We start from the raw sequence: 57,671 nt of genomic DNA on the forward strand, positions 1-57,671 counted from the left end.
ATAGCTTGTTTCATCCATTTCTGGTTCGTAATGATCAATCATTACCAAAACCAACGACGCCAATGCCTTCGCTTGATCTGTTAGCCAGCCCGCTGGCAGAAGAGGAACCAGTTGATATGTTTGCCCTTGAGCAAACTTCCCGTTTGATTGAAGCACGTCTGAGTGATTATCGGGTTAAAGCTGATGTGGTTGGTTCCTCGCCAGGTCCGGTGATTACCCGGTTTGAACTGGATTTGGCTCCCGGTGTTAAAGCATCACGTATTTCCAACTTATCAAGAGACTTAGCGCGTTCTTTGTCTGCGGTAGCGGTACGTATTGTTGAAGTTATTCCCGGTAAACCCTATGTTGGTTTGGAGTTGCCGAATAGAAAACGTCAGACGGTCTATTTGCGTGAAGTATTGGATTGCGAAAAATTCCGCGATAATCCATCGCCACTGACAATTGTGCTGGGTAAAGATATTGGTGGTCAGCCGGTTGTCGCTGATTTGGGCAAAATGCCTCACTTGCTGGTGGCGGGTACAACCGGTTCGGGTAAATCTGTTGGGGTCAACGCCATGATCCTCAGCATTCTCTATAAAGCAAAACCGGAGGATGTCCGCTTTATCATGATTGACCCGAAAATGCTGGAATTGTCGGTTTATGAAGGCATTCCGCATCTGTTGACTGAAGTTGTTACTGATATGAAAGACGCAGCGAATGCACTGCGCTGGTGTGTTAATGAAATGGAACGTCGCTATAAACTGATGTCCGCGTTGGGTGTACGTAATCTGGCTGGTTATAACGAAAAGGTTAAACAGGCGGAAGAGATGGGCCGCCCCATTCCTCATCCATTCTGGAAACCTGGCGACAGCATGGATATCACTCATCCTGTGCTGAAAAAAGAGCCTTATGTCGTTGTCATGGTAGATGAATTTGCTGATCTGATAATGACCGTTGGCAAAAAAGTAGAAGAATTGATTGCTCGCTTGGCGCAGAAAGCCCGGGCTGCCGGTATTCATCTGGTTTTGGCGACTCAACGTCCATCTGTCGATATTATTACCGGCCTGATTAAAGCTAACATTCCAACCCGTATTGCCTTTACGGTTTCCAGTAAGATTGATTCCCGCACGATCCTTGATCAAGGTGGTGCTGAATCTCTTTTAGGAATGGGGGACATGCTTTACTTAGCACCAAACTCCTCTATTCCGGTGCGTGTTCACGGCGCATTTGTCCGGGATCAGGAAGTTCATGAAGTCGTTAATGACTGGAAAGCCCGTGGTCGTCCTGAGTATGTTGACAGTATCCTCAGTGGTGGTGATGATGCTGAAGGTGGCTTAGGTCTTGACAGTGATGAAGAACTGGATGCCTTGTTCGATCAGGCTGTTGAATTCGTTACTGAAAAACAGCGGGTATCGATTTCTGGTGTACAACGTCAGTTCCGTATTGGTTATAACCGTGCTGCGCGGATTGTAGAGCAGATGGAAGCACAGCAGATTGTCAGTGCTCCAGGCCATAATGGCAATCGTGGAGTATTGGCACCACCGCCACATGAGCGCGGATAATTAATTTTAAACTCGGACAATTCCGATAACAAATACACCGGGTAATAACGCTGAGTAAAGGTATCTCTTACATGAAGAAGCTAATATTGATGGGTTGTTTGATGGCTGGCATGGGTATCAGTTCCGCATGGGCAAATGCCAGCCAGGATTTGCAGGAACGTTTAGACAAAGTAAATAGTTTTCATGCCAGCTTTACTCAGACAGTAACCAGTGATGATGGTGCAACAATTCAGCAAGGTGAAGGTCAATTGTGGGTTAAACGCCCAAACCTGTTTAACTGGCATATGACATCACCTGATGAAAGTGTTTTGGTCTCGGATGGTAAAACGTTGTGGTTCTATAATCCGTTTGTTGAGCAGGTAACGGCCAACTGGCTGAAAGATGCCACGGGTAACACGCCGTTTATGCTAATTACCCGTAACGATGCTAAAGACTGGTCTCAATATAAAATCAGCCAGAAAGGGAATGATTTTGAACTGACGCCGAATAATATCAATGGCAATTTGAAGCGCTTTTTTATTACTGTAACGGCTGATGGCACTATCCAGAAATTCTCGGCTGTTGAGCAGGATGGACAAAAAAGTATCTATCAATTAAAAGGGCAGCAAAATACCCATGTGGATGCGGCAAAGTTCAGTTTTACATTACCGAAAGGCATTACGCTGGATGATCAGCGCCAGTGAGGTTTTAAGTGAGCAACCTGTCACTCGATTTTTCACAAAATGAATTCCAGCCACTGGCCGCGCGTATGCGGCCGGTGACATTAGAGCAATATATCGGCCAGCAGCATTTATTGGCTGAAGGAAAACCATTGCCAAGAGCTATTCGGGCGGGGCAACTGCACTCCATGATTTTATGGGGGCCGCCTGGAACGGGGAAAACAACATTAGCTGAAATTATTGGATATTACGCGAAGGCGAATATTGAACGCATATCTGCGGTCACTTCCGGTATTAAAGAAATACGTGAATCTATTGAAAAAGCGCGTCAAAACCGGAATGCAGGGCGCAGAACTATTTTATTTGTTGATGAAGTACATCGTTTTAATAAAAGCCAACAGGATGCTTTTCTGCCACATATTGAAGATGGCACGATTACCTTTATTGGTGCTACGACAGAAAACCCCTCTTTTGAGCTGAATTCGGCATTACTCTCACGGGCGCGTGTTTATCTGCTTAAATCATTGACGATAGAAGAGATTGAACAAGTGCTTGATCAAGCCATGAAGGATAAAGAGCGTGGTTATCATGGTCAGGATATTGTTTTGCCGGAAAACACTCGTCACATGGTTGCAGAGCTGGTTTCTGGTGATGCCCGTCGTTCACTGAATTTGCTGGAAATGATGGCGGATATGGCAGAAACCAATGCTCGGGGACAACGGGTTTTGACACCGGAGCTATTGAATGAAGTTAGCGGAGAGCGCAGTGCCCGTTTTGATAATAAAGGCGATCGTTATTACGATTTAATTTCAGCATTACATAAATCTGTGCGCGGTTCTGCGCCTGACGCTGCGCTTTACTGGTATGCCCGAATTATTACCGCGGGTGGCGATCCGCTATATGTTGCCCGTCGTTTACTGGCTATTGCTTCGGAAGATGTTGGCAATGCGGATCCCAGGGGAATGCAGGTCGCCATTGCTGCATGGGATTGTTTTACCCGAGTTGGGCCAGCGGAAGGTGAAAGGGCGATTGCTCAGGCGATTGTTTATCTTGCCTGTGCGCCGAAAAGCAATGCTGTTTATACCGCGTTTAAAGCAGCGCTGGCTGATGCAAGGGAAAAGCCTGACTATGATGTCCCTGCACATTTGCGTAATGCGCCGACAAAATTGATGAAAGAGATGGGGCTTGGTGAAGAATATCGCTATGCTCATGACGAACCTAACGCCTACGCTGCCGGTGAAGTTTATTTTCCGTCTGAAATGCGGGAAACCCGCTATTATCAGCCGGCTAATAGAGGTTTGGAAGGAAAAATAGGCGATAAACTCGCCTGGCTTGCTGAACAGGATCAAAATAGCCCGATAAAACGCTATCGCTGATGTTGCTGTTGCGGTAAGGTTGACGGGTAAAAATATCTTATGGCCCATAAACTTGTGGGTCTATTCACATCATCTAACTTAATAACGACAAGCATAGGACAAGCATGCTCGATCCAAACATACTGCGTAATGAGCTAGACGCAGTCGCCGAAAAACTGGCTCGCAGGGGCTACACCCTTGACGTGGATACGCTGCGCAAACAAGAAGAGCGCCGCAAAGTTTTACAAGTTGAAACTGAAACCCTGCAAGCAGAACGTAATTCCCGATCGAAAACTATTGGTGCGGCAAAAGCCCGTGGTGAAGATATTGATCCATTACGTCAGGAAGTGAACCAGTTAGGTGAGAAGTTGGATACAGCGAAATCCGAACTGGAAAAACTTCAGGCTGAGATCCGCGATTTGGTGTTAAGTATTCCTAATACGCCAGACGACTCTGCACCAATAGGTAAAGATGAGAATGATAATCTGGAAGTGAGCCGCTGGGGTGAACCACATAAATATGATTTTGAAATCAAAGATCATGTTTCATTAGGTGAACTGGCGAATGGCTTGGATTTTGCCGCTGCTGTTAAACTGACCGGTTCGCGCTTTGTGGTGATGAAGGGGCAAATTGCCCGTTTGCATCGTGCCTTGGCGCAATTTATGCTGAACCTTCACACTGAGCAGCATGGTTATCTGGAAACTTATGTTCCTTATCTGGTTAACCATGACACCTTATATGGTACGGGGCAGTTGCCGAAATTTGGTGAAGATCTTTTCCATACTAAGCCTTTGGAAGAGGAAGCAGCGAGCCATTACGCGCTGATCCCGACGGCTGAAGTACCGGTAACGAACTTGGTTCGTGGTGAGATTCTGGATGAAAGTGAATTGCCACTGAAAATGACGGCTCATACACCGTGCTTCCGTTCAGAAGCGGGTTCTTATGGCCGTGATACCCGTGGCCTGATCCGGATGCACCAGTTTGATAAGGTTGAATTGGTCCAGATTGTTCATCCTGACGAATCAATGAATGCGCTTGAAGAGCTGACCGGTCATGCAGAGAAGGTGTTGCAATTACTGAACCTCCCTTATCGTAAGGTCTTACTGTGTACGGGTGATATGGGCTTTAGTGCATGTAAAACTTACGATCTGGAAGTGTGGTTACCAGCTCAGAATACTTACCGTGAAATCTCTTCCTGTTCTAACATGTGGGATTTCCAGACTCGCCGTATGCAGGCGCGTTTCCGTGGCAAAGACGATAAGAAGACTCAACTGCTTCATACCCTGAATGGTTCTGGTTTGGCTGTTGGCCGTACTTTGGTTGCTGTCATGGAAAACTATCAGCAAGCCGATGGCCGCATTGAAATTCCAGCAGTATTACGTCCATATATGGGCGGTTTAGAATATATAGGTTGATTATTATTGTGTTAATGAAAAGCGCCAATTTGGCGCTTTTTTATTTTCAACCTTAAGCCACCTCCTAAAGAGGAATTATCCCAGAGTGAATAAAATTACATTATAGTATTGTGATCCGTAGCATTCTTTAAGTTAAATCAACTAATTACTTAGTGGTAACAAAAAAACGAAAATTTAATTTTATTGACATAAAGGATACAACTCTAATAAATTATCAATTTGATATATAATTTTTTTAATGACCAAATCAAATTTATTGTGCCAGAATCGAATTTAGCTCTCACATCAAAATTGTTAAATTCCAAACTTTCAGGATATGGTGGTGCCAACTTTGATCATAACACCTTTATTTGAAAGCAAAATTCGTTTTGATTTACAATAAATTATAAGGCAACAACCCAGTGAAAATATGGTTAAAACAACACCTTCGTATTCTAATAGGATTAGCAGTAATACTGATCATAACCCAATTGCTTGATACTTTAACCGGTGGCGCACTAAGTAATTTCGGTATTATTCCCCGATATGCTCAAGGATTAATTGGCATTCCACTGTCTCCATTCCTACATAGTAACTGGGAGCACTTGTTTAGCAATCTCCCCGCATTATTAGTACTGAGTGCGTTACTTATGACACACTCCATTCGTTATTATGTACTAGCCAGCCTGTTTATTATCTTTGTGGAAGGAACATTAGTCTGGTTATTTGGACGCACTGCTATTCATATTGGTGCCAGTGGATGGATTTTTGGCCTATGGGGATTACTGCTGGCTAACGCCTTTTTCCTGAGAAGAACAAAAGATTTCTTCTTTGCGATTCTGGTATTTGTGTACTACGGTGGGATCGTATTTGGCCTGTTACCGTGGCAAGAGGATATTTCAACGGAAGGACATATTTTTGGCGCGATATCTGGGCTGATTTTTTCTTGGTTGTCAAAGAAATGGATAATAACAGGCCATTAGTTTTATGATACTGGGGATAGTAGATTATCCCCATTTCAGATATTCATTAATATAAACAGTAAGAAAATAGACTTAGTTACCTTTACTCCAAGAATAAATTACCATTCAAAGTAGAATGACAACTTGGGATATTTAGGAATATAATATTGCGACTTTTAATCATGATCTCATTTCTGAATTAAGAGTCGTATTCCATATCATTCAACAGAATTCAATTTAACTCTGTTTCAAACAGAGCAATGAACTTTATTTTTATGAAACAAGATCTTATAATTTATGCTTTGAAAAAAGCAAATAATATAACGTCAATAAGAATATAAACAGGATATATTCAATGCGTAATAGACTCTTCCTTTGGTTACTTGTTCTGCCATTAGTATTAAGCTGTTATGGTGGTTGGCAATATTACCGAACCAGTGAACTGACTGAAGCCCTCAACGGTATCAAATTTTTACATGCCGAAGCGACACAGTTGTTGAAAACCGATCCCAACGTTACAATGGAAATCAACGGCACTTCTTTTACCGCCAATCAAATCCTTAATAAAACAAATGAGATACTTAGCAGCGAAGAAGTCACATTCAATGAGTTTCAATCAATTCTGGATCTAGGAACGATTGGCGGTGGTGTATTATCACTGTTGTTAGGCGGATCCGCGATCTTATTGTGTATGCGCAGTGGTATTGTGGCCCGCAAATCCCGTGATGAATTATTGAAGGTATTTGATCGCTGTCGTCGGTTACTACCCTTTATTCTTGTTGGGCAGATGACATTGATTGGCCTCAGTATTTTTTCCCTGATCAGCTATGAAATACTTTGGTTTATTAATAATTTTGAAATGAGGGGTGGCGGGGTAAAAATTGTTGCTATTGCAGGTATGGCAGCATTGGCAATCCTGTGGTGCATTATTAAGGGTATTGCGAAACTCAAACACTGTTTTGCTATGTTTTCCCCTTCAGCTTCCCATTTGATGGGAAAACCCGTGACTCTAGAGGAAGCACCCGGCCTATGGCAATGGATCAATGAATTAGCTGAACAAGTCGGTACAGCGCCACCAGACAATATTGTTGTCGGTTTGACGGAATGTTTCTTTGTAACTTCCTACCCTGTCTGCATCAACAATGAACAGGTGCTTGAAGGTCGTACCTTATACTTCCCGCTAATCTACGGAGCATTGTTGAGCCGTGAAGAATCCGCTGCGGTGATCGGCCATGAATTAGGGCATTTTACTGGTGAAGATACCACCTACAGTCTCCATTTTTCACCGATCTATGCGGGCATGAGCCGCAGCATTGATGTGATGATCAGTAACGTCAAGGATGGAGAAGATTACTATAGCCGTTTGGTTATGAGTCCTTCTATTTATTTGGGTATCTTCTTCATCCAACAGTTTGATTTTGCGGTTAATCATTGGAGCCGTATCCGTGAATATGCCGCCGATGCTGTGGGTGCCAGATTGAGTAGTACTCAAGCTATTTCTAGCTCTCTGCTACGTATTTCTGCGGTGAGCGAGGCAGTTAACAAGCAATTGTCAGCGTTGTTTGAAGGTACATTGAAAGCCGATGATTTGTTGCCTGTCATTATTGATAACCTGCGCGAAAACGGCATTCCTGATGCAGGTCAGTTCTTGGAAAATGAGTTTACTCACCCAACGGATACCCATCCAACAACCAAATCACGTATTGAAGCACTAGAGCAACCAATAGATCAGGAATTGCTGGATTATGCTTCGCGTCCGGTTGAAGCAGGATATTACGATAATATTGATGATCTGTTTGCCGATGCTAAAGCGCTTTCGATGGAACTGACGCAAAACCTGTCAGGTGAAATTGGCGAGTATTATCAAGAGCAGAAACAAATTTGGGAGGAGCAGGTGGCGGTGTCATCTGAAGCCACCACATTGACCGTATCCAGTAAACGTAATCTTATGTTTATTCTGACTCTTACCTTCATGGTTATTGTGGGCAGTGGATTCCTTTTGTCTTTCATTATAGAAGGAACTCATTCAGAGAATATATTGGGAATACTTTCAATCTCCTCTGTAATTATCTTAGTGAACTTACTTTGTTTGTTATTTGCAATTATCATCTATAAACGCTGTAAAAACAGCATGATAATTTTGGAGCCAACAAAAATCAGTGGCCCTGATTTTCAGACACCTTATCCTCTGCATAATATTATTGATTTCAATTACATGACGTTTGATTCTTTTTTCTTTAAAGTCAGTACATTAACACTGGAGCTGGCAGACAATGCCACTCTGCCAGATATGACGCCTAAAAAGCGATTAGGCGGAGGTAAATTGAAGAAGAAAAAACGCCGTATCTTTTATAGCTTTGGGGGAACATTGAAAGCCAATGGCAAAAAAATATCTGATGAAAAAGTCATTGAAATGATCCACAACTATCTTCAAGCGGCTCATGCACAACATGCTTTGAATCAGCATCAATTTGATTAATGACAACTAACAGCCCGTTTATGATAACGGGCTGGTAATAATGGATATAATCACTGATTTTTGAATTTCGTATGGTTATTTCCATTTCAACAAAGGATCAATTTTGTACCGGAAAAAGGAGAGCCCAGTACCTCAATGACCAGTTCAATATCCTGCTGGAGCATAAAATAATCCAGAGAAGAGGGGATTCTCTGAATTATTTCAAAGATGCGGAGCTGTTCAAGGTATCTTAACCGAACCGCATTACCTTCTAAGGAGGTGTTCTTTTACATTTCTATTATTTACTCATTTACTGAAAATCAAATTACTGGATTTGGTAAAAAATAGATGTATCTTTTAGCTAACTAAAATGGATAATTTCTCCTTACCGATAAAAATGCTGCGGTAAGATGAATAATAACTAGCCAAAATTAACGGCATAGAGATTAAAAGACCTAAGCCGAAAGGAATTATAGAGATTATGAATATGATTGTCATCATGGTAAAGAATAATAAACCAGACAGTAAATTCTTTTTCACTGCTTCTAAACTCATTGATATGGCGGCACCCAATTTCAAATTATGGAGAACGATTAAGGCAGGTGCAAACCAGGTTAAAGCAGCAGCAATGATGCAGAAGATTATCAGAACAACGGCTCCAAGAAATAACGAGGACACACCATTTTGGAATATATCAACTGAAGGCTCACTATATTGGCTGGCTAATAGAATGTTCATCATTCCACTACCGCCGATTATAAGCATTGCGATAATACCAAGGAGCATAATACCAAATGACAAAGCACCAACGCCAAGCAGCGCGGCAAAATTTTTCTGGAATCCATTGAACAACAGCCCTAGCTCAAATTTTCCGGTAGTTCTTTGCTTCTCACACAGGGCAATAATACCACCAAGAAATACTGGGTTCAGAATCCCGGCAAATATCCCAAGGAGAGGAATAAACTGGAGAACAGACACAATAGTTAAATAGACAATGTTAAGCAGTATCCACATACCCAATTTACTTTTGACGAGATTCCATGCCTGACCAATCCATTTTATCCCATTTTCCCCATCGAGTGACTGACCACCAGGAATAAACACCTCCTGATTGCCAGATGTTGCTTGGGGATTAAAACTTAAGTTTTTATTATCCATGTATTTTTCCAATTTAATTGTTGATTTATATTAAATAGCTTTTTCTGTCTGTACTTCAGGAGTTCCAGTAGCTGGAGAAAGCCGGCAGGTATATTATATTAATTTTATTAATCAACAAGTACTAAATAGGAGTAATAAGCCAAAAATATTGGTGTATTTCTATGTAATACATAGCTGAATATTTTTAATTGTATAAAAATATTCCAAATATAACTTAAATAGCTAAGTCGTTCATGTAATATATTACTGTCTTTTATATAGTCTAATTAATGCTTATATCTCAGATAATTTGAGATGGTCGAAATATTATTTGGCTGATTTTATTCAATCATATGAATTGTGTCGAAATGTTCAAAATGGACGTAGAATAAATTAGTTACTTAGTTAATCTCTTAATCAAATTTTCTCTTCACGCTCAAGTTAGAGTTATGCAACCTGCGTATACGATATAACTTGTCCGTCATTGGAAATGTTTGGAATGTGGGACAGAGCATAACCGGGATATTAATACCCAATGAATATACGGCATAGAGGGATAATGGATTTCAAGGCGGCAAGACTTGTTGTTTCTGCTCACTGAGGTTGGTTTCAGATTCTGCGCGCAGAACAACAGCCTATGAAATGGAAAATTCCGCCCGATCAGGATGGGATGTGTCATATGAGCAAAGTAGATGATTTTTCCTTACCGATAAAAATGCTGCGATAAGATGAGTAATAGCTAACCAAAAATATTGGTATAACGACGAAAAGACCTAAACCCAAGGTAATGATGGAAATTGTGATAATTATCCCGATGATATAGAAGAACAAGAATCCAGGTAATAAATTCTTTTTCACCGCTCCCAAGCTCATTGATACAGCAGCCCCGAATTTTAAATTATGGATAATGATTAATGCTGGTGCAAACCAGGTTAAAGCGAGAGCAACGATGTAGAAGATAAATATAACAAAGGTACTGAGAAATAGCGTAGATAGGCTATGTTGGAGCATTTCGGCTGAGATGTTCCCTTGTTGGCTGGATAATAAGGTATGAATCATTGTACTACCGCCGACAATGAGTGTTGCGATTATGCCAAGGATTATAATGCCAAATGATAAAGCACCAACGCAAAGCAGTGATGTAAAATTTTTCTGAAATCCACTGAATAACAGCCCTAGCTCAAATTGCCCGGTAGTACTCTGTTTTTCACACACTGCAATAATACCGCCAATAAATATTGGGCCTAAAACTCCAGCGAACAACCCAAGAAGAGGGATCATCTGGAGACCCATAATAATAGCCAGATAGATAATATTGAGCAGTACCCACATGCCTAATTTGTTTTTGACGAGATTCCATGCCTGACCAATCCATTTTATTCCATTTTCCCCATCAAGGGACTGACCACCAGGAATAAACACTTCTTTATTGTCAGGTATATTGGGATTAGAACTTAGATCTTGATTATTCATGAATTTTTCCAGTTTATCTGTTAGTTAATATTAGGTTAAATAGCTTTTCTTGTCTTCATTTGAAAAGATATCACTATTTGAGGAATCTGAATATATATTATATTAATTTCGTTAATCGACAAGTGCTAATTATAATAAATAAGCCAAGAATGTTGGTCAATTCAAATTCAATATGTTGCTAAGTGTTTCTAATTGTATCAAATTGAAAATAATTGTAACAAAGTGTTTCGGTGTTATTTAAGGGGTGAGTTTAATTGAAATATATCCCTGAAATCAGAAATTTTAATCTCTTAGGGTCTAATTCCCCGCCCCTTGGGGCGAACTACTCTGTAGTTGGCCATTGGTTTGATACCCCGCTGCTTGCGGCGGGGTTGTTCATTTCTGTTTTGGATTTTTTTATGTAGAATGAAATCTCGTATTAATAGTAAGTCGTCGGTATTTTAACACTAAGAAGGAGTGTATATGTCAGACTTAATTTATTTAACGTTGAGAGGCCGTAAGCAGGGGTTGATATCGGCAGGTTGTTCATCTATAGACTCAATAGGGAATAAAGGTCATCTAGATCATATAGATAAGATATTTGTATATAATCTCACTCATTCTCTAACCCGAGATCAAAATGTTAATCACCATCCTATAACATTTAAAAAACCTGTTGATAAGTCGTCACCGCTTTTGGGGGTAGCGATTTCAGATAATGAAATATTAGATGCTTTCTTTGATATTTGTAGAACGAATCAATCCGGCATTCAGGAGTTGTATTACACCATAAAAGTGATTGATGCGACGATAACTGATTTAGCTGTTTATCATCCTCATTCGATAACACATGCAGGCTCACAGTCGCAAGAAACAATCTCTTTGCGATATAAGAGTATCACATGGACTCATCATATAGCAGGGACTAGTGCTTATAGTATTTGGGATGATCGCATTTATTAATTTATTTTCAGGTAAAATAGTTTTATTTTACCTGAAAAAATCAGCTGTTTTTCCTATAAAATCTCTTATGTGAAATCCAATATGGAATACAGCAAAGTAGGACAAGAATTAAGGATGTTGTATTTATTATGTGAATCTACCTTTTAATAATTATAAACCTTTTCTACTTCTATCGTGTGCAATCATATATGTAATACTACATAATATAGCCAGTACAATAGAACTGTAAAACACAAAATCATCGTCTGAAGTAGACACGCCGAAAAACGGAATATAGTCAAAGTTAAAGATGTATAAATGAAAAGCGATAAATGCTATCAAAAGCAAGATTGCTGAAAAGTTAACGTAAACACTATAAGACATTAAGAGCTTTTTAAAAGTAAAATATAGAGGATAAAGTATGAATAAAGAAAATATAATGTATACATAGCCCATTTTTTACCTCCTAATATGACTTGTATTGTCCATATACAGTATTTACATCTCCTATAATTTCAAAAGCGATCTCTTTGTAATTCATTGTTTCTATACCTTGTCTTTTTAAACCATCAAGCAAATCAGCATTTATATACCGATATAATCTTTGACTATCTGGCTCAAGTTTATAGCCAAGTAATCCATTCAGGGACATACCAACATCAACCGATGTATATATCACATCAGCATTGCGCTTATCCATTCCAAAAGCTTTTTCTCCAACCCCTTCATAGACAAATTTGACTGGTCCCGTATAGCTCTCACGATAAAGGATATAATGCTCACTTTCAATAATGTTATTAAAGCCATGAGCCATCAATAGTGCTCCAGGTGCTGCTCCAACAAGGGAATCAATAGCAATAAACCCACCAAGGAGTTGTATACTTCCAGATACAAATCCAATCCATGCAATAATCAAATTGACTACTTCATCTCTCTTGTTCTTAGTATTCTCATCTGGCGTTTTTTTCTTTACAACGATCGCTTGCCTTACGCTCTTTTGAGAAAGCATTACATCCTGTTTTTCTAACGATCGCATTTCTTCATCTAATGACGCTATTGCCTCAGAGATCGAAAGTTCCCCCGTATTTATCTTTGCGGTGATATCTTCAGAGTAAGCAATAACTTCATGGATAAAATGGTCCTTAGCCAGGCTCCATTTCATATATTTATTGGCAACTCTATCCATGAGTACCATCAACTCATTTTGTTTATCCATCTGAATTTTTAGAAGTTTCCTTTCTGCATTAGTACTATTATCAAAGTACCCTCTGGCCCAAGGGTTTCTTTCGTAGAATTCATCTAAAGTGTCCATAACAAACAACCTGTTTCTTTGAAATTTAACTTGATCTTAATTAATGCAGTGTACTAAAAGTATACCATGCAAATCATAAGTCAATATTTATTTTTGCCTACTAAGGATATTTTCTTAAACGTGTTTTAGACGCAGGAGCGTTAGCCTGGGAATATAAGTAGCAGTTCTTCGGTTATTTCCTGAATGTATTCTTGTCTTACGGAGAAATTAGGATGTAAGTATTGCCTATAAAATTACTTCTTTAATTTGTTTAGATGTTTAGTGAATTGATTGCTATTAATGGATATATAAACAATTCATGTTGTAATAAGGTAATTATTTGTAAATAGAATCTTACAGATGAAATTTCTGGTTTTAGGATGTTTCTTAATAATCCATAGCCAGATAGAGCTATATCAACGCCACCATAAACGAGATTACCTGTTTTTTTGTCAAATCCTAATGATTCAAATCCTTTTTCGTATCCTTGGCGTAAATGTCCCTTATATAAATATCCCGCAACAACCTGAGCGACACCGGCAACTATACCTACACCTTTTAAAACATATGTTAATATGGCATTCTCCTTAATTGCTTAAATATACCCGTTATCTTTCAAGTTGCCTCTTTGTTGGCTGCACTTGCTCACCTTGGTCACATAGTTAGCTATGCTCTCGGGGATTCGCTCTCTTGCCGTCGCGATGCATCTTGAAATCCATAGGGTATATAATTTCCTGAGGTAATAATTATTTCAGAGATAGAAGTTAAGTATTTAATTAATACACAACCTTATGCCCATAGCTTTCCAAAATACCTTTCACTCTGTCCATTGTCTTTTTTGCCGGCGGTTTAACACCTTCCAGCTTATATTCCTCACCTAGGGTAATCCATTTATGCTTACCCAGTTCGTGATAAGGCAGAAGCTCAATTTTCTCAATATTTTTCATATTGCTGGTAAATTCACCCAGCATATGAGCGGACCCATCATCATCGGACCAGCCTGGAACAACAACGTAACGAATCCAGGTTTTTTGATGACGTTTAGCCAGATAGCGGGCAAACTCCAAAGTGCGATGATTTGAAACACCCACCAGCTTTTGGTGGATTTCATCATTGATCTGTTTTAAATCAAGCATAACAAGATCAGTCGCGTCCATCAGTTCATCAATAACCGGATCATAACGGCGGACAAATCCATTGGTATCAAGACAGGTATGAATGCCTTCGGCATGGCAGGCTCTAAACCAGTCACGTACAAATTCAGCTTGAAGAATGGCTTCACCACCCGATGCGGTAACGCCTCCGCCTGAGGCGTTCATAAAATGACGATAGGTCGTTGCCTCTTTCATCAATTCTTCGACAGTGACTTCTTTACCACCGTGGGTATCCCATGTATCGCGATTATGGCAATAGAGGCAGCGCATCAGACAGCCCTGAAAAAAGACGATAAACCGGATACCTGGGCCATCAACAGTGCCACAGGATTCGGAAGAGTGAATACGGCCAAGTACGGACATAATAGGATTGCTCCAAAACTGACGGGATAAATGAATAAAGGCCCCAGAATTCAGGGCCTTTTGGCAACACATTATTACATAGATTGCGTGAAAGTACGGGTGATCACATCCCGTTGCTGTTCTTTCGTCAATGAGTTGAAACGCACGGCATAACCCGATACCCGAATAGTTAATTGAGGATATTTTTCAGGGTCTTCCATTGCATCCAGCAACATCTCCCGGTTCATTACGTTGACGTTCAGGTGCTGACCACCCTCAATGGTTGCTTCGTGGTGGAAGTAACCATCCATCAGACCTGCCAGGTTAGTTTTACGTGCTTCATCATCTTTACCTAACGCATTCGGCACGATAGAGAAAGTATAAGAGATACCATCTTTTGCATAGGCGAATGGTAGTTTAGCAACAGAGGTCAGGGAAGCGACGGCCCCTTTCTGATCACGGCCATGCATTGGGTTAGCTCCGGGGCCAAATGGTGCGCCAGCGCGGCGTCCATCAGGCGTGTTGCCGGTTTTCTTGCCATATACCACGTTAGAGGTGATGGTCAGAACTGATTGAGTAGGCACGGAGTGACGGTAAGTATTCAGCTTCTGGATTTTCTTCATGAAGCGTTCAACCAAATCACAGGCGATATCATCAACCCGTGGATCGTTGTTGCCGAATTGTGGGTATTCACCTTCAATGTTGAAGTCAACAGCTAAACCGTCTTCGTCACGGATCGGTGAGACTTTGGCATACTTAATGGCAGACAACGAGTCAGCAGCGACAGACAGACCGGCGATACCACATGCCATAGTACGGTAAACATCACGATCATGCAGCGCCATCAATGCCGCTTCGTAGCTGTATTTATCATGCATATAGTGGATGATGTTCAGTGCGGTAACATACTGTTTTGCCAGCCAATCCATAAAATGATCCATACGGGCCATCACTTTATCGTAGTCCAGTACGTCATCTTTCATTGGCTCTTCTTTTGGGCCAACCTGTATTTTTAACTTTTCATCCACGCCGCCGTTGATTGCGTACAGCATGGTTTTCGCCAGATTTGCGCGGGCGCCAAAGAATTGCATCTGTTTACCCACAATCATTGGGCTGACACAACAGGCGATAGCGTAGTCATCGTTATTGAAATCAGGACGCATCAGATCATCGTTCTCATACTGTAAAGATGAGGTGTCGATGGAAACTTTTGCGGCGAACTTTTTGAAACTCACAGGCAGTTTTTCAGACCACAGGATAGTCATGTTGGGTTCGGGCGATGGGCCCATGGTGTATAAAGTGTTCAGGAAACGGAAACTGTTTTTGGTCACCAGAGTACGGCCATCCACGCCCATTCCGGCCAGAGATTCTGTTGCCCAGATTGGATCACCGGAGAACAGTTCATCATATTCAGGTGTACGCAGGAAGCGAACCATACGCAGTTTCATGACCAGATGGTCGATCAATTCCTGAGCTTCGATTTCTGTCAGTTTGCCGGCTTTCAGGTCCCGTTCGATATAGATATCCAGGAAACTGGACACGCGCCCGAAGGACATAGCGGCACCATTCTGAGATTTAACCGCCGCCAGATAAGCAAAGTAAGTCCACTGTACCGCTTCTTTAGCATTAGTTGCGGGACCAGAAATATCATGGCCGTATTTAGCGGCCATCTCTTTAATTTGATTCAGAGCACGATGCTGTTCGGCAATCTCTTCGCGTAACTGAATGGTTATCGCCAGATCTTCACCGTTTTCCAGTTTTTCCTGCAATGAGTTGAATTGGGCGAATTTATCATCACGCAGATAGTCGATACCGTATACCGCAACCCGGCGATAGTCACCAATGATACGACCACGGCCATAGGCATCAGGTAAACCCGTTAGAACACCGGATTTCCGGCATTGCAGAATATCTGGAGTGTAAACATCGAACACGCCCTGGTTATGTGTCTTGCGATATTCAGTGAAAATTTGTTTCAGTTTAGGATCGAGTTCACGACCATAAACTTTACATGATCCTTCCACCATTTTGATGCCGCCAAATGGGATCAGGGCGCGTTTCAGTGGGGCTTCAGTTTGCAGGCCGACGATAGTTTCCAGATCTTTTTCGATGTAACCTGCGTCATGAGAGGTAATGGTAGCAGCAACATCAGTATCAAAATCAACCGGCGCATGAGTACGGTTTTCGATTTTGATACCTTCCATGACTTTTTCCCACAGGGCATCAGTTGCTTTGGTCGAATCTGCCAGGAAAGATTCATCACCCTCATATGGTGTATAGTTTTTTTGGATGAAGTCGCGAACGTTAACTTCGTTCTGCCAGTCACCCTGATTAAAACCTTGCCATGCTACAGAGAATTTTTCATTTAATTCAGTCATGATACTTCTACCTTTTAATAATCGAACTTTTGAGAAACCCGGCGAGGGCGCTAATTAATGTTTTTGCTCGCTACGCAGATAAATTAACCAGTAAGTCAAACCCACCAAAATTGCGCCACCGATAATGTTACCGATAGTGACCGGAATTAAATTGTCAGTAATAAAGTGTGAAAGGGTGAGTTGAGAAAATTGTTCAGGTGTCGCTCCCACATTGATCCAGAATTCAGTTGGTGCGCAATGCTTAATAACAATACCAAGCGGAATTAAAAACATGTTAGCAATACTGTGCTCAAAGCCGCTGGCGACAAACATGGCCACAGGTAAAATCATGACAAATATTTTGTCCATTAAACTCCGTCCGGCATAACTCATCCAAACCGCGAGGCAAACCATCAGATTGGCGAGAATGCCTAAAAACAGGGCTTCAATAAACGTGTGGTGTACTTTATGGTCAGCCGTTTGTAGTACGTTTAGGCCCCATAATCCATTAGCAACATTATATTGACCGGCAAACCATATTACCGTGACGAAAAATAGCGCGCCAATCAGATTACCCAAATAAACGTTAATCCAGTTTTTAAACATTTGGTTCCAGGTTATCCGCCCGGTTGCTTTAGCAATAATCGTGAGCACAGTGGAAGTAAATAAGTCTGCGCCACAAACGACAACTAGCATTAATCCGAGGGAGAAACAAATTCCGCCAACTAATTTAGCCAGCCCGTAAGGGATAGAGGCGGTTCCTGTGGTGGCGGTAATATAAAAGACAAATGCAATAGAAATAAAAACCCCGGCAGTGATGGCTGACATATAGGTTATTGCAGGATGTTTGGTGGTTTTATAAACACCAAGATCATCGGCGATTTGTGTCATTACCGCAGGTGGCAATAAGTTAAAAGGGTTGTCAGCTCGCATACTAACATTCTCTTTATTATTCATTAGTTATTGTACGTAATGATAGTAACAAAGGCTCTTGGGGCTAAATTTGATATAGATCATAATCCTCAGAGAGCAAACGCTGTTTTGATGGACTTGAATGGATAAAATATTAATAAATTTATTGAGTTACGTGAATTAAATTTTTTTTAAATTTTATTGTATTTTTTTATTCGCTTATTGAAAGGCAATTCAACAAGTAAAATTTCAGGTTAATTTGTTATTTATTTGTTGTTTTAAATAAACTTAATTTAACCTGAACTTTACTTTTAATAATAAATTATCTTTTCAGCCAAATTGAATATTATTTGGCGTTCCAGAAATGATATTTTGCTTTTTGCAACTTCTCATAAGCGGCTAATAAAGCCTGATGAGCAGCCAGTGATTTTAAATCTGAATCAATTGACCACAGGCCATAAAAACAATTTTCACCGGAAATAGCCGCTGACGCTGCTTCAACAGCATCCTGCCCGTACATTTTTATGAATGCCGGGTAATATTGCGAAGGCGCTTTATCCGCTTCCAAAGCAAGTAAAAGCAATGTTTGCAGACAGCGATAATAGTTAGCCCGTTCAGCCGTAAAGATTGAGGCGTTAAAATCCTGAGTCCACTCTACCCAAATCAGTGCTTGTTCCAGATCACCACCTGCCAGCGCTAACATGGATTTCAGTTCACCAATACGTAAATTGCTCCAGCCATTGTCTTTACCAACAGCTATGCCAAGCAGTTCACGGACGCGGGTAAAATCGTCCAGACCTTCTTCATCTAATTGCTCAAGCAGGGCCAGATATTCTTCCGGTTGCCATTGACTATCCGGTAGCGCGAATAAAGTTTCCCTCAGGTGGATCCCCATGGTGTTATTGGCAATATGCAAATCTTCCACGGGATAAATATCAGACATACCCGGCACCAGAATACGGCAGGTATAAACACCAAGATGTTCGTAATCAGCAATATAAACTTCCGCATCCAGTTGCTTGAAGATAGTCATTAAGGTGGTAAATTCTTCTTCTGTGGTGCCGCTGAAATTCCAGTCAGCGAATGTATAATCAGCATCTTGCTTGAAGAGATCCCAACTGATTAATCCGCTCGAATCAATAAAGTGGGTTTCCAGATTGGTATGTTCCGCAACTTCTTCATTATCGAAAGTGGGGGCATTGAACACATCCAGATCTTTCAGACTGCGGCCCTGCAACAGTTCGGTAACTGTACGTTCCAGTGCCACACCAAATTCAGGATGAGCACCAAAAGAGGCGAAACAGGTACCATTATTGGGATTAAACAGAACGACGCAAATAACCGGGAATTGTCCACCAAGAGAAGCGTCATAACAATAGAGTGGGAAGCCTTCATCCTGTAATTTGTTAACCGCTTCAACAACCCCAGGATAACGATTCATCACTTCTTGGGGAATTTCTGGCAGGCTGATGCCTTCCGCAATAATCCGGTTTTTTACATAGCGTTCAAAAACTTCTGATAACCCTTGAACTCTGGCTTCATTAACCGTGTTGCCTGCTGACATCCCATTGGAAACATAAAGATTGCCAATAATATTCATTGGAATATAGACAGTATGGTTATCAGATTGACGGGTAAACGGCAGTGAGCAGATACCACGTTCTTTATTGCCTGATTGCAAATCAACTAACTGACTTGCGCATAAGTCATTGTCAGGATTGTAAAACTGACGTAACCGGGCATCCAGAATGCCTTCCGGCAGGGAATCATCATCCGGTAAAGCAAACCATTTTTCATTGGGGTAATGGACAAACTCACCGTTAGCGATAGCCTGCCCTAAATAGAAATCAGCAAAAAAATAGTTGGTTGACAGACGTTCAAAATATTCCCCTAAAGCAGAAGCTAAAGCGGCTTTTTTACTTGCACCTTTGCCGTTGGTGAAACATAAAGGGCAATCGCGGTCGCGGATATGAACTGACCATACATGAGGGACCGGATTCAGCCATGAGGCTTCTTCGATATTAAAATCAAGATGTTGCAGTTTTTGCTGAAAGCTATTGATTGAGTCTTCCAGTGCGGCGTCTTTGCCGGGAATAAAGGTTTGCGTCATGGTATTCACTTATGAGTGCTCATTACAGAGCGCTCATCATACGAGTTTTTCTTCGGCAGCTCTATTCCTTACTATAAAGTCTAGTACGCATCACAGATTTATTGTTATCATCATTCATAATCGGACAGGATATTTTTTATTAAGGAATCAGCATGAAGAAGATTAACAAAACAGCTTTAGCCAGTTTATTGGCATTAATCAGCGGTTCTGCTTTGGCTTTGCCAAATATTACACTTTTGGCAACAGGAGGAACGATTGCAGGTGGAGGTAAGTCTGCGACTGAATCCAGCTATGTTGCTGGAAAAGTTGGGGTTGATGCATTAGTCGATGCTGTTCCTGAAATCAAAGATATTGTCAACTTGAAAGGTGAGCAGGTATTTAATATTGGCTCACAGGATATGAATGATCAGGTGTGGCTGACACTGGCGAGAAAAATCAACGCTGATTGTGATAAAACCGATGGTTTTGTTATCACTCACGGCACAGACACGATGGAAGAAACTGCTTATTTCCTCGATCTGACAACTCAATGCCAGAAACCGATTGTGATGGTTGGCGCAATGCGCCCATCTACGGCGCTTGGTGCTGATGGCCCGTTAAATCTGTATAACGCAGTCGTGGTTGCAAGTGATAAAGAATCAGCCAACCGTGGCGTGTTGATGGCAATGAATAATGCGGTTATCAGCGGGCGTACCGTGGTGAAAATGAGTACGACTGAAGTTCAGGCGTTCCAGCCAATTAATGCTGGTGCTGAAGGTTTTGTTCATAATGGCAAAGTCAATTATTACACTGAAGCGAAGCCGAGAGCGGACAAGGCTATTTTCGATGTCAGCAAACTGGATAAGCTGCCAAAAGTCGGCATTGTTTATAACTATGCGAATGCTTCTGATCTGCCAGCGAAAGCACTACTAAATGATGGCTATCAAGGGATTGTCAGCGCCGGTGTGGGCAACGGTAATATGTACAAAGCGATTTTCGATACCCTGGCTAAAGCCGCTAAAGATGGGGTTGTGGTCGTGAGAGCAAGCCGTGTACCGGTAGGATATGTCACTCAGGATGCGGAAGTGGATGATAGCAAATATGGTTTTGTGGCATCTGAACGCTTGAATCCACAAAAGGCCAGAGTGCTTTTACAATTAGCACTGACTAAAACTCATGATCCGGTAAAAATTCACGAGATGTTTGTTAAATATTGAGTGAATTCCGAGACATCAGGGCGTATTGTGCGCCCTGATATTTATTCTTAACTGAAAACCACCTCCTGCGGAGGCTGTCTCTTATACAGAAGTCCTTCACTTAATGTGAAGGATTTTTTGAACTAAATACTTTCCTCGTGATCAGATCTTCAAAGTGTTTAATTTGAGGATTTCTGTGATGATTAAAAGCAATATTGAATGGGCTAAAGCGCAGTTTGGCCACGCTGAACTCGGTGACCCAAGAAGAGCCGCAAGATTAGTCAAAATGGTTTCAGAGTTAGCCCTACACCCCGGTAAATCCGTTGTAAAATCTTCATTATCTCCAGCCAGTATGGAAGGCGCTTATCGATTCATTCGCAATGATAATATTGCCTCGCAAGATATTGCCGAGGCGGGATTTACAGCAACGGCAAATCAGATTGAGCAATACCCATTACTCCTTGCTTTGGAAGACACAACAACGTTGAGCTATCAGCATCATTCGATACGGAAAGAATTAGGACATGTAAATCAAGGTAACCGCTGGCGAGGACTTTTCGCCCACAGCATTTTGTTATATGCGCCAGATAAAAATGACCTTGTTGGGCTGATAGAGCAACAACGGTGGACAAGAGATATAAAAACTCGCGGCATTCGTCGTCATGGCCTTAAACGACCCTATGAAGATAAAGAAGGATATAAATGGGAAAGAGCCTCTAGAAATATGACTTCTCGTTTAGGTGAGGCAATGACAAATGTTATTTCTGTCTGTGATCGTGAAGCAGATATTTATGACTATTTAACCTATAAAGTATCAAATAACCAACGTTTTGTGGTTCGTTCAATGATGAGTAGACATATCCTTGAAGGAGCAAACAAATTATACCAATTTGTCGCAGAGCTTAAGAGTGCTGGGCAACGACAAATACGCGTAGCTCAAAGAGGAGGACGGAAGGCAAAAGTCGTGACTCTTGATATAAAATATGCGCCTGTAACATTAAAAACCCCGTCCAATAAAACGGGAAATGCGATCCCTCTCTACTACGTCGGCTGCTCAGAAATAGGCAGTGAGGATAAGAAGCTCATTTGGCCTATTTTAACGAGTGAACCGATCCATAATGAAGAAGATGCTCTTACGATCATGGGTTATTACGAAAAACGCTGGCTAATAGAGGAATATCATAAAATCTGGAAAAGTGAGGGGACTGATGTAGAAAAACTGAGAGTTCAAAGCAAAAATAATCTAGATAGATTAGCCACAATTTATGCCTTCTTAGCGGTAAGGATATTCCAGTTAAAATTTGCTAATGAGCAACTTGAAGAGATTAACTGTGAAAAAATATTGTCACCAAAAGCGTGGAAACTGCTTTGGCTGAAAAGTGTCAAAACCGTGCTTCCTGAAACCCCACCTACCGCTAAATGGGCCTATGAACATCTTGCAAAATTAGGTGGTTGGAAAAATAGCAAACAAAATGGTAGAGCATCAGTCAAAACGTTGTGGGAAGGATGGCTAAAATTACAAGCCATCCTTGAAGGTTATGAACTGGCGCATTCTATCCAGCAAGACTTGTGATCAAGAGACAGCCTAGGGAGGTGGTCTTTTACTTCAAACGGATAATCCCACCGCCTAACTTTTGCTCCCTTTTGGGGGGATATTTTCTCCCCGGATCCAATGTGAAAGCATCGTCGCAAATCTGGATAAGTACACCAGTAACAACACGGTGTTTAGCAGCAGCACCCACCAAAGAAAATCTGCTGCATAAACGGCAAGCCTAAATACTGAGAATAAATACCATGAAGTAAGTCCATTGGCTTCCCTCGGTTTAGCCCCTCTCATCAGACCAGGGGCATATGATCTTACCCGCTATGTGCCAGGATTAAATGCCCGGTTTCGGCGGTGGTCGGCTTAACGGTGATCTCAATGTCGCAGCCCAGCCGGTTCAGACACTCCATCAGCTTACGTTCTGACAGGTTGGAAAAGTCGCCCCGGAACAGGTGGGATACCTTCGCCTGACTGATCCCCATACGTTCGCCAGCGGTGGTTTGTGTCAGCCCCAGCCGCTTGATAGATTTGATGATCTCAACGGCCAGTCCAGATTTGATTTTTTGTTTTTCGGCATCAGCGAAACCTAGATCGGCAAACACGTTACCGGAGCTTATTTCAACCGCTACGCCATTAATGGTTTTCTCTTTCATTTTTCATCTCCTGGGCCATCACAGCGGCCACTTTCAGTCGATTGCGGATGATGTCCATATCTTCTTTCGGCGTCGCTATGCCGTGTTTACTCTTCTTTTGGAACGCATGCAGCACAAAGACTGCCTCGTCAAATTTCACCGTGTACACGGCCCGGTAGGTACCGCCTATATCATCCTCGACCACTTCAAGAACGCCGGCGCCGCCAAACCCTTTCATTACCTTCACCGCATCATGCTTTTCGCCACGCTGCGCGAAGTCCAGTGCAAAGCCAAAGAAGCGCTGCACGTCCTTCGGCAAATCCAGCAAATCTTTCTTGCTGCTGCCAATCCACACTAGCGGCTTTTCACCTTGTTGCCCCATCCTGATTATACCTTTTCTGGTATGGCGTAAATTCACTATACCATAAATGGTATATTCCGCAACACCATTAACCATCCGATTACGCAACCGCATAGCCGGTAGGAAAACAGCGTGCAGCCTAACGAACGAACACCGCCGGTATATCGTGCCAGCGCGTCAAATAGGCCGGTGCCGTCCGCTGTTTCCACCTATGGCTGCAATGTCTTGCACTTGTGCGTCATTAATCCACATCGAGTATCCGTGTCCTAATTGCGGTTAATCATGTTCAGCCCTTCATGCTACCGGTTTGCGGCACTACTATGGCGTCGGCTGACTTCTGCCCCCTCATCCCGACACCTCTTGATGTCAGTAGCACGCTGGCAAGAAGGCAGAGCTCCCGAGGTAATTCGCGCGACCTTCCTGCTTATGCCTGTCGGCTCTACGTCACAGCGTTCTGTGCAAGTATTGGGCTTTGACGATATACACCGTCTTACCCCGCTGCGCCGCCTAAACCGCTTTCCTGTTCGTCAGGCCAGCATTTTGCTTTCGGCTTCCTTCAGATTTCATCTCACGATCAACACCCTTGCCGTTCCGCTAACACTTCCCCTTGCCGGGTGTGTAGAGGACTTTCACCTCCAAGTCGTCTGTTAGCCACCACAGTTAACAGACAGCGCCTCGCAGCGCTACGCGCCATGCTCGGCGCACGTTCAAAAAATCCTTCACATTAAGTGAAGGACTTCTGTATAAGAGACAGCCTTCTATGAAGGGGGATTTTTACTCCCTCTCTTCGAAAAGTTTTCTTATTTGCTTATATCTGAAAATCCTTTTTAACCAGAGTATATATACTTTACTTTACAAAACTTTATTCAATTTTGAGTGTTGATATTATTTTAAGAAGTATTCAGGTTTTGAAAAATATGTCTGGCAATATTCTTATTGTTTAAGTTTGTTATTGTTGTGGTGAATGATTTTTTTATTGATCATAGGTAAAGACATTGATAAAAGGTTATGCCTGTTCTATTTTTTTTCGACATTTGTGATCTATTCCTAAATTGTAACCACTGTGGGTAATGATGAATTTATCAGTAATAGGGCATGAGATGGCATATTCTCTTCGGCGTAATTGAATCTATTATCATTCGCATTAACTGATGGAAACACGTTAGGAACAGTAGCGATAATAAAAGAGGTGTTGAATGAAGGAGATATACAACCGAAATAGCAGTCGATGAAATAACAAAGGCACATCATTATGTTTGAAAGTTCCTAATATCATAAGCCTTGTAATAGAAGATTAGGAATAACGTGAATATCTGAAAGAATGACTCAGAGACTTTTTTTCACGTAAATGATTTTTTCGGATACCTAGAGGCTATTAGAAAAACGGCAATTGGCTGAGCAGGATTCTCCTTTGTCTGATCTGCCTGAATCAATAGGTAAAAGTGTTTGAAAAGAGCATGGGAAATGGTGCAAGGATTTATATTAAGAGGAAATAATCGATGAATAACGTTCAAATAACCGATTGGCTCACATCACTTGAAACGTCTGTCAAAGCCACTAATCGCCCTTACCTCGATGTGATTGTGGATCAATCAGGTACTAAATTACCCCTCATTCCGGCATTGCAAAGTTTTCAGTCAGAGTTTGAATGGTGTTCATTATTTCGAGGGTTGCCAGAAGAAATGGCGGCAGATGCCGCCCCGATATTGATGCGGATTGATTTAACTCAACCTGACCAGCGACTATGGATGCAGGAAGTTATTTTGCACTTCGGTGGACAATCACTACTGTTGGTTTTCTGTTCGCTATGGTCATTTGAGCATTTGTCTCGATATTTAATTCAGTGTGTGGATGCGACATATTCAGGAAAAGCGGGGATTTTACGCTTTTTTAACCCACACATTTTTCCAGTGCTGCTTTCTCATGTATTGGATGAAGAACAGCAACAAAAATTCCTCCGGCCTGCCTTGTTTTGGAGCTGGCTTGATCGTGACGGGGTTCTGCGCTCTATTTTGGGGAAGGGAGATCCAGAATCGGCTCATGGCATTATCGAGAAAATTAATCTCACGGATAAGCAACTGGAACGCCTCTCGTGTGTCTCTGATGCGCATCTTCTTGTATTGGGACTGAATAGAAATGAATACCCAGGAGCTACCCTTGAGCAACTGTTCAGCAACTGCTACGTCTTGATGTTAGAAGCCTCGGATGCTCATATCTTGCTGGATGATGATAGAGAATCCTTTGTACTCGCCCGTCTTAAATCCAGATTATCGCAAGAGTGAAGGTGCTTAAGATGAAAAAACAATCGTGCAGGCTGGTGGTCTTATGCCTGCTATTAACTGCCTGTAGCCAGTTTTCGGCACAGGCGGGAGTCATTATGGCGATTAATCATACCAAGTGGGCGATTAATCGGTTCAGTGTGGATGGTTGGCCCGGCATCGACATTATCGGGCCATATCAGGGGGGCGGCGGTGGCTGCTGCTATGTGGCGCCGGAGAAGTGGCGGTCCGGGATGACGGTCAAGGTAGATTGGGAAACCGGGGTAGGAACGACAGAAGGGTTTCCCGGTTTCGGCAAATGGGATGAATATTTGGCATGGAAAGAAAAAATCAATGCCCAGAAACGTCAGCATAGCAAGGTAGTCACCGTACCTTACTACCAGAGTGGTGGGGACACCTGTGGAATAACCGTGCACTTCTTACCTTGTGATCAGATTAAGGTCACGACCTCTTGTTACGCCTATGGTAGTCCTAACTACCCGATTAAAGAACCTCTGAAAATGAAGGAACCTCAAGTATGTCCGAAATAGACCATAAAGATACGGTCTGGTTGCCAGCACCTTTTCCAGCCGATGGGCGGTTGCCTGCTCAGGGTTATCTGGTTGGGCGAAACTGCCGCCAACAAATTAGCCAAGAAAGAGCTTATCATCAGGAACTCTGCTTGGCGGCTAATAGCCGGGTGGTGCCTCCCTGCTGTAAAACTTTGCATGTCAGCCTGTTTTTTGATGGAACTGGCAATAATTTGTATAACGACCTTTATCAGGCTGTTCCTAACCATCCGACCAATATTGTCCGTCTTTTTCAGGCGACGATTGGGGCGGGTTATGCAGGTGGTGCATCAGGTAAGCCGTTGTTGGATGATGTTGAAAGTACTGGAGGAAAGTACTTTAAGTATTATATCCCCGGGGTAGGAACTCCTTTCCCGGAGATTGATGATTTGGATTACAGCACACTGGGGCTGGCTGCTGGTGAGCGAGGTGAGGACCGGATCAACTGGGCGTTGTTGCGATTAATTGATGTACTCCGTTTTAGCCTGACGCAGAAATGGATGACAAACTCAGAAAGCCAAAAATCCCTTAAAGCAATGGCAACCTCATGGTACACCTTGGGCATGGGTGGTGCGCATAATCGCTATGAGGAGTTTTATCAGCAATTTGCCCGTTTAAAACGTGAACTGAAAGTTGCACGCGGCCAATCGGGGAGAGGTAAGTGTAAGTTACTCGGGATGAAGCTATATGTGTATGGTTTTTCCCGTGGTGCAGCGGAGGCGCGGACGTTTGTTAACTGGCTGGCCGAATTGTTGCCGCCGCCAAAAGAGGAGAACCAGAAACCTGCTCAGTGTTTGCAACGTAGAGATGAAACCGATCCTGATTGTAATCTGACCATCAGCGTGGAGTTTCTTGGGTTGTTTGACACCGTAGCGTCGGTTGGGGTGGCGCATATTGTCCCGGTCTCCGAAGGTCATATGGCTTGGGCCGATGGTACGCAGGAATTGCCGTCGGAGGCAACCTATGGTGGACTGGTGAAACGCTGTGTGCATCTGGTTTCCACTCATGAACAGCGCCTGTGTTTTCCAATGGATTCCATTCGTCGTTCAGACGGCACTTACCCGAAAGGCAGCACGGAAGTGATTTATCCCGGTGTGCATTCTGATTTAGGGGGAGGTTATCCACCGGGAGATCAGGGTAAGGCGAGAGGAAAAGGGGATAATCTTTTGTTATCACAGATTTCCTTGCATGAAATGTATGCGGCGGCGTTTGAGATTGGAGCACCTTTGAAAGTCGATGCTATATCTCTTCCGCAAAATTTAAAAGAGGATATCTGGCGTGCTTTATCTCCGGAGTTGCTGGATGAATTTGAAGTTGCTCCGCCATTAATCGGCCGCTTCAATGCTTGGCGTAAAGTCACTTTGGGGCTTAATATGCCGGAACAGCCATTGTCTGCCGAAGAGGCGGTTCGTTTTGAACCGGTACGGGCATCAGTGACACTGGAACAGGCGATGGAGATCCAGATGGATTGGCTGACCGCTTGGCGTATTAACCGTTATGCTGGCGGCACGCTGAAAAACACGCCATTTTTTATAAATGCTCCCAACCGTGATTCGGATAAAGCTCATTATGAGCAGAGTAAAAAAGCGCGGCAAGAAAAGCAGGATGCTGTATTGGCGCAGCGGAAAGCACAATGGAAGGTTTTTGTTATCAATAGCATGAGAGGAGAGCCACCGGTGCCAGTTCCGGGCGTCCCAGACTTTGACCCGGAATCGTCCCAAAAACAGTTGAAAGAAGCTGCCGAGGAATTTGGTCGTGATTATCGGGAAGGATGGTGGAAGTATTACCAGTCATGGCAGTTGACCCTGAATATCATCCCGTACAACGCTGTTTACCTGATGAGTAGTCATGATGAAATCCAGGAATATTGGCGGATGATAACTGCTGGAGATGTATTGGTGAAACGGCTTTTTCCTCCGGTAGGTAACTCCGGTTATCAAAATTCACCGGAAGGACTGCTGCGGGCGCTGTATGACGATCAGGTGCATGATTCCCGTGCTTGGTTTATGTATGAGGAGTTGGGATCTCGTGAGCCGCTGGGCGGTTATTTTCGTTACCGGGTGATTTATTTCGGTAAGAAATGCAACAAACTCCTATCCGTGTTGACCGTGGCTGGCAATGTGGTGGGGGCAGTGAACCCGGCTGGCAGTGTTTTATTTAGTATTAAACAGCAAAAGATTGACAACGCGTTGTCGGGGGCGATAGACAAAGAATCTGTGGCCAAGTGGAAAGTAAGCGCGCGGAATTTACTCACAGGTGAGCCGATCCCGATGTCGCCTGATGCGGAGTTGGCGCAAGCGTTTACTCATAATGTGGGTGAGGTATCCAGCCAACAGCGGCAGCTAATTGAAGAACAACGATTGCAGATTACTAAAGACAAACTGAAAGCACACTGGGCAGGAAACATGCTGGAATTGCCCTCTCAACGTAGTTAAGGCCTTTTAATATTTGGAGTGTGGGGATGTCAAATGCAACCCGGTTTGCATCAGGCAAGGGAATGCTAGTAAAAACCAGAAGTTGAAAGTAGCATTCTGCTCAAGAAGTGGCTAAGGTATTATTTATACGGAAAGTTTGTCTCTGGTTGATCAGGAATGTTTTGCGCAAGCGTTACTGAATCCAACGGAACCTACCCCGGCGCTTAAGCGTGCTATTACGATCAGATTTATTGCCTTACCCGATTCGCCATTCACATTGTTCTTGCCGCTGATGACCGTAAATAAAAAGAGAAAAAAATAAGAAATCCACCTGTTGTTGAATGAACAAGTTTATTGGCTATTTTTGCGATAGTTTTGCTCAACGTTTGAATAACCATTGCAGCAATGAAAGGGGAATGATACAACCGATATATCAGATTCTTATTGTTATTATTATCATTTCGTCAGATGGAGTGAAGTAAATGAGTCAGGTATATAATTTCAGTGCAGGCCCGGCAATGTTACCGATTGAAGTATTGCGCAGAGCAGAACAGGAACTCTGTAACTGGCATGGTATCGGGACTTCGATTATGGAAATCAGTCACCGCAGTAAGGAATTCATTGCTGTAGCAAAGGAAGCAGAACAGGATCTGCGGGATTTATTGTCAGTACCTGAAAATTATAAGGTATTGTTTTGCCACGGTGGTGCCCGCGGTCAATTTGCGGCTATCCCAATGAACTTTTTGGGTGATAATGTTAAAGCCGATTATATTGATGGCGGTTACTGGGCTGAATGTGCAGTCAAAGAAGTAGAAAGATATTGCACGCCGAATGTGATTAATATCAAAACCGAAATTAATGGCTTGAAAGGCGTTAAGCCAATGAGTGAATGGTCATTAAGCAATGATGCGGCTTATGTCCATTATTGCCCGAATGAAACCATTGATGGTATCGCCATTCATGAAAATCCAGATTTTGATGATAATAAAGTTATTATTGCGGATTACTCTTCCTCTATTCTTTCCGGGCCGTTGGATATCAGCCGTTATGGTATGATTTATGCCGGAGCGCAGAAAAATATTGGTCCGGCGGGGCTCACACTGGTTATTGTTCGTGAAGATTTATTAGGTAAAGCCCGTAAAGAAACACCGTCGATTTTTGATTATACCGTTCTGGCGGAGTATGATTCCATGTTCAACACACCGCCAACTTTTGCCTGGTATCTCTCCGGCTTGGTCTTCAAGTGGCTGAAAGGGCAAGGCGGGGTACAAGAGATGGCAAAACGTAATCAGGCCAAAGCCGGGCTGCTTTATCATGCCATTGATAACAGTGATTTCTACCGCAACCAGATTGCTCCTGAAAATCGTTCCCTGATGAATGTACCGTTTCAGATGGCAGATGCTTCACTGGACAGGAAATTTCTGGCAGAAGCAGAGGCTCAGGGATTACAGGCACTGAAAGGACACCGTGTTTCCGGCGGTATGCGTGCTTCTATTTATAATGCTATGCCGATAGAAGGCGTTCAGGCTTTGGTTGATTTTATGGCTGATTTTGAACGCCGTAACGGCTAACTTGCCAACCATGACCGGGAACAAACGTTCCCGGAATATTCAGGGTTAAGGAAATATTTCCTCAAACGTAAAAATATCTCACTTATACTTAAAATAATTTCATTGAGAATCGGAGATCCTGTTATTTATGCAATCCCTGACACTGCAACCTATTTCCTCTATTAATGGAACCATTAACCTGCCAGGGTCAAAAAGTGTTTCCAATCGCGCATTATTACTGGCGGCTTTCGCCAAAGGCACAACCTGTCTGACTAACTTGCTGGATAGTGATGATATCCGCCATATGCTCAATGCCTTGACGGCATTGGGGGTCAGCTACCGTCTGTCTGATGATCGTACCTGTTGTGAAGTTGACGGTATGGGTGGGGTGATTACCAGTAAAGGGCCGGTGGAACTGTTTCTTGGTAATGCGGGCACGGCAATGCGCCCATTAGCTGCTGCTTTATGTCTTGGTAAAAATGACGTCATTCTCACTGGCGAACCCCGGATGAAAGAGCGCCCGATTGGTCATCTTGTGGATGCTTTGCGTCAGGGGGGGGCGGAAATTGAGTATCTGGAGCAGGAAAATTATCCGCCGTTACACATTAAAGGTGGTTTTGTTGGCGGTAAAGTGACCGTAGATGGCTGTGTTTCCAGTCAGTTTCTGACTGCGTTGCTAATGACCGCGCCATTGGCAGAAAAGGATTCTGAGATTCATATTCAGGGTGAATTGGTTTCTAAACCTTATATTGATATCACTCTGGCACTAATGAAAAGTTTCGGAATTACCATAAGTCACGATCAATATCAGGTTTTCCATATTAAAGGCTGGCAGCAATACCACTCTCCGGGTCACTATCTGGTTGAAGGTGATGCGTCTTCTGCTTCCTATTTTCTGGCGGCGGCGGCAATCAAAGGTGGCAGTGTGCGTGTGACTGGGATTGGTAAAAACAGCCTTCAAGGGGATACCAAATTTGCCAATGTCCTGGAAAAAATGGGGGCGAAAATTCGCTGGGGTGATGACTTCGTTGAATGTGAACGTGGCACCCTGACTGGCATTGATATGGATATGAATGCGATCCCTGATGCCGCGATGACAATCGCCACGACCGCGCTGTTTGCGGAAGGGGAGACCGTTATTCGTAATATATACAACTGGCGGGTAAAAGAGACAGACCGGCTCCATGCAATGGCAACAGAATTGCGTAAAGTGGGCGCGGAAGTGGAAGAAGGGGAAGATTATATCCGGATTACACCGCCACAAAGGTTACTGCCGGCTGAAATTGGCACCTATAATGATCACCGGATGGCAATGTGCTTCTCGCTGGTGGCCCTGTCTGATACACCGGTTGCTATCCTCGATCCGGGTTGTACAGCAAAAACCTTCCCGGACTATTTCAATCAATTGGAAAGATTAAGCCAGCGGAAGTCATAACTGGCGACGATTATGACTCAATAAAGCGTATTTCTTTGATCAAAACCTACTTACCGTAGAATCCGCTTATTCCTCTTCCCTTTTGAGGGCGTATAATAAACTACAGATATTGATTGTTTTATTGAGTAAATATTCAGCATCCGGCGAAGAATGAATTCGCCATGCGAAAGGAGAACAATAATGGTGGCGATAGCCCCAGTAGTAACTGTTGATGGGCCAAGTGGCGCGGGTAAAGGCACTTTATGTCAGGCATTGGCGGAAGCTTTAGGCTGGCAACTGCTTGATTCAGGTGCTATTTATCGGGTATTGGCGCTGGCGGCGATTCATCATCAGGTGGATATCCGGTCCGAAGACGCGTTAGTTCCTTTGGCGGCTAATCTTGATGTCCGTTTTGTCCCGGAAAAAGGGACGCTAAGTGTGATACTTGAAGGGGAAGATGTCAGCAATGAAATCCGTACCGAAACGGTGGGAAATACCGCTTCACAGGCAGCTGCTTTCCCTCGGGTTCGTGAGGCGTTGTTACGGCGTCAACGTGCTTTTCGCATTGCTCCGGGTTTGATTGCTGATGGTCGGGATATGGGAACGGTGGTGTTTTCTGATGCACCGGTGAAAATATTCCTTGATGCCAGCGCAGAAGAACGTGCGCGCAGACGTATGCTACAGTTGCAGGAAAAAGGCTTTAGTGTTAACTTTGAACGTCTTTTATCCGAGATACAGGAACGCGATTATCGCGACCGTAACCGGACAGTTGCGCCGTTAGCGCCCGCTGAAGACGCATTAATATTGGATTCAACCAGTATGTCTATCGAAGAAGTTATCGATAAAGCGCTAAATTATGTGAAAAAAACACTTTCATTACCTAAGCAATTTTAAGTTTTTAGCTTATAATTGATGGTGATGTACTGAAAATTAGGTACGTGGGCTAAAAAATTTTCCCACAAACCAAACAACCTTGTCACAGGGAATAGTGACAGGGCATGTAAAACAACCCCATTCGGCGGGAAGCTAAGTGGACGTTAAATTGAAATCTTGAAGATCATTAACATGACAGAATCTTTTGCTCAACTCTTTGAAGAATCCCTGCTATCTATTGAAACTCGTCCAGGTGCTATCGTTCGCGGCATCGTTGTTGCTATCGATAAAGACGTTGTATTAGTTGACGCAGGTCTGAAATCAGAATCTGCTATTCCTGTAGAACAGTTCAAAAATGTTCAGGGTGAGCTGGAAATCCAGGTCGGTGATGAAATTGATGTTGCGCTAGACGCTGTTGAAGATGGTTTCGGTGAAACTGTTCTGTCCCGTGAGAAAGCAAAACGCCATGAAGCGTGGCTGATGCTGGAAAAAGCTTACGAAGAAGCAGAAACTGTTACCGGCATCATCAACGGCAAAGTGAAGGGCGGCTTTACTGTCGAACTGAACGGTATCCGTGCATTCCTGCCTGGTTCTCTGGTTGATGTTCGTCCAGTTCGTGATACGACTCACCTGGAAGGTAAAGAGCTTGAGTTTAAAGTCATCAAACTGGATCAGAAACGCAACAACGTAGTTGTTTCCCGTCGTGCTGTTATCGAATCTGAAAACAGCGCAGAACGTGATCAACTGCTGGAAAACCTGCAAGAAGGTATGGAAGTTAAAGGTATCGTTAAGAACCTGACTGACTACGGTGCATTTGTTGATCTGGGCGGCGTTGATGGCTTGCTGCACATTACTGATATGGCTTGGAAACGTGTTAAACATCCAAGTGAAATCGTCAATGTGGGCGATGAAATCGCAGTAAAAGTACTGAAATTCGACCGTGAGCGTACCCGCGTATCTCTGGGCCTGAAACAACTGGGCGAAGATCCATGGGTGGCAATTGCTAAGCGTTACCCAGAAGGGACTAAACTGACTGGCCGCGTGACTAACTTGACTGATTACGGCTGCTTCGTAGAAATCGAAGAAGGCGTTGAAGGTCTGGTACACGTTTCAGAAATGGACTGGACCAACAAAAACATCCACCCATCCAAAGTTGTTAATGTTGGTGACGTTGTGGAAGTTATGGTTCTGGATATCGACGAAGAACGCCGTCGTATCTCCTTGGGCCTGAAACAGTGTAAAGCTAACCCATGGCAGCTGTTTGCTGAAACTCACAACAAAAATGACCGTGTTGAAGGTAAAATCAAGTCTATCACTGACTTCGGTATCTTCATTGGTCTGGATGGCGGCATCGACGGCTTGGTTCACCTGTCTGACATTTCCTGGAACGTTACCGGAGAAGAAGCCGTTCGTGAATACAAAAAAGGCGACGAAATTGCCGCAGTTGTACTGCAAGTTGACGCAGAGCGTGAGCGTATCTCCCTGGGCATCAAGCAACTGGCGGAAGATCCATTCAATAACTACCTGTCTGTAAACAAGAAGGGTGCTATTGTTAATGGTAAAGTCACCGCAGTTGATGCTAAAGGCGCTACCGTAGAACTGGCTGACGGCGTTGAAGGTTACCTGCGTGCATCAGAAGCTTCTCGTGACCGTGTTGAAGATGCGACTCTGGTTCTGAACGTTGGCGATGCAGTTGAAGCTAAATATACTGGTGTTGATCGCAAAAACCGTGTAATCAACCTGTCTGTTCGCGCTAAAGACGAAGCTGATGAAAAAGACGCTATCGCTTCTGTGAACAAACAAGAAGACACAAACTTTGCTAACAACGCAATGGCTGAAGCTTTCAAAGCAGCTAAAGGCGAGTAATTAAAGTTAATAACGGTGGATAACACATCACACGTTCGTGTTATCCAAGTACGGTAGTTTAGGGAGGTACTAATGACCAAGTCTGAATTAATCGAAAGACTTGCTGGCCAGCAATCTCATATTTCGGCCAAAACCGTTGAAGATGCAGTGAAAGAAATGCTCGACCATATGGCAATAACATTGGCAGATGGTGAGCGTATAGAGGTGCGCGGATTCGGCAGTTTTTCTCTTCACTACCGTGCCGCGCGCGTAGGTCGTAACCCTAAAACGGGTGATAAAGTGGAACTGGAAGGTAAATACGTTCCCCACTTTAAACCTGGCAAAGAGTTACGTGATCGCGTGAATATCTACGATTAAGTTTGAAGATAACAAGTTATTGCTTATTCTAAACAGCACCTTTGGGTGCTGTTTTAGATTAATAACAAAGTGTTGACCTTTTGGTCAGCGTTTTGATTCTAATAAGGCTCATACAAAAAGAGCTGATTATTATGTTAAGAAAACCTGCCTCCATAATCTTGTCAATCTGACATGATTTCCCCAAAAAATCATTTGGTACATAAAACCGATGTTGCCATTGATTTTAAATTCATTTGTGATTCCCGCCTTTGCTGAAAAATTGTATCCAAATTGTTACGAGATATGATGAATTACCAGAATCAATCAACCTCATTTCTATAATTTTCGGAATATTCCTATATCTTTCTAAGTGAAATCTATTGCAGTATTGATCATCTATTAGCCTATAAGTGGTAAGAATATGATGATAATTTCAGTTAGGAACACTCTTCATGTGGTAAACCAATGGAGAGGCGAATAGGATGGCAAAGGGCTATTATCTGCTCGTTGGTGATAAAACGACCTGTGGTGGAGTCATTATCACCGGTGACCAGACCATCACATTTAACGGGCGGGCAACCGCGCGTGAAGGGGATCATGTCACCTGTGGTAAACATTCCGGTACTTACATAATTGCCGGGGGTGTACCCAGTATGTTTAGCATGGGACGACGATTGGCGGGCACATTAGATAGTGTCAGCACCTGCCCCTGTCGGGCCCAGCTGATTAATTCCGTGATGGACAGCTATGAGAAGCAGGAAGAGCCTGCTGACCGGGTTGTTGCTCCCACTAATATGGCAGCGCAGACTGTCTCTTCGCCTGTGAAGGCTGCGGGAAGCGTTCAGCCCGGTCCACCGTCTGTGACGCAGGCTCCCCCACCGCCGATACCGGTGTTTACGAAATCCTGCCAGCGGGGCAAAGGCTGTACGGATGCGGGAACCGAAGCTGAACCCGCGAATAACTTTGGCAGAATGGGGATATATCAGGTGCCGTCATCTCCCGCTCCGGTAGCGGCGCAAAAGCCTGAACCGCCTCCTCAGGGCAAAAAACACCCGCCTGAACCGGATAAGCCGCAGGATAAAAAATTACCGTGGTATAAACGGTGGTTTGGCGGTGGAAAGGAGAAGGTTGAAGAGGCGGCTACGGCAGTGGCGGCCACCACCCGCAGCGCGGTAGCGGATGGGGAAGCGCTGGTGATGCGTTACATTGGCGGTGGCGCTGCCAGCTCCGGGCGTTGGCTGGCTGCCCCAAATCCGTTGACGGTCGGGTTAATGGGATTGTTTTATTCACCGAAGCTGAATGAAGGCGAAGAGGACTACTTAAACCGCTATCGCCTGAGTGAAATTGCTGAACAGTTTGGCAAAGCCCCGACGCGTGTGCGTTTCCGCTGGATCAGAGATGAAAAAATCGGCAGGATGACAGTTCAGGGGTATCACGTCGGCCCGGAAAGTGGTCTGGATAAAGTGTCGGTTCATATGATGACACTGAATCGGACCACGGGTAATTATGAATTCTGGGAGCCGGGAGAGCACAGGCCGACGATTTTATGGACACCGAACGAACAGGAGTTTCAGGTTCCAACTCATACCGGGAATGAAGAACGGCCGTTTATTCCGTTGCAAATCACCGTATTGCCAATCCCGGAAAAAGTAGGCAGCGATATTGAATCGTTGCCGATGCCGGAAGAAAAGGATTTCCGCGATTATATTCTGATCCTCCCGATCCCGAATATGCCGCCGGTGTATGTGTATTTGAGTAAACCGCCGGTGAAACTGTTTGAGGTAGATCTGTACAGAAACTTTGCGGGACGACTGAGGAATGGAACACATGCTGACCATATGCCTTCGGCTGCTGCGGTTCGAGCTAAATTGAAAAAGTTATATCCAAATGTATCACCTGCTGAATTAAATGAAGCAACTAAGGATACTGCTACCATTATTATTCCGGCAGAAGTACATCAAAAACTCAGTGCTACGTATGGAGGGAGAAATACTCCATATCAAATAGAGCAGGACTCAAGGGATTTACGGGCGGCTCTTGATAGAGACTTTGATGCAATAACTCCAGCATGAAAGGATTATGGTGCATCAGAAGCGCAACTTAAAAATGCTCGGGAAAAAATGCACGAACTTAATGAAGAACAGAGGCTATATAAATGACAGTCAACGTAGAGGCATTAATAAACAGTCTGGGGAAGTCTTATCAGGAAATTTTTAATGAAGGATTAATCCCTTATAAAACGAAACCAACAGGATACCCTGGAGATCCAGATATTACTTTAAATATGGCTAAAGAGGGTATGCATTTAGCTTTTAAAAGGGATGGTAAGGTTTTATTTGTTGTAGAGCTTTTTCTGCTTGATCAGAAGAGACCCTCATACCAATTCCCTAATGAATTACCTTCTCCTTTGAAGTCCTTAATGTCTAGGAAATGGGTTCACGAGCAGTTTGGTAAGCCTGAAAAGGCTCTTCCGCCGCGAAAATTTCTCAAGAAAGATGTTGGCTGGACAGAACTGTATACGCTACTGGATTTTCGGATACCAACCAGTATGCAGGTTGATTATGACCTGTTTGAGCATGTTGATTCTGTAATGTTTTTATCCACATCAGAAGTGCGTTGGTAGTCAATAATAGAGGGGCGGTTCTTTTTGAAAGCCAATTCATTTGCGAACAGTTTGAAAAACAAAATCGTAGATGAATTGGTTTAATCAAGAGCTGGGGTTATATAAATAAAGGCGACCATTTAGCATGTTTTTTTCACTGTAGGGTATATCTTGAGTATGAATAATGATAACGAAAGGATTTTCTTATCATTTTTTTTGAGAAAATAATATACTGATTGAGATAACATTAACTTTAATTGTTCATAAATGACCTGATATTATATTTCATAATGAATTTTTCTCTCTTTTGATCAACGATAAGTGATGAGACTATCGTGATTATTTTAATTTTATCTTTTTCTAAGTACAGGTAAAGAAATTTTTAATTATGCCTGAGGGTATCCATGACTTTAGTTTGGCCAAGAATTTATTCATTCCTCAGGCGTCAGTTTCCTGCTTAAGAAAAATGCAGATTGAATAATGTTATTGAGTATGAAAAGAAATAGATTCCAAGCATAATCAAAATGACTCCACTGGTATAATTAATAAATTTAATAACACGATGACTGAGCATTTTCCTGGAGAAAAATATAACAGCATTAATCAATGCCACCCAAAATATAACACCAATAATTGTCCCTGATGCACCAATAGCTAAACTATATTTACCTGATGTAATATTGTTGAGTTGCGCACTGACAGACAACCAGAAAATAACATTGTATGGATTTAATAGTGTTAAAAATACACCATCAAAAAATTGTCTGTGATAGGGCTTTCGTATGATACTTCTGTTTTCTTCGTTTTTCTTATTTAGAAAACTGGTAATACCAAACCAAATGACAATTAACGCACCTAAAAAACCCAGAATAGGCATGAAAATAGTATTAGAGAATAATTGTAATACCCCGGCACCTAAAAGTAATAAATAAATTATATCGGCAAAGCAAGCCCCTAAACCGAAAACCACAGCGTGAAGACAACTGATATTTAAGTGTCTGCGCATAATCTCTATATTTATAGGGCCAACGGGAGCTGCAGCTCCCAATCCTAAAAGAAAAAACGTTCCTAATGTACTCATTACATCAACCATATAATTAATTCCATAGCATGAGATGTTTATTTAGTGATAATCCAATGAAGCTTTGTAATGATATTCTACACCCATCGGAAAAACTGCGAATGGCATGGGGCTTCCTGGTATTTATTATGATCAAATCTCCTTGTTCTGGTTTAATAAGGATGGAAGGCGGAAGAGTGCCTCGCCAATCATTTTCTGCATTATCTTCGATTAACTCGGTGATAGGAATTGCAGGGACATCCCACAGTTCTAGCTCTCCTCCATTTACCGGCATTTTTATATATATATTTACCGAGAATTGCCCTAACAAATTAACAGATTGCTGTTGAAGCCCATCAAAATGAGGTTGTTTTTCAACCATGAAAGAGAGTTCGGGCCTTTTCATCACCCTGGCGATGCCAACGTGCATCTTTTTACCTTCAAAGTTTGCAATACTGGCGCCCGGGGACCAGACTTCATCCAACTCTAAACGCAATTTATCGAAAGGGGCTAACATTGGGGCACAGAAATTTCTGACATTTCTTATTGCGGATAACGCGTTCTCAAAATATTTTTTATAACTATCGCTATCTTTGGATTTTCCAAAGGTCGTGTTGTAGGATATACCAACTCTATCAACGCCATAATCCACAAAAATAGTTTTGTCTCCTTTTTTTAAATCATGAGCGTGAAGTTCTAGATTCTCATGAGTGAGGAAAAAATCTGAGAGTTTGTCTGAAATATGACTATCGACATATTTTTTTACATGAATTGCTAACGCTTCATCATTAAATAGTCTAGTGAGATCATTCTCTTGTAAAGAGTCAGATAAAATTATTTCATTTTTCATAAAAACCACCTTGTTTGTATTTAACATGATTTCTGATGATTTTTCACATAAAAATAGAGTATAAAGAGTAATCTAATCTTATTCATGTTTAATCAATGCGATATTAATCACAAAAATCAGATAGTGATTTTTGTAACTTTGCCAAATTAGTGTTCAATAATAGAGATAATACCTGGTGGTAATGATTTTTTATTTTACAGCCTTTACTAATGATTTCAAAAACAATAGATTTAATGGTAATAGTAAATAGATAATATAACTTCTTGATAGCTTGGGTTGCGCGTTTGTGTCTATAGTGCGAGTATGAATTCGCAATGTATTTTATTCTATATCTGTGCTGAATATAAAGAGGAAAAATAATATTACAGTTCCTGACTGTTTGCGAAGCTGCTCACGTTTTTATATGAAATTATTATTAACCTAAAATTAATCTGCGAAGGTGTTTGATAATTCTTCTGATACCTCTGGCAGCCTTTTAAATAATAAGAAATACTTTGTTGAGTAAAATAAAAGGGTAAGGATAGGGTAAATAAGGATGTGGCTTTCACTCTTGATAAACAGGATAACGACAAACTGGAAACAGCCTGTTCCGGTAATCAGTGTGAATCAGGCTGCGGTAGCCATTATTGCCGGTATTATACCCTTGCTTTTTCTGCCTGAATTACCGCAAAAACAGCAGATTATTGCATTGATATTATTGGCTTTATTTTGTTTGTTTTTGCCATCCTATCTTTGCCGGATGGTATCAATTTCGTTGCTGGCATTTCTTATCGGATGCTGGCAGGGAAATCATCTGCTCGAACAGATAATCTATCTTAGTGAGAAAGAGCACTTATCGCAGGGAATTGTTGAGAGCTTGTCATTAGGTGATGAAGTCATTGAAGGAAAAAACAGGGTTCTTCTGCGTATTATTGCAGATGAAAATAAAATTATTTTCCCGCCACTGTATATCTCTGCCTATTGGAATATTCCACTTAACTCTCTGTGTGCCGGTCAAAAATGGCAGCTAAAAATGAAATTACGGCCAGTTCATAGTCAGCTAAATCAAGCCGGTTATGATAGCCAGCGCAGGGCATTAGCTATCCGTCAACCTTTAACCGGAAAAGTCATTCACGCTGAATTAATTGACGATAAATGTAACTTACGCCAGCAACTGGTCAGTAAGATTGCTCCGGCCATGCGTGAGTTAAAACACAGTGGCATTGCAATGGCATTAGCATTCGGTGAGCGTCAATGGCTAAGTAAGGAGGATAACTTATTATTACAACAGACAGGTACCGCTCACCTTATGGCAATTTCCGGGTTGCATATTACCATTGCCAGCATGTTTGGTTGGGGAATGGCAAGGGTATTGCAACTTTTCTTTCCTGTACGCTGGATAGGGCACAAATTCCCACTAATTACTGGCTGGATAGTGGCAATGAATTATGTCTGGCTATCGGGTTGGGGAATTCCGGCTATTCGCGCATTACTTGGTTTAACTCTCTGGCTCTATTTACGCTACAGAAATATTCTGTGTTTCCCTTGGCAGTGGGCATTGTGGACAGCCGCAATTATTCTCTTATTTGATCCCCTGACCGTGCTTTCTGATAGTTTCTGGCTCTCCTTCTTTGCTGTGATGGCGTTGATGTTCTGGTTCTACTGGGCACCGTTGACTGAGCCATTTCGTTATGGCTGGAAATGGCTATGGTTGCGTGGGTTATATATGCAAATGGGCATGATGCTGATGCTCATTCCCCTCCAGCTATTATTGTTTCATGGTGTTAATTTTGCCGCTTTATTTGCTAACTTTTGGGCAGTGCCAATCATCTCTTTTATGACTGTGCCGTTGATTATGCTGGCATTAATAAGCACTTTTTGCCCTGTTATTCACGCTTTATTATGGCAATTAGTCGATTACTCTGTGACCTTCTCTTTGATCCCTTTGCCAGTTTTGCAACAGTCATGGAGTGAAACTGGCCGTTTTCCTCTATTAATCACATTTATTACCTGGTTTATTGTCATTATCTGGCGATTCGCCTGGTGGCAATCATACAAATGGCTGATTGGCATTTCTTTAGCGGTCATGCTCTGTTATCTGAGGCGCAACGAAGAATATCTATGGCGGTTTTCTATGCTGGATGTTGGGCATGGGCTGGCTGTTATCATTGAAAAAGAGGGCAAGGCGCTGATTTTTGATACCGGTAATCGCTGGGAAACCGGCAGTATGGCCGAGAGGGTGATAATTCCTTATTTGCGTTGGCACAGATTAACGCCGGAGCAGATTATTATCAGTCATGATCACCTTGACCATACGGGCGGGCTGGAATTCTTACAACGGAAATATCCTGATATTCCTGTCAGAAGCCCTTTAATTAACAGTGAACATCTTCCATGTATACGCGGTGAACAGTGGCGCTGGCAAGGGTTGAGCTTCCGTGTATTATGGCCGCCGGCAAGATCATTACACGCGGGTAACAATGAATCCTGTGTCATTCGTGTAGATGATGGCAAACACAGCCTGCTTTTGACTGGGGATCTGGAAAAGCCGGGGGAATATAAGCTGCTGGGAATAGAAAAAGAGAATTTAAGATCGACGATATTGCAAGTTCCACATCATGGTAGTAACACATCATCTACGGCAACTTTTATTCATACAGTGGCGCCGCAATATGCATTGGCCTCTGTTGCACGCTATAGCCCGTGGAGGCTCCCTTCGGTCAAGGTGCAGCGGCGTTATCGTAAGGCCGGGGCAGAATGGCGTACTACCGCGGTGTCTGGGCAAATAACGGGTTGTTTTTATGGCGATTACGTTGAAATTGTGGACTACAGGCAACAAATTATGTCACGTTGGTATCATCAGTGGTTTGGTATTCGTGGTGATCATGAGTAGAATAACCCGCTATTTCTTTTGGTGTTGGTAACTCAATAATGAATGATAAAGACCTTTCTACCTGGCAGACCTTTCGCCGACTATGGCCAATCATTTTTCCTTTTAAGATTGGGCTGATAGTTGCTGCGGTTGCACTGATCCTTAATGCTGCCGGTGATACGTTAATGCTTTCATTGCTTAAGCCTTTACTTGATGAAGGTTTCGGCAAAGCAAGCAGTGATGTACTGAAATGGATGCCACTGGTTGTGATTGCTTTGATGATTATGCGTGGGCTATCCGGGTTTGTATCAAGTTACTGTATCTCCTGGGTCTCCGGTAAAGTGGTTATGCAGATGCGCCGTCGTCTGTTCAGCCATATGATGGGGATGCCGGTGTCATTCTTTGATCAACAATCTACCGGGACACTGCTTTCCCGCATTACTTATGATTCTGAACAGGTGGCCTCCTCCTCTTCCAGTGCACTGATTACCGTGGTCAGGGAAGGGGCATCAATCATCGGCCTGTTTATCCTGATGTTCTACTATAGCTGGCAGCTATCGATGATCCTGATTGTGATTGCGCCGATAGTGTCATTAGTTATTCGTGCCGTATCGGGGCGGTTTCGCAGTATCAGTAAAAATATGCAGAACAGCATGGGGCAAGTCACCGCCAGTGCGGAGCAGATGCTGAAAGGGCACAAAGAAGTGCTGATTTTCGGCGGGCAGAAAGTAGAATCTGAACGCTTTAATACAGTCAGTAACCGTATGCGTCAGCAAGGCATGAAGATGGTTTCCGCTTCATCAATTTCTGATCCGATTATTCAGCTTATTGCTTCGTTTGCTTTGGCTTTCGTACTGTACGCGGCAAGCTTTCCGGATATTATGGAAACCCTGACCGCCGGTAAAATTACCGTCGTATTCTCATCCATGATTGCGCTGATGCGCCCATTGAAATCTTTGACTAATGTTAACGCGCAATTCCAGCGTGGTATGGCTGCCTGTCAGACTCTGTTTGCTATTCTGGATATGGAACAGGAAAAAGACGATGGCAAATTGGAGCTTAAAAAAGCGAAAGGGGATATTGAGTTCCGTGATGTCACTTTTTGCTACCCGACCAAAGAACTGCCGGCGTTACAAAGTGTTTCCATGAATATCCCGGCCGGCAAAACTATCGCGTTGGTGGGGCGATCGGGGTCTGGTAAATCCACAATAGCCAATTTGATGACCCGTTTTTATGATATCAGCGCAGGTAACATTTTGCTTGATGGTCATGATTTACGGGAATATACGCTTTTCTCTTTGCGTAGCCAGGTGGCTTTGGTATCGCAAAATGTCCATTTATTTAACGACACCGTAGCGAATAATATTGCTTATGCCAGTGAAAACCAATACAGCCGCGAAGAGATTGAGAAGGCGGCTGAGATGGCTTATGCAATGGATTTTATCAGGAAGTTGGATAACGGTCTGGATACCATGATCGGTGAAAATGGTGTTCTGCTTTCGGGTGGTCAGCGTCAGCGTATTGCTATCGCGCGCGCCTTGTTGCGTGATTCTCCGATTCTGATTCTTGATGAGGCAACTTCAGCATTGGATACTGAATCTGAGCGGGCGATTCAGGCGGCATTAGATGAATTGCAGAAAAACAGAACTTCACTGGTTATCGCACATCGCCTTTCAACCATTGAAAAAGCGGATGAAATTCTGGTTATTGAAGACGGACATATTGTTGAACGAGGCAACCATCTCTCTCTGTTGGAGAACAATGGGGTTTACTCACAACTACATCGGATGCAATTTGGGCAATGATTGAACGCATATGGTCAGGCCGTTCATGGCTTTATTTGCTGTTATTACCTTTTTCAGCCCTTTACGGGCTGATAAGTGGCTTACGGAGATTGAGTTATAAAGCGGGGTTGAGTCAATCCTGGAAAGCGCCTGTACCTATTGTGGTGGTGGGTAATCTGACTGCTGGCGGTAATGGTAAGACGCCGGTTGTTATCTGGCTGGTGGAACAGTTGCAGAAAAAAGGTTACCGGGTTGGTGTTGTGTCCCGTGGCTATGGCGGTAAAGCAGAAAATTATCCTTTGTTGGTGACTGACAAGATCACTACGGCTCAGGCAGGTGATGAACCGGTGCTGATCCATCGTCGTACTGGTGCACCTGTAGCGGTTGCGCCAAAACGGGTTGAAGCAGTAAAAGCGTTACTGGCAGATACGTCATTAGATATTATCGTTACTGACGATGGTCTACAGCATTATGCTTTACAACGGGATTTTGAAATCGCGGTCATTGATGGCGTACGCCGTTTTGGTAATGGTTGGTGGCTTCCGGCTGGCCCAATGCGTGAGTTATCCGGGCGGTTGAATAAGGTTAATGCCGTTATTACCAACGGCGGTACTCCTGAATCAGGCGAATTATCAATGACATTAGCCGGCAGGCTGGCGGTGAATATGGTTAGCGGTGAAAAGCGAGCAGTGCATCTCATACCTCACGCTGTTTCTATGGCAGGAATCGGGCATCCACCACGGTTCTTTGCTACTCTGCAACAGTTGGGTGCTGATGTACAAAAAGAGTATGCATTTGCTGATCATCAAATGTACACCGAAGAGCAACTGAGTCATCTGGCTGATACAAACCAGAATTTACTGATGACGGAAAAAGATGCTGTTAAGTGCTTTAAATTTGCCCGGCCAAATTGGTGGTATTTACCGGTAGATGCCCAATTACCACAGGAAAAAGGGCAGGCAATGTTGAATGAAATAGATTCATTATTGGAAGCCAATAAAAAGTTTAAGTAAATTTCACAGTTGAACTAAAGCAGCCCAATGTGAGCTGATAGCGGGCAAGGAGGCTGTTCTATCCGCTTCCTTATCAAGCCGTTCTCTTCTGACCAATTCGTAAAATTTCAGTAATTATTCCAGATTTATTTGATTTTTTATCATTGTTAAATGATATTAAAACGATGCATTGTGGATGAGCAACCGTTGTATGAACTTGGTTCAGTCATCGGCAATGTTGGCAGGATACTTGTTGTTTGTATTCATTACTTAAACAAATGTGCTACTCGAATTAAGTGTATTTTAACGTATTGAAACTGAGACGAGGTTCTATTCGAAAACTTAATCAAGGGTAAAAAACATCAAAAACAATAAATTAAATTATTGTGAGATGAGCAAATGGGGGATTTATCATGACATTACAATTAAAGATGGGCAGAGTGAAATGGTTTGATGAGAATAAAGGATATGGTTTTATTTCTCCACAAGATGGGGGACAAGACATATTGGTCAGAAGAAAAGCGATTGCTAATACAAAAAGCAAATCACTCACAGAAGGACAAAATGTAGAATTTTCAATTACTCGCAACGGTTATAGCTTAACTGCAACCGATGTAATTGCATTTTAAGACTTCATCTCATTAGATTATTTTATTTGTCGCTCTTTATGATTAAAGAGAGAGCTAAATCGGTTCTCAGACAAAAGCATAACATCTACTGAGAGGGTTCTGAACCTTCACATTTCCTCTATCTGGATTTTTGTGAATGATATTGGGAAAAGGATCGAAAGATCAAATAACAAGAGTTAACGGTGACACCAGGCTTATGTTATTCTGGGCCGCATCGAATAAAAGCTCCATAACTGGAGGATGTATATGGATCACCGTTTACTCGAAATTATTGCTTGCCCTGTATGTAACGGCAAGCTCAGTTACGATAAAGAGAATTTTGAACTTATCTGTAAGTTGGATCGACTGGCATTTCCTGTGCGTGATGGCATTCCCGTTCTGTTAGACCACGAAGCCCGTGAGTTACCTCTGGATGAGGGAAAATAAGGCATGTTCACCGTTATTATTCCTGCCCGCTTTGCTTCTACCCGTTTACCCGGTAAACCATTAGCCGATATTCATGGTAAGCCAATGATTGTGCGGGTTATGGAGCGCGCCATGCGTTCGGGTGCTGAACGGGTTATTGTGGCAACGGATAATCACGACGTTGCTGATGCGGTTGTGGCTGCGGGTGGTGAGGCTTGTTTGACTAACGAGAATCATCATTCTGGTACTGAGCGGTTGGCGGAAGTTATTGAAAAATATCAATTCTCCGATGATGAAATTATTGTCAATGTTCAGGGTGACGAACCCTTAATTCCTGAAGAGATTATTAAACAAGTCGCAGAGAATCTGGCGGCTTGCCAAGCCGGAATGGCAACCTTGGCGGTGAAAATCCGTGACGCGGAAGAAGCCTTTAACCCCAATGCGGTGAAAGTGGTGATGGATAAACAGGGTTATGCACTCTATTTCTCCAGAGCGACGATCCCCTGGGAACGTGATCGTTTTATGCAATCACGGGAAATGATTGGTGATAATTTCCTGCGTCATATTGGTATTTATGCTTACCGCGCGGGTTTTATCCGTCGTTATGTGCAATGGGAGCCAAGCCCGTTAGAGCAAATTGAAATGCTGGAACAATTGCGGGTACTTTGGTACGGCGAGAAGATCCATGTTGGTATTGCACTGAAAGCGCCGGGAGCGGGGGTTGATACGCCAGAAGATTTAGCCGCGGTCAGAAAAGTTTTTGCTGAAATTTAATGACTTGCTTGAACCCATTCTTGAGTTAACGAAAGCGCGTCATTTTATTACTATTTTAACCTGAACTTTGCTTAAGAAGAAAATTAAAGTCTCTGAGATACGATCAACGTTTTTGTCAAGGAAAATTCAAGACATCTCAGTCCGCTTGGTTTTTTGCTTAATATTCCTTCAATATAAAAGAAAGCATGCTACCATTCACCGATGAAGAGAAAAAATACACCAACGCCACATGACGCTGTTTTTAAAAAGTTTTTAAGTCATATTGATACCGCCAGAGACTTTTTGGAGATTCATTTGCCTGCAACATTACGGGCAGTTTGTGATCTGGATACACTGCGGTTGGAATCAGGGTCGTTTATTGAAGGCAATCTGCGTGCGCATTATTCCGACATTTTGTATTCATTGAAAACGGCGCAGGGTGACGGTTATGTGTACTGCGTGATAGAGCACCAAAGTTCCCCGGACAAAATGATAGCATTCCGGTTAATGCGCTACGGTGTTTCAGCAATGCAACGGCATTTGGAGCAGGGACATGAAAAGTTGCCGCTGGTCATTCCGGTGCTGTTCTATCACGGGAAAATACAGCCGTATCCGTGGAGTACCAATTGGCTTGACTGCTTCGATGCTCCGGCCTTGGCGAAGGAAATCTATTCCGGCGCATTCCCACTGGTAGATGTGACGGTAATCCCGGATGATAGGATCCTGACGCACAAACGGGTCGCGCTACTGGAAATGGTGCAAAAACATATCCGGCAGCGTGATATGGCGGAGCTGCTGCAAGAGTTGGTTACGCTGCTGACGTATGATTATTATACGGATGAGCAGTTAAAAAGCGTGCTAAACTACTTATTACAGGCGGGAGATACCGCCGATCCAGAGGGTTTTATCCGGCGACTGGCAGAACAGTCCCCGAAGTATGAGGAGGTACTGATGACAATAGCGCAGAAACTGGAGCAGAAAGGGCACCAGCAAGGATTTATTGAAGGGCGTCAGGAAGGGCGTCAGGAAGGGCGTCAGGAGGGACGTCAGGAAGGGCATCAGGAAGGACTCCAGGAAGGATTGCATAAAGGCGAAAAGCAGGGGATTCTGAAAATCGCGTGTACGATGATCGACATGGGTATCGACCGTGAAACGGTGATGAAAACTACTGGGTTGAGCCAGAATGAACTTGAGCAAATACGCCACTAACTTGTACTGAGAGTTCTTAATCAGCATTCAACGATTCATGTTAAAAGAGGATCTTACGGTGACTGTCAGAACAGTCACCGAAGTATGAGTACCGACCGTGAAACGGTGATGAAAATTATCGGACTGAGCTTGAACAAATGTCCGACAAACTTACTGTTGATACGTTATCGGCATAAAAATGCGTGAGTCAATGCACGAAACGCATAGAAGCGGCACATTTACATTCCAAGCGATAAGACCGAGTCTGAATCTACGTGCTTCTGAAATCTCTGTTCTTAAGCAGAGCTGAGGTTATTTACGCTTTCGTTTCTCCATGTTATTTCAAGGCATGGTTTGCCGATCATTTACCGGTTGAACATGCTCTAATGTTTGTGGAGGTGCTGAACTTTTCGACGGTTTAATACGTTGCCAGAGAGTACCTAAAGTTTCATACCATACCCGCTCTGAATGAGACAGGTAATAAGTAGAGGGCAGGTATTTTTCCCAGGGATGCAAAGAGGACGTGATGGCTAATTGATTTGCCGGGCCGGGAATGGGGTTCAATCCACGTTGTTTAAAGAAAGTTATCGCCCGTGGCATATGATTGGCGGAGGTGACCAAAATAAAAGAGCGCTTGCCAATCAATTTTTCAACTTCATGTGCTTCTTGTTCTGTATCCATGGGTTTTGTCAGTGCGATAGTATCTTCTGCGGGTACGCCCAGAGATTGTGCTACTATAGCGGCGACTTCCGCGTTGCTTTTAGCATTCTCTCCCTTACCACCGGTAAAAACCATTTTAGCGCTGGGATTCAGGCGATATAAACGGATGCCTTCTGTTACCCGCGGTAAACTGTTGTTGAACAGGTTTGAACTGGGTGCCCAATTTGGGTTATAAGTGAAGCCACCACCAAGAACGACGATATAATCAACCGGTGGATTGATATCACTGGGATCAGGTTGGTAGGCTTTAGCGTAAATCGATTCCAATGGTAACAGTAGCTTATCGGCAACGGGTTGCAGACTGAGCAGAAGCAGAGCAAGCCAACTGAACGTCAGAACTGTTTTCCCTGTTTTTTGCCAACGGGTAAACCACAACAGGAATAAGGCAACAAGTGAAATCAGTAATATTAATGGCAGAGGCATTACCATTGCACCAAGGTACTTTTTAAATAAAAATAGCATTTATTTGCCTTAACTTGATTGAATTATAGCCATATAGCCCACGATTTGTAGTCAAAAGTGGTTATGCTAATGAATGCTGTGCCAAAATAGCAGCTGGCATAATGAAATCTCAACAGATAAATCAGATCTATTCCATTAGTGAGGCAGTTTTTCATGCGGGATCGCAATTTCGATGATATTGCAGACAAATTCTCTCGTAATATTTACGGCACAACCAAAGGTAAAATCAGGCAAGCCGTTGTCTGGCAGGATATCAGCGAATTACTGGCTCAATTACCACGACGTCCACTGCGTATTTTAGATGCAGGTGGCGGTGAAGGGAATATGGCATGCCAATTAGCTGAACTGGGTCATCAGGTGATACTTTGCGATTTATCAGAAGAAATGATCCAACGGGCAAAGCTGACCGCCGAAGAAAAAGGGGTCAGCCAAAATATGCAATTTATACAAAGCCCGGTACAGGAAATTAGCCAATATATAGAACAGCCGGTAGATCTGGTATTGTTTCATGCAGTACTGGAATGGATTACCGATCAGAAATATGCAATAGAAGTGTTAACGAATATCATTAATCCTGGCGGCGCGCTGTCTTTAATGTTTTACAATGCCAATGGTTTGGTCATGCGTAATGCTATTTTAGGTAATTTTCATTTGGCGACACCCAATATGCCGCGTCGCAGAAAACGTTCACTGTCTCCTCAGAATCCGTTGGTGCCTGAACAGGTATATCAATGGCTTGATGAATTAAATATGGTGATTACCGGTAAAACCGGTGTGCGTGTTTTTCACGATTATTTGCAAAGTCGCCAATTACAGAGCAAAAACTTTCCAGCGTTGCTGGAATTAGAACAGCGTTATTGCCGACAGGAGCCTTATATCAGTTTGGGGCGTTACATTCATGTAATGGCACGCAAGCCGGCATTAAAGGATGAATTATGAGTGAATATTCCCAGACTATCCCGGAACTGGTGTCCTGGGCCAGGAAAAATGATTTTTCCATCTCTTTGCCGGTGGAAAGGCTGGCTTTTCTGATGGCAATCGCGGTATTAAACAGCGAGCGTCTTGATGGTGAGATGAGCGAAGGGGAGCTGATTGACGCTTTTCGTGAAGTTTGCAAAGGATTCGAGCAAACGGCGGAGTCCGTCGCGGTGCGGGCTAACAATGCCATCAATGACATGGTGCGCCAGAAACTGCTTAACCGTTTTACCAGTGAACTGGCCGATGGCAATGCAATCTATCGCTTAACCCCGCTTGGTATCAGTATCAGTGACTACTACATTCGCCAGCGGGAATTTTCTACCTTACGCCTCTCTATGCAGCTTTCGATTGTGGCGAATGAGCTGCACCGGGCGGCAGAGGCGGCGGAAGAAGGGGGAGATGAATTTCATTGGCATCGCAACGTCTTTGCGCCGCTGAAATATTCTGTCGCGGAAATCTTCGATAGCATTGACATGTCCCAACGCCTGATGGATGAGCAGCAAAACTTCGTTAAAGAAGATATTGCGGCGTTGCTGAATCAAGACTGGCAAGCCGCGATTGCTAACTGCGAACAGTTGTTATCAGAAACATCAGGGACATTGCGGGAGCTGCAAGACACACTGGAAGCGGCGGGAGATAAACTACAGGCCAATTTGCTGCGTATTCAGGATGCGAATATGGGCAGTGGCGGATCAGAGCTGGTTGATAAACTGGTGTTTGATCTGCAAAGCAAACTGGACCGTATTATCAGTTGGGGTCAGCAGGCGATTGACTTATGGATCGGCTACGACCGCCACGTTCACAAATTTATCCGTACCGCGATTGATATGGATAAAAACCGTATTTTCTCCCAGCGCTTACGTCAATCAGTGCAGCACTATTTTGATAACCCGTGGACACTCACCATTGCCAACGCAGAGCGTTTACTGGATATGCGTGATCAGGAACTGGCGTTACGTAATGAAGAAGTGACCGGCGAACTGCCGTTAGAACTGGAATATGAAGAATTCAGTGAAATAAACGATCAACTGGCGGCAATGATTGAAAAAGCCCTGTTGGTATATCAGCAGGAGCAACGCCCGCTGGATTTGGGGGCGGTACTAAGAGACTACCTTGCTCAACATCCGCTTCCCCGTCACTTCGATGTGGCGCGTATTTTGGTGGATCAGGCTGTGCGGTTGGGTGTTGCAGAAGCGGATTTCTCTGGGTTGCCAGCGGAATGGTTAGCGATTAATGATTACGGAGCCAAGGTACAGGCACATGTCATCGACACATATTGAACAATTTATGCCGGTTAAACTGGCACAGGCGTTAGCCAATTCACTTTTCCCGGAACTGGACAGCCAGCTTCGCGCGGGCCGTCATATCGGGATAGATGATCTTGATAATCACGCTTTTCTGATGGATTTTCAGGAGCAATTGGAAGAATTTTACGCCCGCTATAATGTGGAGTTGATCCGTGCACCGGAAGGCTTCTTCTATCTGCGGCCTCGTTCGACCACCTTGATCTCCCGTTCGGTATTATCAGAGCTGGATATGATGGTCGGCAAAATCCTCTGTTATCTCTATCTCAGCCCGGAACGGCTGGCTAATCAGGGGATTTTTACCTCTCAGGAACTGTATGAAGAACTGATCTCGCTGGCTGATGAGAGCAAACTGATGAAGTTTGTCAACCAGCGTTCTTCCGGTTCGGATCTGGATAAACAGAAATTGCAGGAAAAAGTGCGCACGACGCTCAACCGTCTGCGTCGTTTGGGCATGGTCTATTTCCTGGCGAATGACAGCAACAAATTTACCCTCACTGAGGCGGTATTCCGTTTTGGTGCTGATGTACGCAGTGGCGACGATCCTCGTGAAGTACAACTGAGGATGATCCGTGATGGTGAGGCAATGCCGGTTGAAGGCAGCTTGTCGCTTGATGACAGTGAAAATGATGAAACACCGGATAACTCAGCAGAGGGTGCGGGAGATGAACAACCATGATTGAACGCGGTAAATTTCGTTCGCTGACGCTGGTTAACTGGAATGGTTTTTTTGCCAGAACTTTTGATCTTGATGAACTGGTGACCACCTTATCAGGCGGTAATGGCGCGGGTAAATCCACCACGATGGCGGCATTTGTCACCGCGCTTATTCCTGATTTGACGCTGCTCCATTTCCGTAACACTACCGAAGCGGGCGCCACTTCCGGTTCCCGTGATAAAGGGTTACACGGCAAGTTACGCGCGGGAGTCTGTTACTCAACCCTGGATGTGATTAACTCCCGCCATCAGCGAGTGGTGGTTGGGGTGAGACTGCAACAGGTGGCGGGCCGTGACCGCAAAGTTGATATCAAGCCCTTTATGATTCAGGGCTTGCCGACGGCTATCCAACCCACTCAGTTACTGACTGAAAATGTGGGTGAAAGGCAGGCGCGTGTATTGCCGCTAAATGAACTGAAAGACCGCCTTGATGAAATGGAAGGCGTGCAGTTCAAACAATTTAACTCCATCACGGATTATCATGCGCAGATGTTTGATTTGGGCGTGATCCCCAAACGCCTGCGTTCAGCCAGTGATCGTAGTAAATTCTATCGCTTGATCGAAGCTTCTCTGTACGGTGGTATCTCCAGTGCGATTACCCGCTCCTTGCGCGATTACCTGTTGCCGGAAAATAGCGGTGTCCGCAAGGCGTTTCAGGATATGGAAGCCGCATTGCGCGAAAACCGCATAACGCTGGAAGCCATTCGGGTAACCCAATCTGATCGCGATCTGTTCAAACATTTGATCACCGAAGCAACTTCCTACGTTTCCGCCGACTATATGCGCCATGCCAATGAGCGTCGTACTCATCTGGATGAAGCGTTAGCATTGCGTGGTGAACTGTTTGGCAGCCAGAAACAACTGGCGACTGAGCAGTATCGTCATGTCGAAATGGCCCGCGAACTGGCTGAACAGAATGGTGCTTCTTCTGATTTAGAAACAGATCATCAAGCTGCCAGTGACCACCTGAATCTGGTGCAGACCGCCATGCGCCAGCAGGAAAAAATCGACCGTTATCAGGGGGATCTGGAAGAGCTGTCTTACCGGCTGGAAGAACAGACAGACGTTGTTGAAGAAGCAGCGGAAATTCAGTCTGAATATGAAGCCAGAGCGGAAGCGGCAGAACAGGAAGTGGATGAACTGAAAAGCCAGTTGGCGGATTACCAGCAGGCACTGGATGTTCAGCAAACCCGGGCTATTCAGTATCAACAGGCCTTACAAGCGCTGGAACGCACCCGTGAGCTTTGCCGGTTACCGGATCTTTCCGTTGATAACGCAGAAGAGTGGCTGGAAACCTTTCAGGCTAAAGAACAGCAGGCGACAGAAGCCCTGTTGGCGCTGGAACAGAAATTAAGTGTTGCGGATGCGGCGCATCATCAGTTCGAACAGGCGTATCAACTGGTTAAAAACATCGTTGGCGAAACCAGCCGCAGTGAAGCATGGCAGAGCGCCCGCGAATTGCTGCGTGACTGGCCATCACAGCGACATCTGGCGGATCGGGTGCAGCCATTGCGGATGCGGTTGTCTGAACTGGAACAGCGGCTGAACAACCAGCAGAACGCAGAGCGTTTATTGAGCGAGTTTTGTCAGCGTCAGGGGCGTCAATATCAGGCTGAAGATCTGGAAGCGTTGCAAAATGAACTTGAAGCTCGGCAAGAAGCGTTGAGCCTGAGCGTCAATGAAAGCGGTGAACGCCGTATGGAGATGCGTCAGGAACTTGAACAACTGAAACAGAAAATTCAGTCACTGACTGCCCGCGCACCGGTTTGGCTGGCGGCGCAGGATACCCTGAACCAACTGTGTGAACAGAATGGTGAGGCACTGGCAAGCAGTAATGACGTAACCGAATATATGCAGCAGTTGCTTGAGCGTGAGCGTGAAGCCACGGTAGAGCGTGATGAAGTTGCGGCGCAAAAACGTAAGCTGGAAAAGCAAATCGAGCGCCTCAGCCAGCCAAGCGGCGCGGAAGATAGCCGGATGATTGCCTTGGCAGAACGTTTCGGCGGGGTTTTGCTGTCGGAAATTTATGACGATATCACCATTGATGATGCGCCTTATTTCTCAGCCCTATACGGACCGGCGCGTCACGGCATTGTGGTGCCGGATCTTTCTCTGGTACGCCCGCATCTTGAAACGCTGGAAGATTGCCCGGAAGATCTCTACTTAATTGAAGGGGATCCACAATCCTTTGATGACAGCGTATTTCATGCCGAAGAACAGACCAATGCGGTACTGGTCAAATCGTCTGATCGCCAATGGCGTTATTCCCGTTACCCTGAATTGCCGCTGTTTGGTCGCGCCGCCAGAGAAAACCGTTTGGAAGTCTTGAATCTGGAGCGTGATGCCTTGGCAGAGCGTTATGCCACGCTCTCTTTTGATGTGCAGAAAATTCAGCGTGCTCATCAGGCGTTCAGTCAATTTGTCGGTAAACACCTGTCTGTGGCATTTGATACCGATCCGGAAGCTGAAATCCGTGAACTGAAACAGCGCCATACGGAACTGGAACGTGAAGTGTCCCGGTTTGAAGATCAAACTCAACAGCAGCGCCAGCAATATACACAGGCGAAAGAAAGCCTGACCGCATTAAACCGCCTGATCCCTCAAATCAGTCTGTTATTGGATGAAACTTTAATTGATCGCGTAGAAGAAGTGCGCGAAGAGAGGGACGAAGCGCAGGAAGCGGCGCGTTTCCTGCAACAACATGGTTCGGCGCTGACAAAACTGGAACCTATGGTTGCGGTTTTGCAAAGTGATCCACAGCAACATGAACAGTTGCAGCAGGATTATGCAATCGCCAAACACAGTCAGCATCAGGCTAAACAACAGGCTTTTGCGCTGGTGGAAGTCGTACAGCGCCGTGCGCATTTCAGCTACAGTGATTCTGCGGGCATGCTCAGTGAAAATGCGGATCTGAATGACAAACTGCGTCAGCGTCTGGAACATGCGGAATCGGATCGCAGCCGCGCCCGTGAACAACTGCGTCAACAGCAAGCGCAGTATTCCCAGTTTAACCAGGTGCTGGCATCCCTGAAAAGCTCCTATGAAACCAAACAGGATATGCTGAAAGAGCTGCTACAGGAGATGAAAGATATCGGTGTGCAGGCGGATGCGAATGCTGAAATTCGCGCCCGCGAGCGTCGTGATCGACTCCATGAAGCACTCAGCGTTAACCGTTCCAGAGTCAATCAGCTTGAGAAACAGATCGCCTTCTGTGAAGCGGAAATGGAAAGCGTGCAGAAAAAACTGCGGAAACTGGAACGCGATTACCATCAGATCCGTGAACACGTGGTTGTTGCTAAAGCGGGTTGGTGTGCAGTGATGCGCATGGTGAAAGACAATGGCGTTGAACGTCGCCTACATCGCCGTGAACTGGCGTATATGGAAGGTGGCGCGTTACGTTCCATGTCGGATAAAGCGTTGGGGGCATTGCGTCTGGCGGTGGCTGATAACGAACATCTGCGTGATGCTTTGCGTTTATCGGAAGATCCTAAACGGCCTGAACGTAAAGTGCAGTTCTTTATTGCTGTATATCAGCATCTGCGTGAACGTATTCGTCAGGACATTATCCGCACTGACGATCCGGTTGACGCGATTGAACAGATGGAAATTGAGCTGGCCCGTCTGACGGAAGAACTGACTGCCCGCGAGCAAAAACTCGCTATCAGTTCGAAGAGTGTGGCGAATATTATCCGAAAAACCATTCAGCGTGAGCAGAACCGTATTCGTATGCTGAATCAGGGATTACAAGCCGTCTCCTTTGGTCAGGTTCGTGGTGTGCGGCTGAATGTGAATGTGCGTGAAAGCCATGCAATATTGCTGGATGTACTTTCTGAACAGCAGGAACAACATCAGGACCTGTTTAACAGCCAGCGATTGACCTTCTCTGAGGCAATGGCAAAACTTTATCAGCGCCTGAATCCGCAAGTGGATATGGGGCAGCGCTTGCCGCAAACCATAGGTGAAGAATTGCTGGATTACCGTAACTATTTGGAACTGGATGTTGAAGTTAACCGCGGATCGGATGGCTGGTTAAAAGCGGAAAGTGGGGCGCTATCGACCGGTGAAGCGATTGGTACCGGCATGTCGATTCTGGTGATGGTTGTACAGAGTTGGGAAGAAGAATCTCGCCGTTTGCGTGGTAAGGATATTTCCCCTTGTCGGTTGCTGTTCTTGGATGAAGCGGCGCGTTTGGATGCCAAATCTATCGCTACTTTGTTTGAATTATGCGAACGCCTGCAAATGCAGTTAATTATCGCTGCACCAGAAAATATCAGCCCTGAAAAGGGGACCACCTATAAATTGGTGCGTAAAGTATTTAAAAACCACGAACATGTTCATGTGGTCGGGCTGCGGGGATTTGGGCAGGATGCTCCGGCAACTCAATTGATTTCAGATGCTACCGCTTAATTAAATGGATGACTTGCGATAGTCATTGATAGAGAAAATAAAGAGATTGCGCCACGGATGGCGCAATAGATAGTTTAGCTTGAGATTGTACAGTTTATTTTCTGCTTATCAGATTAGATATTATTGATACGAGAAAAGGACATATTATTCAGTCCGCTTGGTTTTTTGCTTAATATTCCTTCAATATAAAAGAAAGTATGCTACCATTCACCGATGAAGAGAAAAAATACACCAACGCCACATGACGCTGTTTTTAAACAGTTTTTAAGTCATATTGATACTGCCAGAGACTTTTTGGAGATCCATTTGCCTGCGACATTACGGGCAGTTTGTGATCTGGATACACTGCGGTTGGAATCAGGGTCGTTTATTGAAGGCAATTTGCGTGCGCATTATTCCGACATTTTGTATTCATTGAAAACAGCGCAGGGTGACGGATACGTATATTGCGTGATCGAACACCAGAGTTCCCCGGATAAGATGATGGCATTCCGGCTGATGCGATACAGTATTTCCGCAATGCAGCGGCATCTGGAACAGGGACATGAAAAATTGCCGCTAGTTATTCCGGTGTTGTTCTATCACGGGAAAATACAGCCGTATCCCTGGAGTACCCATTGGCTCGACTGTTTCGATGATCCGGCCCTGGCGGAGGAAATCTATTCCAATAAATTCCCGCTGGTAGATGTGACGGTAATTCCTGATGATGCAATCCTGACGCACAAACGGGTCGCGCTACTGGAAATGGTGCAAAAGCATATCCGGCAGCGAGATATGGCAGAGTTGCTGCAAGAGTTGGTCATACTGCTGACGTATGATTACTATACGGATGAACAGCTAAAAAGCGTGCTAAACTACTTATTACAGGCGGGAGATACCGCCGATCCAGAGGGTTTTATCCGGCGACTGGCA

Annotated in this window: 44 protein-coding genes and 1 pseudogene (1 of these 45 running past the window's edge); 32 read left to right on the plus strand and 13 right to left on the minus strand. The window is 43.8% G+C overall.

Features of this window, described 5'->3' with window-relative positions; all coding sequences use genetic code 11:
* The 6 genes from ACGF63_RS15825 to ACGF63_RS15850 all read left to right on the plus strand — a co-directional run.
* Positions 1-1,541 (plus strand): DNA translocase FtsK (locus ACGF63_RS15825; protein ID WP_387631931.1); only part of this gene is annotated, 1,541 nt, incomplete at its 5' end.
* A 71-nt stretch (positions 1,542-1,612) separates the two neighbouring features.
* Entirely contained in the window at positions 1,613-2,224 is a 612-nt protein-coding gene (gene lolA / locus ACGF63_RS15830; RefSeq protein ID WP_036850972.1) for an outer membrane lipoprotein chaperone LolA, read from the plus strand.
* 8 nt (positions 2,225-2,232) lie between these two features.
* Positions 2,233-3,576 (plus strand): replication-associated recombination protein A, encoded by a 1,344-nt coding sequence (locus ACGF63_RS15835; RefSeq protein ID WP_387631934.1) that lies wholly within the window; start codon positions 2,233-2,235, stop codon positions 3,574-3,576.
* 104 nt (positions 3,577-3,680) lie between these two features.
* Entirely contained in the window at positions 3,681-4,970 is a 1,290-nt protein-coding gene (gene serS, locus ACGF63_RS15840; protein ID WP_036850977.1) for a serine--tRNA ligase, read from the plus strand.
* A gap of 401 nt (positions 4,971-5,371) precedes the next feature.
* Positions 5,372-5,932 carry a rhomboid family intramembrane serine protease gene (locus ACGF63_RS15845; protein ID WP_036850979.1) on the plus strand — a complete coding sequence of 187 codons (561 nt, stop codon included), beginning with the start codon at positions 5,372-5,374 and terminating at the stop codon, positions 5,930-5,932.
* Positions 5,933-6,266: 334 nt separating this feature from the next.
* Positions 6,267-8,390, plus strand: a complete 2,124-nt coding sequence (locus ACGF63_RS15850; RefSeq protein ID WP_387631938.1) for a M48 family metallopeptidase — start codon at positions 6,267-6,269, stop codon at positions 8,388-8,390.
* A 336-nt stretch (positions 8,391-8,726) separates the two neighbouring features.
* On the opposite strand, the gene ACGF63_RS15855 is transcribed toward ACGF63_RS15850, so the two are convergent.
* Together ACGF63_RS15855 and ACGF63_RS15860 are read right to left on the minus strand one after the other, a co-directional pair.
* Positions 8,727-9,527, minus strand: a complete 801-nt coding sequence (locus tag ACGF63_RS15855; protein WP_387631941.1) for a BPSS1780 family membrane protein — start codon at positions 9,525-9,527, stop codon at positions 8,727-8,729.
* Between the two features lie 654 nt (positions 9,528-10,181).
* The gene (locus ACGF63_RS15860) at positions 10,182-10,979 is read right to left on the minus strand and encodes a BPSS1780 family membrane protein (RefSeq protein ID WP_387631944.1); all 798 of its coding nucleotides are present in this window, start codon (positions 10,977-10,979) and stop codon (positions 10,182-10,184) included.
* A 462-nt stretch (positions 10,980-11,441) separates the two neighbouring features.
* Between ACGF63_RS15860 and ACGF63_RS15865 the strand changes: the two genes are divergently transcribed.
* Positions 11,442-11,921 (plus strand): Hcp family type VI secretion system effector, encoded by a 480-nt coding sequence (locus ACGF63_RS15865; RefSeq protein WP_132352117.1) that lies wholly within the window; start codon positions 11,442-11,444, stop codon positions 11,919-11,921.
* Positions 11,922-12,366: 445 nt separating this feature from the next.
* Here ACGF63_RS15865 and ACGF63_RS15870 read toward each other — a convergent pair whose 3' ends face one another.
* The 6 genes from ACGF63_RS15870 to ycaO form a co-directional block, all read right to left on the minus strand.
* The gene (locus ACGF63_RS15870) at positions 12,367-13,212 is read right to left on the minus strand and encodes a DUF4225 domain-containing protein (protein WP_387631946.1); all 846 of its coding nucleotides are present in this window, start codon (positions 13,210-13,212) and stop codon (positions 12,367-12,369) included.
* Between the two features lie 250 nt (positions 13,213-13,462).
* The gene (locus tag ACGF63_RS15875; RefSeq protein ID WP_387632006.1) at positions 13,463-13,783 is read right to left on the minus strand and encodes a DUF4225 domain-containing protein; all 321 of its coding nucleotides are present in this window, start codon (positions 13,781-13,783) and stop codon (positions 13,463-13,465) included.
* Positions 13,784-13,967: 184 nt separating this feature from the next.
* A complete protein-coding gene (pflA, locus tag ACGF63_RS15880; RefSeq protein WP_387631949.1) occupies positions 13,968-14,708 on the minus strand; it encodes a pyruvate formate lyase 1-activating protein in 741 nt (246 codons plus the stop codon).
* Between the two features lie 74 nt (positions 14,709-14,782).
* Entirely contained in the window at positions 14,783-17,065 is a 2,283-nt protein-coding gene (gene pflB / locus ACGF63_RS15885; RefSeq protein WP_387631952.1) for a formate C-acetyltransferase, read from the minus strand.
* A gap of 54 nt (positions 17,066-17,119) precedes the next feature.
* Positions 17,120-17,977 carry a formate transporter FocA gene (gene focA, locus ACGF63_RS15890; protein WP_387631955.1) on the minus strand — a complete coding sequence of 286 codons (858 nt, stop codon included), beginning with the start codon at positions 17,975-17,977 and terminating at the stop codon, positions 17,120-17,122.
* 325 nt (positions 17,978-18,302) lie between these two features.
* Positions 18,303-20,066, minus strand: a complete 1,764-nt coding sequence (gene ycaO / locus ACGF63_RS15895) for a 30S ribosomal protein S12 methylthiotransferase accessory factor YcaO (RefSeq protein ID WP_387632008.1) — start codon at positions 20,064-20,066, stop codon at positions 18,303-18,305.
* A gap of 152 nt (positions 20,067-20,218) precedes the next feature.
* Here ycaO and ansB point away from each other — a divergent pair, with 152 nt between their 5' ends.
* Complete coding sequence (ansB, locus tag ACGF63_RS15900) at positions 20,219-21,262, plus strand: L-asparaginase 2 (protein ID WP_152962835.1); 1,044 nt, start codon at positions 20,219-20,221, stop codon at positions 21,260-21,262.
* 178 nt (positions 21,263-21,440) lie between these two features.
* Positions 21,441-22,814, plus strand: a complete 1,374-nt coding sequence (locus ACGF63_RS15905) for an IS4 family transposase (protein ID WP_387631958.1) — start codon at positions 21,441-21,443, stop codon at positions 22,812-22,814.
* Positions 22,815-23,098: 284 nt separating this feature from the next.
* On the opposite strand, the gene ACGF63_RS15910 is transcribed toward ACGF63_RS15905, so the two are convergent.
* Both ACGF63_RS15910 and ACGF63_RS15915 read right to left on the minus strand, forming a co-directional pair.
* Complete coding sequence (locus ACGF63_RS15910) at positions 23,099-23,437, minus strand: helix-turn-helix domain-containing protein (RefSeq protein ID WP_152962838.1); 339 nt, start codon at positions 23,435-23,437, stop codon at positions 23,099-23,101.
* Positions 23,418-23,798: a type II toxin-antitoxin system RelE/ParE family toxin gene (locus tag ACGF63_RS15915; protein WP_152962839.1), complete on the minus strand. Its 381-nt coding sequence runs from the start codon at positions 23,796-23,798 to the stop codon at positions 23,418-23,420. Before ACGF63_RS15915 ends, ACGF63_RS15910 begins: the two co-directional genes overlap by 20 nt.
* Positions 23,799-25,276: 1,478 nt before the next feature.
* Between ACGF63_RS15915 and ACGF63_RS15920 the strand changes: the two genes are divergently transcribed.
* From ACGF63_RS15920 to ACGF63_RS15970, 11 genes and pseudogenes are all read left to right on the plus strand, one after another.
* Positions 25,277-26,059, plus strand: a complete 783-nt coding sequence (locus ACGF63_RS15920) for a DUF4123 domain-containing protein (RefSeq protein ID WP_152962840.1) — start codon at positions 25,277-25,279, stop codon at positions 26,057-26,059.
* 11 nt (positions 26,060-26,070) lie between these two features.
* The gene (locus ACGF63_RS15925; protein ID WP_152962841.1) at positions 26,071-26,586 is read left to right on the plus strand and encodes a DUF3304 domain-containing protein; all 516 of its coding nucleotides are present in this window, start codon (positions 26,071-26,073) and stop codon (positions 26,584-26,586) included.
* A complete protein-coding gene (locus tag ACGF63_RS15930; protein WP_387631962.1) occupies positions 26,574-29,039 on the plus strand; it encodes a T6SS phospholipase effector Tle1-like catalytic domain-containing protein in 2,466 nt (821 codons plus the stop codon). Before ACGF63_RS15925 ends, ACGF63_RS15930 begins: the two co-directional genes overlap by 13 nt.
* Positions 29,040-29,175: 136 nt before the next feature.
* Complete coding sequence (locus ACGF63_RS15935; RefSeq protein ID WP_387631964.1) at positions 29,176-29,340, plus strand: hypothetical protein; 165 nt, start codon at positions 29,176-29,178, stop codon at positions 29,338-29,340.
* A gap of 160 nt (positions 29,341-29,500) precedes the next feature.
* On the plus strand, positions 29,501-30,589 hold the full coding sequence (serC, locus tag ACGF63_RS15940) for a 3-phosphoserine/phosphohydroxythreonine transaminase (protein WP_152962843.1): 1,089 nt from the start codon (positions 29,501-29,503) through the stop codon (positions 30,587-30,589).
* Between the two features lie 127 nt (positions 30,590-30,716).
* Complete coding sequence (gene aroA, locus ACGF63_RS15945; RefSeq protein ID WP_387631968.1) at positions 30,717-32,003, plus strand: 3-phosphoshikimate 1-carboxyvinyltransferase; 1,287 nt, start codon at positions 30,717-30,719, stop codon at positions 32,001-32,003.
* Positions 32,004-32,183: 180 nt separating this feature from the next.
* Positions 32,184-32,876 carry a (d)CMP kinase gene (gene cmk / locus ACGF63_RS15950; RefSeq protein ID WP_152962845.1) on the plus strand — a complete coding sequence of 231 codons (693 nt, stop codon included), beginning with the start codon at positions 32,184-32,186 and terminating at the stop codon, positions 32,874-32,876.
* 171 nt (positions 32,877-33,047) lie between these two features.
* The gene (gene rpsA, locus ACGF63_RS15955; RefSeq protein ID WP_036848559.1) at positions 33,048-34,721 is read left to right on the plus strand and encodes a 30S ribosomal protein S1; all 1,674 of its coding nucleotides are present in this window, start codon (positions 33,048-33,050) and stop codon (positions 34,719-34,721) included.
* Positions 34,722-34,793: 72 nt separating this feature from the next.
* Complete coding sequence (ihfB, locus tag ACGF63_RS15960) at positions 34,794-35,078, plus strand: integration host factor subunit beta (protein WP_021325190.1); 285 nt, start codon at positions 34,794-34,796, stop codon at positions 35,076-35,078.
* A gap of 461 nt (positions 35,079-35,539) precedes the next feature.
* A pseudogene (locus ACGF63_RS15965) lies at positions 35,540-37,216 on the plus strand (S-type pyocin domain-containing protein).
* A complete protein-coding gene (locus ACGF63_RS15970) occupies positions 37,213-37,680 on the plus strand; it encodes a DUF6392 family protein (RefSeq protein WP_152962846.1) in 468 nt (155 codons plus the stop codon). Before ACGF63_RS15965 ends, ACGF63_RS15970 begins: the two are co-directional and overlap by 4 nt.
* Before the next feature lie 436 nt (positions 37,681-38,116).
* Here the strand turns inward: ACGF63_RS15970 and ACGF63_RS15975 are convergent, their stop codons facing one another.
* Together ACGF63_RS15975 and ACGF63_RS15980 are read right to left on the minus strand one after the other, a co-directional pair.
* Positions 38,117-38,752 carry a LysE family translocator gene (locus ACGF63_RS15975; protein WP_036848563.1) on the minus strand — a complete coding sequence of 212 codons (636 nt, stop codon included), beginning with the start codon at positions 38,750-38,752 and terminating at the stop codon, positions 38,117-38,119.
* Positions 38,753-38,756: 4 nt separating this feature from the next.
* Positions 38,757-39,569 carry a 2OG-Fe(II) oxygenase gene (locus ACGF63_RS15980; protein WP_036848565.1) on the minus strand — a complete coding sequence of 271 codons (813 nt, stop codon included), beginning with the start codon at positions 39,567-39,569 and terminating at the stop codon, positions 38,757-38,759.
* A 535-nt stretch (positions 39,570-40,104) separates the two neighbouring features.
* Between ACGF63_RS15980 and ACGF63_RS15985 the strand changes: the two genes are divergently transcribed.
* From ACGF63_RS15985 to ACGF63_RS16015, 7 genes are all read left to right on the plus strand, one after another.
* Complete coding sequence (locus ACGF63_RS15985) at positions 40,105-42,441, plus strand: ComEC family protein (RefSeq protein WP_387631974.1); 2,337 nt, start codon at positions 40,105-40,107, stop codon at positions 42,439-42,441.
* Between the two features lie 35 nt (positions 42,442-42,476).
* The gene (gene msbA, locus ACGF63_RS15990; protein WP_036848568.1) at positions 42,477-44,225 is read left to right on the plus strand and encodes a lipid A ABC transporter ATP-binding protein/permease MsbA; all 1,749 of its coding nucleotides are present in this window, start codon (positions 42,477-42,479) and stop codon (positions 44,223-44,225) included.
* Entirely contained in the window at positions 44,222-45,217 is a 996-nt protein-coding gene (lpxK, locus tag ACGF63_RS15995) for a tetraacyldisaccharide 4'-kinase (RefSeq protein ID WP_152962850.1), read from the plus strand. The genes msbA and lpxK overlap by 4 nt, the downstream gene beginning before the upstream one ends.
* A 392-nt stretch (positions 45,218-45,609) precedes the next feature.
* The gene (locus ACGF63_RS16000; RefSeq protein WP_021325185.1) at positions 45,610-45,825 is read left to right on the plus strand and encodes a cold-shock protein; all 216 of its coding nucleotides are present in this window, start codon (positions 45,610-45,612) and stop codon (positions 45,823-45,825) included.
* A 246-nt stretch (positions 45,826-46,071) separates the two neighbouring features.
* Positions 46,072-46,251, plus strand: a complete 180-nt coding sequence (locus ACGF63_RS16005; protein ID WP_036848571.1) for a Trm112 family protein — start codon at positions 46,072-46,074, stop codon at positions 46,249-46,251.
* Between the two features lie 3 nt (positions 46,252-46,254).
* Positions 46,255-47,004 carry a 3-deoxy-manno-octulosonate cytidylyltransferase gene (gene kdsB, locus ACGF63_RS16010; RefSeq protein WP_387631979.1) on the plus strand — a complete coding sequence of 250 codons (750 nt, stop codon included), beginning with the start codon at positions 46,255-46,257 and terminating at the stop codon, positions 47,002-47,004.
* A gap of 201 nt (positions 47,005-47,205) precedes the next feature.
* Complete coding sequence (locus tag ACGF63_RS16015; RefSeq protein WP_387631982.1) at positions 47,206-48,192, plus strand: Rpn family recombination-promoting nuclease/putative transposase; 987 nt, start codon at positions 47,206-47,208, stop codon at positions 48,190-48,192.
* 321 nt (positions 48,193-48,513) lie between these two features.
* Here ACGF63_RS16015 and elyC read toward each other — a convergent pair whose 3' ends face one another.
* Positions 48,514-49,353 carry an envelope biogenesis factor ElyC gene (gene elyC / locus ACGF63_RS16020; protein ID WP_387631985.1) on the minus strand — a complete coding sequence of 280 codons (840 nt, stop codon included), beginning with the start codon at positions 49,351-49,353 and terminating at the stop codon, positions 48,514-48,516.
* Positions 49,354-49,506: 153 nt separating this feature from the next.
* On the opposite strand from elyC, the gene cmoM reads away from it, so the two are divergent.
* The 5 genes from cmoM to ACGF63_RS16045 all read left to right on the plus strand — a co-directional run.
* Positions 49,507-50,292, plus strand: a complete 786-nt coding sequence (gene cmoM, locus ACGF63_RS16025; protein WP_036848579.1) for a tRNA uridine 5-oxyacetic acid(34) methyltransferase CmoM — start codon at positions 49,507-49,509, stop codon at positions 50,290-50,292.
* Positions 50,289-51,611: a chromosome partition protein MukF gene (gene mukF / locus ACGF63_RS16030; RefSeq protein ID WP_387631989.1), complete on the plus strand. Its 1,323-nt coding sequence runs from the start codon at positions 50,289-50,291 to the stop codon at positions 51,609-51,611. Before cmoM ends, mukF begins: the two co-directional genes overlap by 4 nt.
* Entirely contained in the window at positions 51,592-52,314 is a 723-nt protein-coding gene (mukE, locus tag ACGF63_RS16035; protein WP_387631992.1) for a chromosome partition protein MukE, read from the plus strand. Before mukF ends, mukE begins: the two co-directional genes overlap by 20 nt.
* Positions 52,311-56,759 carry a chromosome partition protein MukB gene (gene mukB, locus ACGF63_RS16040; RefSeq protein ID WP_387631994.1) on the plus strand — a complete coding sequence of 1,483 codons (4,449 nt, stop codon included), beginning with the start codon at positions 52,311-52,313 and terminating at the stop codon, positions 56,757-56,759. Before mukE ends, mukB begins: the two co-directional genes overlap by 4 nt.
* Positions 56,760-56,972: 213 nt before the next feature.
* A protein-coding gene (locus ACGF63_RS16045; RefSeq protein ID WP_132352069.1) for an Rpn family recombination-promoting nuclease/putative transposase crosses the window boundary here: on the plus strand, positions 56,973-57,671 show its 5' portion. The gene runs 252 nt beyond the window's last position; only the first 699 of its 951 coding nucleotides appear in the window; the start codon lies at positions 56,973-56,975; its stop codon lies beyond the right edge, outside the window.

The sequence above is a fragment of the Photorhabdus sp. RM322S genome, from assembly GCF_042879395.1.
Classification (GTDB): domain Bacteria; phylum Pseudomonadota; class Gammaproteobacteria; order Enterobacterales; family Enterobacteriaceae; genus Photorhabdus; species Photorhabdus khanii.

Bases quoted from the DNA above. Each gene is read 5' to 3' on its own strand.
- ACGF63_RS15980 (WP_036848565.1), bottom strand. From the start codon at position 39,569: ATGAAAAATGAAATAATTTTATCTGACTCTTTACAAGAGAATGATCTC.
- ihfB (WP_021325190.1), top strand. From the start codon at position 34,794: ATGACCAAGTCTGAATTAATCGAAAGACTTGCTGGCCAGCAATCTCAT.
- ACGF63_RS15925 (WP_152962841.1), top strand. From the start codon at position 26,071: ATGAAAAAACAATCGTGCAGGCTGGTGGTCTTATGCCTGCTATTAACT.
- ACGF63_RS15910 (WP_152962838.1), bottom strand. From the start codon at position 23,437: ATGAAAGAGAAAACCATTAATGGCGTAGCGGTTGAAATAAGCTCCGGT.
- ACGF63_RS15985 (WP_387631974.1), top strand. From the start codon at position 40,105: ATGTGGCTTTCACTCTTGATAAACAGGATAACGACAAACTGGAAACAG.
- lolA (WP_036850972.1), top strand. From the start codon at position 1,613: ATGAAGAAGCTAATATTGATGGGTTGTTTGATGGCTGGCATGGGTATC.
- aroA (WP_387631968.1), top strand. From the start codon at position 30,717: ATGCAATCCCTGACACTGCAACCTATTTCCTCTATTAATGGAACCATT.
- mukE (WP_387631992.1), top strand. From the start codon at position 51,592: ATGTCATCGACACATATTGAACAATTTATGCCGGTTAAACTGGCACAG.
- ACGF63_RS15970 (WP_152962846.1), top strand. From the start codon at position 37,213: ATGACAGTCAACGTAGAGGCATTAATAAACAGTCTGGGGAAGTCTTAT.
- ACGF63_RS15860 (WP_387631944.1), bottom strand. From the start codon at position 10,979: ATGAATAATCAAGATCTAAGTTCTAATCCCAATATACCTGACAATAAA.
- ansB (WP_152962835.1), top strand. From the start codon at position 20,219: ATGAAGAAGATTAACAAAACAGCTTTAGCCAGTTTATTGGCATTAATC.
- ACGF63_RS15975 (WP_036848563.1), bottom strand. From the start codon at position 38,752: ATGGTTGATGTAATGAGTACATTAGGAACGTTTTTTCTTTTAGGATTG.
- serS (WP_036850977.1), top strand. From the start codon at position 3,681: ATGCTCGATCCAAACATACTGCGTAATGAGCTAGACGCAGTCGCCGAA.
- ACGF63_RS15905 (WP_387631958.1), top strand. From the start codon at position 21,441: ATGATTAAAAGCAATATTGAATGGGCTAAAGCGCAGTTTGGCCACGCT.
- kdsB (WP_387631979.1), top strand. From the start codon at position 46,255: ATGTTCACCGTTATTATTCCTGCCCGCTTTGCTTCTACCCGTTTACCC.
- cmk (WP_152962845.1), top strand. From the start codon at position 32,184: ATGGTGGCGATAGCCCCAGTAGTAACTGTTGATGGGCCAAGTGGCGCG.
- cmoM (WP_036848579.1), top strand. From the start codon at position 49,507: ATGCGGGATCGCAATTTCGATGATATTGCAGACAAATTCTCTCGTAAT.
- focA (WP_387631955.1), bottom strand. From the start codon at position 17,977: ATGCGAGCTGACAACCCTTTTAACTTATTGCCACCTGCGGTAATGACA.
- mukF (WP_387631989.1), top strand. From the start codon at position 50,289: ATGAGTGAATATTCCCAGACTATCCCGGAACTGGTGTCCTGGGCCAGG.
- rpsA (WP_036848559.1), top strand. From the start codon at position 33,048: ATGACAGAATCTTTTGCTCAACTCTTTGAAGAATCCCTGCTATCTATT.
- ACGF63_RS15865 (WP_132352117.1), top strand. From the start codon at position 11,442: ATGTCAGACTTAATTTATTTAACGTTGAGAGGCCGTAAGCAGGGGTTG.
- ACGF63_RS15850 (WP_387631938.1), top strand. From the start codon at position 6,267: ATGCGTAATAGACTCTTCCTTTGGTTACTTGTTCTGCCATTAGTATTA.
- ACGF63_RS15870 (WP_387631946.1), bottom strand. From the start codon at position 13,212: ATGGACACTTTAGATGAATTCTACGAAAGAAACCCTTGGGCCAGAGGG.
- serC (WP_152962843.1), top strand. From the start codon at position 29,501: ATGAGTCAGGTATATAATTTCAGTGCAGGCCCGGCAATGTTACCGATT.
- ACGF63_RS15915 (WP_152962839.1), bottom strand. From the start codon at position 23,798: ATGGGGCAACAAGGTGAAAAGCCGCTAGTGTGGATTGGCAGCAGCAAG.
- ACGF63_RS16000 (WP_021325185.1), top strand. From the start codon at position 45,610: ATGACATTACAATTAAAGATGGGCAGAGTGAAATGGTTTGATGAGAAT.
- ACGF63_RS15920 (WP_152962840.1), top strand. From the start codon at position 25,277: ATGAATAACGTTCAAATAACCGATTGGCTCACATCACTTGAAACGTCT.
- elyC (WP_387631985.1), bottom strand. From the start codon at position 49,353: ATGCTATTTTTATTTAAAAAGTACCTTGGTGCAATGGTAATGCCTCTG.
- mukB (WP_387631994.1), top strand. From the start codon at position 52,311: ATGATTGAACGCGGTAAATTTCGTTCGCTGACGCTGGTTAACTGGAAT.
- pflA (WP_387631949.1), bottom strand. From the start codon at position 14,708: ATGTCCGTACTTGGCCGTATTCACTCTTCCGAATCCTGTGGCACTGTT.
- lpxK (WP_152962850.1), top strand. From the start codon at position 44,222: ATGATTGAACGCATATGGTCAGGCCGTTCATGGCTTTATTTGCTGTTA.
- ACGF63_RS16005 (WP_036848571.1), top strand. From the start codon at position 46,072: ATGGATCACCGTTTACTCGAAATTATTGCTTGCCCTGTATGTAACGGC.
- pflB (WP_387631952.1), bottom strand. From the start codon at position 17,065: ATGACTGAATTAAATGAAAAATTCTCTGTAGCATGGCAAGGTTTTAAT.
- ACGF63_RS15930 (WP_387631962.1), top strand. From the start codon at position 26,574: ATGTCCGAAATAGACCATAAAGATACGGTCTGGTTGCCAGCACCTTTT.
- ycaO (WP_387632008.1), bottom strand. From the start codon at position 20,066: ATGACGCAAACCTTTATTCCCGGCAAAGACGCCGCACTGGAAGACTCA.
- ACGF63_RS15855 (WP_387631941.1), bottom strand. From the start codon at position 9,527: ATGGATAATAAAAACTTAAGTTTTAATCCCCAAGCAACATCTGGCAAT.
- ACGF63_RS16015 (WP_387631982.1), top strand. From the start codon at position 47,206: ATGAAGAGAAAAAATACACCAACGCCACATGACGCTGTTTTTAAAAAG.